This window comes from Actinoplanes ianthinogenes (assembly GCF_018324205.1).
In the GTDB taxonomy this organism is placed as follows: Bacteria; Actinomycetota; Actinomycetes; order Mycobacteriales; family Micromonosporaceae; genus Actinoplanes; species Actinoplanes ianthinogenes.
The window spans coordinates 1-55,478 of record NZ_AP023356.1 but is presented as its reverse complement, the minus strand read 5'-3'; the positions used below and the strand labels follow the sequence as shown (position 1 = coordinate 55,478).

The following is a 55,478-nucleotide window of genomic DNA, read 5'->3' as shown; positions in this document are numbered from 1 at the left end:
GGCGATCGTCGACGGTTCCTGGACCTGGGGCCTCGCCGTGCTCCTCGACGGACGGACGATCATGGGCCCGGGGGAGTGGCCGGACCGCGTGATCGACCGCAGCCTGGAGCAGCGGCTGGAGAAGCACGCACTGCTGGCCGAGGTCGCCGGGTGGCCGCACGCCACGTTCGCCCAGACGACCGGCACCGGGGTGATCCCGCAGATCGGCGTGATCGGGATCCCGCCGGTCCCGGAGGCCACCGGCCCCGCCGACCTGTGGTGGTCCGACGAGGATTTCGCCGTGCACCTCACGCTGAACGGCTGGCCGGAGGGCGAGGACAGCTGGGCGGTGCGCTGCTTCGCGCGGTCCGGTCAGCAGCTCCCCGAGGTCATCCGCCGAGTGGAGTGGCGGGGACCGGTCGGCAGCTGGTGCTCACTCTGTCTTCGCTTCCTGCAACCGGGGATGCCGGACTACACGCCACAGGGCGAACCGGGCCACTGCCGCCCTTAGCCGTCCACCGTCGGCGGGAGGCCGAACCGGCCGACCAGGTCGGCGCCGCCGTCGAAGACCAGGATGCGGGCGATCCCGGCGCCGCTCACCGTCAGAACCCCGAGCCCGAAGGCCTTGCCGTCGCGATACGCGGCCGCCGCCGGCTGTCCGTTCGCGACCGTCGGGATCATCCGCCAGTCACCCGGCGACCCGATCACCCCGGTCAGGAACCGCAGGCAGGCCTCCCGCCCGGAGAACCAGGTGCCCGTCCCGGCCAGCTCGATCGCCGCGTCGGTGCGCAGCGCCCGCTCCAACGCCGCGATGTCCGCCCGCTCGAACCCGGCGACGTACTGATCGAGCAGCTCCCGCGCTCGCGGATCGTCCGGCTCGCACCACGCCTCAGGCCGCGGGACCGTCGCCTCCAAGCGGGCCCGCGCCCGTTGCAGGCTGCTCTTCACCGCCGCGACCGTCGTGTCCAGCATGTCCGCCACCTCACCGGCGGGAAAGCCGAGGACCTCCCGCAGGATCAGCACGGCCCGTTGCCGCGGCGGCAGGCATTGCAGGCCGACGATCAGCGCGAGCCGCAGACTCTCCCGGCCGGCGACGACCGTCGCCGGGTCCGCGGCCTCGGGTGTCACGATCTCGTCCGGAATCGGCTCCACCACCGCCCGCCGTCCCCGCTGCCGGATCGCGGTCAGGCAGACGTTGGTCGCGATCCGGTACAGCCACACACGCACCGACGAGCGGCCCTCGAAACCGCCGAACGACTTCCACGCCCGCAGATAGGTCTCCTGCACGACGTCCTCGGCCTCGTCCACCGAACCGAGCATCCGATAGCAGTGCGCCAGCAGCTCCCGCCGGAACGGCCCGGTGCTGACGCTGAACTCGTCGACCGCTTCCGTCATCACCACCGCGCTCCCACCCATGCGGCCATCCGCCGGATCGCGTCGTCCGCCTCCGGCGCCCGGCCCGCCGCCATCTGAAAGGTGTGCAGCATGCCCGGAAAAACATCCATCCGTACGTCCACACCACTGTCCCGGGCCCGCGCGGCGAGCCGCTGCGCGTCACCCAGCAGGGTCTCGTCCCCGCCCACCTGAATGTAGATCGGCCCGAGCCCGGCCAGGTCCGCGTGCACCGGGCTGGCCAGCGGGTCCCGCGGGTCGCCGCCCGGTCCGAGGAACATCCCGGCGAACCGGCGCACCGATTCCCGGTGGAAGAACGGATCCCGGTCCCGGTTGCTGTCATAGGTCTCGCCGTCGGCCGCCATGTCCACCCAGGGCGAGAACGGCATCGCCCCGGCCGGTAGCGGCAACCCCTGATCCCGCGCCCGCAACTGGGTGCTGATCGACAGCCCGCCACCCGCCGAGTCCCCGGTGAACACCACCTGCTCGCCACGGAGCCCCTGATCCAGCAGCCATCGGTAGACCGCTGTCGCGTCGTCCACCTGCGCCGGATGCGTGTGCTGGGGAGCGAGCCGATAGTCGAAGATCAACGCCCGCGCCCCGCTCGCCTTGGCCAGGTGCCCGAAGAGCTTGCGATGGGTGTAGATCGACCCACTGATGAACCCGCCACCGTGCATGCACAGCAGCACCCGGTCCGCCGCACTCCGCTTCGGGGTCACCCACATGGCCGGCAACCCGGCCGCTTCGACCTCGACGTAGTCCACCTCCCGCGGCTCCGCGGTCAGATCACCCCACGCCTCCTCGTCGACCTGCACCGCGTCCGGCTCCACCATGCCCCGGCGTGCCGTCACCCAGTGCCTGCGGACCGCTTCGGATTCCTTGCTCGGCATCGTCTCTCCCTGATTCGGACGGTTCCCGCGAACCGACGACGATGCAGACCACCCCCACCCCGAAAAGGAATCGGTCAGCGGAGCAATCGCTGCCAGGCGTCGAGGTGGGGCAGGACGGCCCGCAGGTCGGGACCGGCCGCCGCGGCGTGGGCGGCGGCCCGGGCGGCCTCGGTCGCGTTGAAGGCGACCGCCAGGCCGACCGACGCGAACAACGGGAGGTCGGAGCGGCTGTCGCCGATGGCCGCGCAACGCTCCGGGGCAACGCCCAGCTCGGCGGCCACGGCCAGGGCGAAGTCGCGCTTGCCCGACTCGTCGAAGGTGGCCGCGACTCCGCCGGTGTAGCGGCCGCCGACGACCTCCAGGCGCGGCCCGCACGACCGGTCGAAGCCGAACCGGTCGCACAGGTGGGCGCCGACCGGCTCCCAGGCCAGCGTGGCCAGGATCGGGACCAGCCGATGCTCGCGGCACCACGCGACGGTCTCGGTGATCCCGTCCACCAGGGGCAGCGACGCCAGGAAGCCGCGCACCTCGCCCGGCGTCCGCTGCGCCCAGCCGCGGGCGTCGATCACGCACACCTCGTCGTTGGTCAGGGTGCCCGACGCGTAACTGTCCTCCGCCTCCCGGACCACCTCGGCATGACCGAGCAGCCCGGCCAGATGCTGCCCGCTGCTGGTCCCCGGCACCAGCGTGCCGTCGACATCGAAGAACACCACCCCGCGAACCACCGCCGAAGGCTATCCGAGGGAAGGCCGCGCGCCGGGTTACGGTCCGCTTCGGCAGGTGAAACCCGATTTCCGGTACGACCGGAGCGCTCAGCCCGCTCGGAGGAGTCGGAGCTCGGGGTACCGAGGGTCGGGAGCGCGGAACAGGCGGCTGGGCCGGTGCCGCAGGTGGTGGTCGAAGAAGGCTCGCAGGCAGGTGCGCTGGAGCATGACGGAGCGTCCCGGGTCGAGGGTGCCGATCTGCTCCATGACCTGCTCGGGGGTCAGGCCGAGCACCGGGGCGAGCTGCGGATAGAACACCTCGCTGTCGTTGAAGGACGCGTGGGTGGAGCCGCTCAGTGTCAGCTCGCGCTTCCAGCCTCGCTGGTTCGCCCAGAACGTGTCCCAGGTGGGATCTTCCGGTTCGGCGCCGTGGTCGCTGCTGAGCAGCAAGAACGGGCGGCCGGAGCCGGCCACGGCGGCAGCGCCGACCAGGGTGCCGTCCAGGTTGACGCCGGCTTTGACCCGTCGGTCGTCGTGCATCGTGGCGGCGGTGGTGCTCCCGCCCAGGGAGTGGCCGAACATGCCGATCCGGTTCAGGTCGAGGGCGCCGCGCAGGATCCCGGGGCCGGCGTTGAGGACGGCCAGCCGGTCGAGGACGAACCGGGTGTCCGCCTCCCGGACCGCGGTGGCCCGCGCGATGACCTGGTCGTCGATCTCGGGCGGGATCGCGCCGGTCTCGACCCGCCCGCCGGGGAATTCCACCTCGGTGGCGTCGTGGGTGTGGTCGATGGTGACGACGATGTAGCCGTGGGCGGCCAACTCCTCGACGAGTGCGGTGCCGGTGCCGCGGTCGCCGCCCAGCCCGGGGGAGTAGAGGATCACCGGTCGCCCGCCGGCTGCCCGGTCCACCGGCGCTCCCGTCCGGGCGTGGGTGGTCGTCGAGCGCACGACGTCGGCGGGGAACCCGAACACCTCGGCGAAGTGCGGGACCGCGCCGGGCGACAGCCACGGCGCCGCCGGATATCCGCGGGTGTCCCGGGCCGGATACCAGAACTGGACCATGATTTCCCGAGCCGGGTGGGACGGCACCCACGGGTCGGCGCGGCTGGTGTCGACCAGATGGAGCGAGACGGTGCCGAGGGCGTGCGGGCCGGTCGGTGCGGGGAGCCGGACTCCGCGGGCGGCCGGCCGGGCGGTGGCGGGTGCGGCGCCGCCGATCAGTGCGAGACCGGAGGTGAGCGCGGCGGCCGTCAGCAGCCGGCGGCGGCTGAGGACCGGGGAGTGTTCGAGCACGGTGAGTCCCTCTTTTCGGGGCGAGCGGGTCGGGATCCACGCTGCCGGGAACCGGCCGTCCTGTCAGTGCGGCGGGCAGCCGGTCCGGGGTGGGGTTTTCCGCACCCCCGAGGGGTGGGCGGGCCCCATGGCCTGCGGGTCGTACGCTCTCTACGGTGATCATGTGACCTGGACCGACGCTTGGCGTGCCACCATCCACACGCTCGCCGGGGTGCCGGCCGGCGTGGTGTCCTTCGTGTTCACCGCGGGCCTGCCGATCGGCGCCGGCTACTGCGCGGCGTGGAGCCTGCTCTACGCGCCCGGCAGCGACGGGATGCTGACCACGCTGTTCGTGGTGCTCACCGTGATCGTCCCGGTGCCGCTGTGGTGGACCGTGCGGCGCCTCTCCGCCTTGCAGCGGCGGCGTTTCCGGCTGCTGCTCGGCGTCGCGATCCCGCCGGGCCGGGACGGAGCCCGCGGCACCTGGCGGCAGCTCGCCTACCACGCGCTGGCGCTGGTCACCGGCGTGCTCGGCGGAGCCGCCGTGGCCACCCTCCTGCTGGCCATGCCCCTGGAGATCGCGGGCGCCTGGGAGGACGGCCGGCCGTTCCCGGTCAGCCTGATGCTGGGCGCGCTCACGCTGCTGGCGGCTCCCTGGGTGGCCCGGGCCCTCGCCCGGGCCGACACGGCCGCGGCCCGGGCGTTGCTCGGTCCCAGCCGCAGCGACACGCTGTCCGCGCGGGTGGAGTCGCTGTCGCGGAGCCGGGCCGACATCGTCGCCGCCACCGACGCCGAGCGCCGCCGCATCGAGCGGGACCTGCACGACGGCGCCCAGCAGCGTCTGGTGGCGCTCGCGATGAACCTCGGGATGGCCCGCGCCGCCCTCGGCGATGCCGCCGACCCGGCCCGGCAGGCGATCGCGGCAGCCCACGACGAAGCCACCGAGGCCCTGGCCGAGCTGCGCGAGTTCGTCCGGGGACTGCACCCGGCCGTGCTCGACTCCCGGGGCCTGGACGCGGCGCTGTCCGGCATCGCCGCCCGCGCGCCGCTGCCGGTCCGGGTCCGCGTCACCGCGACGGACCGCTGCTCGCCGGTCATCGAGGCGATCGCGTACTTCGTCGTCTCCGAGGCTCTCACCAACGTCGCCAAGCACGCCGGCGCGAGCCACGCCGAGGTCACCGTCGACCGGGCCGGCGACCGGCTCCGCGTCGCGGTCAGTGACGACGGCCGGGGCGGCGCCGACCCGGGCGGCGGCGGGTTGCGCGGGCTGGCCCAGCGCGCGGCCTCGGTGGACGGCACGTTCGCCCTGCACAGTCCGCCCGGCGGGCCGACGACGATCACCGTGGAGCTGCCGTGCGCATCGTGATCGGTGAGGACTCGGTGCTGCTGCGGGCCGGCCTGACCAGACTGCTCGCCGACGGCGGCTTCGACGTGGCCGCCGCGGTGCCGGACGCCGGGCTGCTGCTGCGGGCGGTCGCCGAGCACCGCCCCGACCTGGCGCTCATCGACGTGCGCATGCCGCCCACGCACACCGACGAGGGCATCCGTGCCGCGCTCGTAATCCGCCGGCAGTTCCCCGAGATCGCCGTCCTGGTGCTGTCCCAGTTCGTCGAGGAGCGGTACGCCACCGACCTGCTGTCCGTGCAGACCAGCGGCGTGGGATACCTGCTCAAGGACCGGGTGGCGCACGTGTCGGAGTTCCTCGACGCGGTGCGCCGGGTGGCCGCCGGCGGGACGGTGCTCGATCCCGAGGTGGTGGCCCAGCTGCTGGTGCGCCGCCGGGCCGACCCGCTCGATCGGCTCACCCCGCGCGAGACGGAGGTGCTGCGGCTGATGGCCGAGGGGCGTTCGAACGGCGGCATCGTCGAGGCGTTGCAGGTCAGCCACAGCGCGGTCGAGAAGTATGTGAGCAGCATCCTGGCGAAACTCGACCTGCCGCATACCGACACCGGCCACCGGCGGGTCCTCGCCGTCCTCAGGTACCTGCGCGCCTGACGACGGACGGGGCGGCGGCTCAACGCGTACCGAAAAGGGGTGTGCCGGAGGAAAAGCGGTCAGGGGGCTTCGACGGCGCCGTCGGGCCGGCGGACCGTGCTGGTCCAGCGTTCGTGGACGCCGAAGACCGGGGGGAAGCGCTCCGCAAGTTTCTCGTCCAGGCCGACGCCCCACCCGACGCCCTCCGGCGGGGTGGCGTAGCCCTTCGCGATGACCGGAGTGCCGGGGAAGATCTCGTGGACCGGTTCCGGGTAGACGTGGCCCTCCTGGATGCCGAAGGCCGGGCTGGTCAGGTCGAGGGCGAGGTTCGCGGCGGCGCCGATCGGGGAGACGTCGGCCGGGGCGTGCCAGGCGGTCTGGACGGCGGAGAGCTCGCACAGGTCGGCCAGTTTGCGGGCCGGGGTGAGGCCGCCGATCGCGGAGATGTGGCAGCGGAGCAGGTCGACGCCGCCGGTGGTGACCAGGCGGGCGGCCTCGGCGACCGAGACGGTCAGCTCGCCTGCCGCGATCGGCACCGGGGAGGCGGCGCGGACCTCCGGGAGACGGTCGTAGTGTTCCGGCGCGACCACGTCCTCCAGGAAGAACAACCGGTACGGCTCCAGCGCCCGGGCCAGCGTCACCGCCTGTTTAGGGGTGAGGCGGCTGTGCACGTCGTGCAGCAGTTCGACGTCGTCGCCGAGGCGGTCGCGGGCCGCGGCGAACAGGCGCGGCGTCTGCCGGAGATAGTGGTGGACGCTCCAGCCGTCCGGGTAGGGCGCGTCCGGATAGGCCCCGGGCGTGCCCGGCGCGCCGTAGGTGCCGAGCCCCGGACCACCCGTCTGGAGCCGGACATGACGGTACCCGGCGGCGATCAGCCGTTCCGCGTGGTCCAGCGTGTCCTCCACGGTCGCGCCCTCGGCGTGCAGGTACACCGGGACCGCGCCGCGCAACCGGCCGCCGAGCAGCTCGTACACCGGCAGGCCGGCGCGTTTGCCGGCGATGTCCCAGAGCGCCATGTCCACACCGGAGAGCGCGCTGTTGAGCACCGGGCCACCGCGCCAGTACGACGAGAAGTGCAGCGTCCGGGTGATATCGGTGATGTCCGCCGGGTGCCGCCCGGCCAGCAGCGGCGCCACGTGCTGCTCGATGGCGCCGGCCACCGCCGCGAACCGCTGGTGGAAGGTGGCGCAGCCGAGGCCGTACAGCCCGGGCTCGGTGGTGTCGATCCGGACCACCACGAGGTTGACGCCCTCGGGCGCGGTGACGATCACCCGGACCCCGGTGATCCGCAGGTTGTCGCGGTGCGTCCAGGGCGTCATCGGTCCGCCACGAACTCGGCGGTGAAGCCGAGCAGCTCACGGGCGGGTTCCAGGTCGATCGGGACGGTCCGGCCGGGGAAGTGGGGCCGGGGCACGCCGGGATGGAAGCGGTCCAGGAGCCACTCGGTCGGCTGGGGGGCGAGGATCCGCGGCGCCGCGACGTAGAGCACGTGACAGCCCGGCGAGGCCGGCTCCAGGGCGGCCACGAGCGCCCGGGCGGCGTCGCGGGTGTCCAGGTAGCTCCACACGTCCGGGGCGCCGCTGCCCGGGTCGGCGGCGAACCGCTCGGCGGTCTCGCGCAGCCGCCCGGCCGGGTCGCCGATGAACGGCAGCCGCAGCGCCACCACGTCCGTCCCGTATCGCAGCGCCACCATCTCGGCGGTGGCCTCGTCGGCACGCTTGCTCAACGCGTACGGATCGGTGATCTGCAGCGGCAGCCGCGCGTCGATCGGCAGGTACGGCATCCGCAGCGGCCGCCGCGCGAACGGCAGCCCGCAGATCGCGTAGCTGCTGGCGATCGCCGCCCGCCGGATCCCGGCCCGCCCGGCGTGGTCGAGCACGGTGAAGGTGGCCAGGCTGTTGCGTCCGAACACCTCCTCGGCCGGGTCGGCGTCCGGATGCGGGATGGCGGCCAGGTGGATCACCGCGTCCACGTCGCGCAGCGCCTCCGCGACCACCTGCGGATCCCGGGCGTCGCCGGTCACGACCCGGTCGGCGGGCAGGTCGGTGACCGGGTCCAGCACCAGCGCGGTGACCGGCCTCCCGCGGGCGGCGAGCAGATCCAGAACTGCCCGGCCGACCAGCCCGGCCGCGCCGGTGACGAGCACCCGATCCCCCATGATCGGAAAACTTACGCCGCCCGGGGCAGCGGAACAATCTACCTCTCGGACGCCTCGAACCGTGCCCGGTCGAGGAAGGCCAGCTGGGCCCGCTTGTGGCCCAGGTCGATCTCCGGGCCCAGGGTGAAACCCTCCCGCCGGAGGCGGCTGATCATGCGGTCGTTGCGGACGTCCGGTTCGGCGATGATGCGTGCGCGGGCCGGGTCCGCCGCGAAGAGGTGCCGGAGCAGGGCCGGGAAGACGGCGCTGGTCAGGTGCGGCAGATCGTGGCCCTCGGCGTCGATCAGAAGGTGCGAGCCGAAGTCACCGGGCTGCACGTCGTAGCACTCGCCGACCGGGTCGAGTGACGGCTCGTACGTCTGGAAGATCCCGATCGGGCCGTCGTCGAGCAGCAGCAGGTAGGCGTGGTGGCTCTCCAGGCTGTCGACGTACCCGTAGATCTCCTCGACGTCGGCGACCGAGTGCCCGCCCATGCCCCAGAACCGGTTGCGCTCCTTGGTCACCCAGCCGTGCACGACCGGGGCGTGCGCGGCCGGATCGAGCGGAACCATGGTCAGCTCGCCCAGGCCGGGCAGCTTCTCCGCGAAGGCGATCAAGGGCTCCTCCATGAGTTCCTCCCAGTCGGTGACCAGCGGGACGAGCGTCCCGTGCGCCCAGAGCGGCAGCTGGTCGAGGAAGTGCGGCGACGCGGGGTCGTCGGACGCGCCGAACGGTACGACCCACCGGCTGCGCCGCCGGTCGGCGATGTCCCAGACATAGCGGGCGACCGGCCCGCGCCAGCACAGATCACTGACCCCGGGAATGCTGGACGTGGCGAGCACGCAATCGGCCGAGCCACCGAGCCGGACCTCCGGCACGTCGGCGTCCAGCCCGGGCAACTGGAGCGGGTGCAGCAGATGCCGCGCACCCCAGAGAGAATCGGGCGTCGCGGGCGCGGCGGCGAGGGCCTCCGGATCGAGGCCGAGCCCGGCGAGCACCCCGTCGAGCGCAAGCCCGATCCGCGCCCGGGGATCGATCCACGGCGCGAACAGCGGATCATGACCGGACGGCGAGAAGAGCGGCGCCAACGCGGGCAGGTCGCACAACTCGCGGGCGACGGCCGACCGCTCGGCCATCCGGCGCCCGGCCTCGGCGGAGCCGGCGGGAAGCGTGGTGTCCATGTGGATCGACTCGTGCGGCACGCGAGAGTCGAGCAGCTCACGGATCCGGTGGGCGCGCGCGGGCGGTGCGAAGTCCACGCCGTACGGCTCGGTGTCGGGCCGCCGGTCGTTGGCGTTGACGGCGGTGGTCACCTCGGCACGGAACATCGGCGCCCACCCCGGCCGCCACGCGTAGCGGGCCTCCCAGGCGGGCACCGGCACGATCCGGTTGCGCTCGTCGCGCTGCGGCACCCGGCCGACGGTGAGCTGCAGGGTGCGGCCGGTGCTGTCGGCGGTGAGGACACTGTTGACCGGTTCGACCCAGTGGGACAGGGCGTCGGCGACATCGTCGACGGTGGACGCGTGCAGCAGCGGCAACAGGGCGCCGAAGCCCAGGTCGCATGTGGACAAGGACGGCGTACGAAGACTCAGGTTCCCATCGATGACCGGCCCGCGCGCGGTCTCCAGGACGTCGACCACGACCGGGGGCTCGTCGCGGACGGCAATCGTCTCCTGGCGGGTGGCCACCGGCTCCCAGCCGGTCGCGCCGCGCGCCTCGAACCCGTCCCCGGTCGCGCGCAGTTCCTCGATGTAGAGGTCCTGGTAATCGGCCATCGCGTTGGTGACGGCCCAGGCCACCGATCCGGTGTGGCCGAAGTGCTGCACCCCGGGCACGCCCGGGAAGGTCAGCCCGGCCACGTCGAAGGCCGGGCAGGCGAGCCGGACCTGCTGGTAGACGCCGGGCAGTTCGAGGAGCCGGTGCGGGTCGCCGGCGATCTCGCCCGGAACCGTCCAGGCGTTGCTGCCGGAGCCGCCCGGCCCCTCGGTGGCGAACCACGCGACGGCGTCCGGGCCCAGGGTCCGCTCGACGTGCGCCCGCCACATCTTGTTGCCGAACGTCCCGAACAGAATGTGCTGCACCTGGAACACGCCGAGCGACGACCACGGCTGCCACTCGATGCCGCCGGCGCGGACCCCCGCCGCGTACGCCCGCAACCACCGCCGGGTCGCATCGTCCAGTCCGTCGAATGACCGCCGCGCCGTCTCGTCGAGCCGCACCCGTCGCGCGAACCGGTCCCACCCCACCTCGGCGGCCCCGGCGACGGAGGCGAGACGCCCCTCGGAGCGGAGCCGCTCGACGGTGATCTGCCGGCCCCGGTCGGTTGCGGTCACCCGCCCCTGCAGCCAGGCGAGGTCGAGGACCGAGCCGGCGCGCAGGTGCGGGATCCCGTAGGCGTCGCGGTAGACCCTCATGCCGCGACCGGGTTGTCCAGCTCGCCCGCGAAGATCAGCGAGCTGGCCTGGTCGGTGAGGTCCACCATCTGCAGCGTGTTGCGCAGCTGGAGCCGGTTCAGACAGGAGTGCCGGAACGTGGGCCGCAGCAGGTCGAGCCGCCCGCCGAGGGACGGGTGGTCCTTGGCGTGCTCGCGGATGCAGTCGCCGGCGAGCGCCCAGAACTCGGTGGCGCCGAGCACCCCGTCCGCGTCGAGGATACCGGCGAGGTGCCGCAGGAACCCGTCGAACACGTCGGTGAAGACCGCCAGTTCCTTGATCTCGTCGCTGACCTCGATGCGGATCCGCTCGACCTCGGGCGGCAGCGGCTGGTCGTTCATGACCGCCACCTCCTCGCCGATGTCCTTCATGAACACCCGCACCGGTACGTGGTTCTCGAGCACCAGGATCAGGTTCTCGCCGTGCGGCATGAACGCCAGATCGTGCTTGAGCAGGCAGTGCACGATCGGCCGCAGGTAGGCGCGCAGGTAGGTCGCCACCCACGCCGCCGGTGCCACGCCGGACTCGCGGATCAGGGCGGCGGCCAGCGAGTTCCCGGCGCGGTCGCGGTGCAGCAGACTGGCCATGGTGGCGAGCCGCTCGCCGTCGGCGAGGCGCGGGAGCGGGCTCTCCCGCCACAGGGCGGCGAGCATCTTGGTGTACGCACTGGGCGTCCCGCTCCGGTGATAGGCGTCGCCGACGTACCCGATCGACGCCAGCTCCCGCAGCACGCCGAATCCGCAGGCGCGCAGCTCCTCGTCACCCTCCACGACCCGCGCGACCCAGTCGTTGATCGGTGGGGTGGCCCGCATGTACTTCGGCGACAGCCCGCGCAGGAAGCCCATGTTCTGCACGGCGATCGCGGTCTTGACGTAGTGGCGTTCCGGCCGGTCCAGGTTGAAGAACGTCCGGATCGACTGCTGTGCCTGATAACGATCAGGTCCGGCGTCGAGCGGGACGATCGCCCTGCGGGCCACGTCGGGTGCGAACGTGACGGCGACCTTGTGCTCCCACTGCCACGGGTGCACCGGCAGGTAGCGGTAGTCGGCCGGGTCCAGTCCGTGGGCACGGAGCTGCCGCTCGAACCGGTCCAGCAGGTCGCCCAGCTCGGCCCGGTAGTGGTCGAGCTCGTCCCCGGCGTACACGAAGATGCTCTCGTCCTTGCGAATGGCGACCCACCGCAAGCGGACCGGCCGCCCGGACTCCGGGGTGTATGCCTCATGATCGCCGAGCCCGTAACCGATGCGCCCGTTGTTCGCCACGAACCCGGGGTGCCCCTCGGTCATGGCCGCCTCGATGGTCTGGAAGCTCGCGTGCACGAGGTCCTCGGCGCTCTCCCGGCGGTGCGCATACTTCCAGGCGCTGCCGGCCAGCGTCGCGGAGATCTCCTCGAGGTACGTGCCGAGCAGCTTCTCCGGGATGCCGAGCGTCTCGCGCAGGCGAGCGATGAAGTCGAGCGCGTCGAGCGGCCCGTCCAGCGACTCGGGGTCGATCACCCAGTGCTCGAGCGGGTAGCGCTTCGCGGTGAACGTGTTCTCCCCGAATCGATACCTGTCCTGCTGGGAAGGATCGGGCAGGGGCGAGATCAGGCGCTCGTGGCTGAACTCGGCGATGGCCTTCGCGATCAGTCGCCGGTGCGCGAACGCGATGGCCTCCGGCCGCAGGTGCGGGACGCTCATCGCGTACGCCGTGCGCGTGCAGAAGCTGAGCCGGCCGGTCTTGCCGTGCAGCGGCACGTCGCGTTCCGGCACGAACCCGACCTCGGCGTTCTTGCGCTGGATGGCGTCGTTGCGGACGTCCGGCTCGACGACGACCCGCTCGATCCGCGGATCGGCGAAGCAGAAGTCCATGACGGCCCGCATCACCGCGGAGGTCACCCCGGAGCGTTTGCGGGTCGGCGGCGCGACGAGCACGTGCATGCCGATGTCACCGGGCTGCACGGCATAGTGAGCAGCCAGCTCGCTGTGCGCCGGGTCGTAGGTCTCGGCGAGGAACAGCGGGACATCGTCGTCGTCCAGCCCGAGCCACACGTCGTAGTGCGGGTTGTCCAGGAAGCCCTGGTACTCCTCGCGCACCCGCTCCACGGTGGCGCCCTGCAGACCCCAGTAGTGCGAACGGGGATGGGTCACCCAGGCGACGAGAAGATCAAGATCACGATCGAGGTTCAGCGGTACGAGTCTCACGATGTCACCAGTGCCTTGGGGATGTCGGCCGTGGGGGCCCCGAACTGCTGGAAGGCGATCGACTCCTCGACCGGGTAGATCTCGCGCCCGGTGATACCCCGCAGGATCACGCTGTTGCGGTAGGCGCCCATGCCCAGGTCGGGGTCGGTCACGCTGTGCGTGTGCTCGGCCGCGTTCTGGACGAAGATCTCCTCACCCCGGCGGTCGACGGCGTAGTCGACGGCGACGTCGAACCGGCCGTGGGCGTCCCAGTTGATCCGATCACGGACCGGGTCCAGGAAGGACGGCACCCGTGGGGCGTAACCGGTGGCCAGCACGAGTCCGCGGGTGGTGGCCGTGAACGAGCTGCCCTCCTCCTGGTGCTCCAGCGCCAGCGTCCAGCGCTCGCCGTCCCAGATCACGCCGGACAGGGCGGTGCCGGTGAGCAGCGTGGTGGACACCGGCCCGGCCAGGCTCTTGGCGTAGAGGGTGTCGTAGATGGCATCGACCAGGTCGCCGCTGATGCCCTTGTACAGATTGCGCTGCTCCCGGCCGAGCCGGTCGCGGGTCTCCAGCGGCAGGCGCCGGTGGTACCGGATGTACTCCGGCGAGGTCATCTCCAGCGTGAGCTTGGTGTACTCCATCGGGAAGAACCGCGGCGAGCGGGTGATCCAGCTCAGGTGGTAGCCGTACGTCTCGATGTCGTTGAGGAGATCGAGGTAGATCTCGGCGGCACTCTGCCCGCTGCCGATGATCGTGATCGAGTCGAGTCGCTGGAGCTCGGCCTTCCCGGGCAGGTAGTCGGCACTGTGCAGGTAGGGCCCCTGGTCCACGGCAGCCGGGACACGCGGCGCGGTGCCGATGCCTAGCACCAGCTTGCGGGCCCGGAACGTCTCACCGTTCGTGTGCACCAGGTAGGCCTCGCCGTCGTGGGTGACGGTGTCGACGCGGGTGTCCCACCTGATCGACGACAGCTGCCCGGCCACCCACTTGCAGTACTCGTTGTACTCGGCGCGCAGCGGGTAGAAGCTCTCCCGGATGTAGAACGGATAGAGCCGACCGACCTGCTTGAGGTAGTTGAGGAACGAGAAGCGCGAGGTCGGATCGGCCATCGTGACCAGGTCGGCCATGAACGGCACCTGGATCGTCACGCCGTCGATCATCAGGCCGGGATGCCAGTCGAACCCGGCCCGCTGCTCCAGGAAGATCCCGTCGACGCCGGTGAGGTCCTCGGTGAGGGCGGCCAGCCCCAGGTTGAACGGGCCGACGCCGATCGCGGCGAAGTCGTACGTGCGCATCAGGCCATCACCGCCGCGGCCTCGTCGCGCTCGCCGGTCATCTCCGCGCCGATCCCGCGGATCAGGTCCAGCACGCCGCGCAGGTCGTCCCTGGTGGTGTTCGGGTTGAGCAGGGTGAACTTGAGCCAGTAGTGCCCGCCGATGGTGGTGCCGGCGACGATCGCCCGGCCGCCGTGGAACAGCCGCTGGCGCAGCCGCGGCATCAGGTCGTCGCACTCGGCGACGGTCGTCCCGGCCGGCCTGTACCGGAACAGGACCGTGCTCAGCGTCGGCGCGGCCACCGCCTCGAAGTCCGGGTCGTCGCAGATCTCCAGGTAGACCTCGTGCGCCCGGTCGATGACAGCGTCGAACATGGCACCGATCTGCTCGGCGCCCATGGTCCGCAGCGTCATCCACAGCTTCAGCGCGTCGAAGCGGCGGGTGGTCTGCAGGCTCTTGTCGACCTGATTCGGCACGACGGCGGTGCGCGGGTTCAGGTAGTCGGCGTGCACCGCGATGCGGCGCATCGTCTCGCCCCGGCGCACCACGATCGCGCTGGAACTGACCGGCTGGAAGTAGCTCTTGTGGAAGTCGACGGTCACCGAGTCGGCCCGCTCGATGCCGTCCAGCAGGTTCCGGCGGCGCGAGACGAGCAGCCCGCAGCCGTACGCGGCATCGACGTGGAACCAGATGCCCCGGCTCTCGCAGATCCCCGCGATGGCGTCGACCGGGTCGATGCGGCCCAGGTCGGTGGTGCCGGCGGTGGCGACGACGGCCATCGGGATCCCGCCGTCGCGTCGCACGTCGTCGATGGCGGCGGCGAGCGCCTCCGGGTCCATCCGGCCGGTGCCGTCGGTGGCCACACCGACCACCGCGTCGGCGGCCAGGCCGAGGATGCCGGCCGACTTGCTGACGCTGAAGTGGCTCTCGGTGGTGGCGAAGATCCGTAGCTTCGGGATCGCGGTGGCCCGGTCCCCGGCCGGACCGGCCAGGGTCTCCTCGCGGGCCAGCAGCAGGGCCTGCAGGTTGGACTGGGTGCCGCCGCTGGTGAAGATGCCGTCGGCACCCGGGCCGAAGCCGATCCGCCCGGCCGTCCAGTCGATCAGGCGGCGCTCGATGAGGGTGCCCGCGGTGCTCTGGTCCCAGGTGTCCACCGAGGAGTTGACCGCCGAGATCAGCACCTCCGCGCTGAGCGCGGGGATGGCCACCGGGCAGTTGAGGTGGGCGACGTAGGTGGGCTCGTGGAACCAGACGGCGTTGTCCAGGTAGAGCCGGGCGACTTCGTGCAAGGCCGCACCGGTGTCACCGAGGGGCCGGTCGAGGTCGACGGTGTCGATCTGCTCCTGCAGCTCGGCGACGCCTGCGCCGGAGTACGGCTGCCGCACTGCCTTCACCCGGTCGGCGAGCAGCGCCGACGCGTGCCACACGCCGGACGTGTAACCGTCCAGCGTGGACCCGGAAAACAGATGCGGGGAATCGGACCGCTCCAACGAGGCCTCCACTAAGGTAATGCTTACCTAACCAAGGGGACCCTAACCTTCTGGGGCGCGAGAAGGAAACCTGCCTCGGGTGCTCGGCACCGGGCCCACCGGGCACTCGGGCAGGGCGCGACCTGCGCATATCCTCATGAGGACGACTGCGGCGACCGCCGAGTGACGATTGCCACATAAGGCGCGAATCCCACTCGGTAGAGTGGACGGCTGTTGCGCTAATCCGATGGGTCCGCGGGGTTGGGGCTCAGGACGAGGTTCCGGCGGTGTGCGATCACGATGGCTTGGCCGCGATTGGCCGCGCCGAGTTTGCCCAGCAGAGCCGAGATGTGATGTTCCACGGTCTTGCGGGACAGGGTCAGCTTGGCCGCGATGTCCGCGTTGGAAGAGCCGTCGGCCAGCATGGTGAGGATTTCGGCCTGGCGGGCGGTCAGGCCGGCCGGGTGCGCCGCGGTGGGGCGGCGTGGGCCGCGCGGGACGCCGGTCACCCCACGCTGCCGCAGGCGCGCGCGCAGCCGTTCCGTTGCCCGCACGGCGCCGAGGCCGTCCAGCATCCGCAGCGCCTCGGACGCGGCCGTCCGGTCGCCGGCCGCCATCGCCTCCAGCCGCAGGTAGATGGCGCCGCGAGCGGTCCAGGCCGCCGCTGCGCCGGCCCAGTCGCCGTTGATCATCTGCTGGTACGGCTCCGCGACCGCAGTCGTGGTGGTTCTCGTGCCGTCGGCCTGCCACAGCCGGTACGCCAGGGCGCCGAGGTGAAACGGTTGGCAGGTCCCGGCTGCCCGAGCCAGTCCCTGCCGGGCCTGTGCGGCGGCGCGATCGAGGTCGCCGTTCCACAGAAAGTATTCCGAGCGGGCGGCCGCCACCGGCGCCATCCACTGCGGCTCACCGATCTCGTCGGCACGGCGGGCGGCCTCGGTCAGGGTGGCGAGTGCGCCGGGGTGGCCGCGGGCCGCCTCGATCCGGCCCCGCGCCACCAACGGGAACACCGCTGTGACGGCGAACTGCCCCGGCCCGGCCAGCGCCGCGTCGGCGTCCCGCAGCGCCCCGGTCCAGTCGCAGCTGTGCACCCGCAGGTTCGCCCGGGCTCCGAGCAGATAGTGCAGGTAGCCATCGAGGTCGTGTTCCGCGGCGTAGGCCAGCGCGCGGTCGAGGTGCACGACGGCGCTGCCGTACTGCCCCAGCTCGTCGGTCAGGCCGCCGGACAGGCACACCAGGGCTCGGACGGCCTGATCGACGTATCCCGCGGCGGCGGCCCGCTCGTGTGCCTCCAGCAGAGCGGCCCGGGCGTCAGTCGCCCCGCGAGTGAGCCGCGCCGCCTGCACGTTGATGGTCGCGTGGACGACGGTCTCCGCGTCGCCCAGCTCTTGCGCCATGACCCGGGCCTGCTCGCCCACCGCGATCGCCTCGTCGTGCTCCCACGCGCGCATGTGCTGTTGCGCCAGGCTGCTGTACGCCATCGCAAGCTCCCGGCAGGGCGGCCCGGTGGCCAGTGAGGTCACCGCCCGGTCGGTTGCCTCGCGGGCCAGCGCGGCCTGCCCGGTCCACCACGCCAGCCGTGAGATCCACCGCAGGTTCTCCGCGACCTGCCGGGGCTGGCACAGCTCCTGCCGCTCTGCCGCCGCCCGGCGCCGGGCTCGCAGGCTCTCGCTGAGCTGCCCGGCCAGGTAGGCCTGCAACGCGTACAGTTCCAGCAGCTCGGCACGCCGGGGGGCGGACAGCCGGGCGGCGTGGTCCGCGGCGGCCCGGTACAACGCCGCCGCTTCCCGGTGCGCGCCGTGGCGGGCCGCGTCGGCTGCGGCCGCCTGCCCGTATCGCAGGATTGCGGGCGCGTCGCCGGCGTACCGCGCGTGGTGCACCAACCGCACCGGATCCGTGCCGGGAATGCCGATGAGGGTGTCCAGCACCCGCTGGTGCAGAGCGGCCCGCCGCGGCGGCGACAGCGCGTCCTCCACCGCCGCGCGCAGCAGTTCATGCCGGTAGGACACGCCGTCGCCGGACGCGACGAGGACCCCGGCGCCGATGCACCGGTCGACGAGGTCGGCCACGTCATCCAGGCCGGCTGAGCCGGCGACCATCGCCGTGTCAGCGCGGCTGGGCACCACCGCCACCAGCTGGGCCAGTTCGCGTGCCGCCGCCGGCAGGGCGCGCAGCCGGTCCAGGATGAGGTTCTGCACCGCGCCCGGAACCGCCTGCCCCGCGGCGTTCGCCAGCTCGGTCACCAGCAGCGGGTTGCCCCCGGTCAGGTGGTAGGCCCGCACCGGGTCCCGGCCGGTGCGCAGTGCCTGCTCGTGCACGCACTGCGGGGACAGGGGCAGCAGCGGTACCCGGCGGACCATGGCGCTGGGCAGCGAAGAGAGGGTGCTCCGCAACGGATGGTCGAGCGCCAGCTCGTCATCGCGATAGGTGATGACCAGCAGCGCGGGCAGCCGCCCGATCCGTCGGCCGAGCAGCGTGATCCAATCCAGGGTGGCCGCGTCCGCCCATTGCGCGTCCTCCACCACGATCACGGGCCGGGGCCGCTGCCGTGGCCCGGACAGCTCGTTCAGGAACGCCGCGAAGATCTCCTCCTGGTCCGCCCGCGCGCTCAACCGCTCGGCCAGCAGGCCACCGGTGTGCCGGCCGATGTCGCGCAGCGGACCCAGCGCCCGCGGGGTGATCAGGCGATCGCAGCCACCCCAGAGGACCCGGGCCCGCGGCCCGGACCGTCGGACGAACTCCGTGACCAGGGCCGACTTGCCGAGTCCGGCTTCGCCGGCCACCAGGGCGACGAGGCCCCCGGCAGCGCTGTCGCCCAGCAGCCGATCGAGCAGGCCGAGTGCCGCGTCGCGTTCCCACAACCGCACGGCATCGACGGTAGTACCGCTCCCGCTCACCCAGTTCCCGCCGTCGGCTACCCGTCAAGTTGGGGGAGCTCACCCATTCCGGATCGGCGACCGGGCCGTAGCGTCCGGCCGGTCCGATCCAGTGACGGAGGGGAACGACATGAACGTCAGGCAGAAGATCTTCGCGGGACTGGCCGCGTTCGCGGCCGCAGCCGCCGTGATCCTGGGCAGTCCCGGAACGGCGAGCGCGAACCCGGTCACCCCGAACGCGGTCACGTTCAACCAGATCCGCAACCTGCACAGCGGCAAATGCGTCGAAGTCGACCGCAGGGGCGGCGTCGTACAGCAGTTCACCTGCAACGGCACGGTGGTCCAGCTCTGGCGGAAGGTGGCGCTGGACAACAGTGGCTACTTCGAGCTGGTCGTCGCCTTCAGCGGCCAGTGCATGACCGTGGACAACGCCAGCCAGGCCGATGGTGCCGGGGTGCACCAGCAGGGTTGCACGGGCACCTTCAACCAGCAGTGGACCACGATGCCGAGCGGCGTCCCCGGCTGGCCGTTCCTGGTGGCCCGGCACAGCGGCAAGGCGCTGATCATCAAGTCGGAGAGTCTGCTCGATCGGGCGTCGCTGGTCCAGGACACCATCGGTGACGACGGACCCGACTCGCTTCACGCCGGGGACTGGCAGTTCCAGTAGGACCGCCCGCAGTGACCCAGCCATCCACGGCGGATGTCTGGGCCGCTGCCCCATGCCCGGTCCTGATCCGGCGGCGGCGGCTCCGGGCGTACACAAAACAGGTTTTGATGGGTGGAACCGGCGGCGTCGGCGAGCCCGGAAGTGGGCTGTGATGTGCTTCGATGTGAGTGTCCGGCCCGGTGTGGACGGCAGGTGATCGGCTCCGATGGGAACGATCACAATTGAAGGGAGGGGCTGCTGGTGGACCAGCGCACTCGTACGGTAGAACGTGAACATGACGAACTTGCGTGAGGCGATCGACCAGGGGCGCACGGCCCTCGGGATCGAGCTGGGGTCGACCCGGATCAAGGCGGTGTTGATCGGTCCCGACCACGAGGCGATCGCGACGGGCAGCCACGACTGGGAGAATCAGTTCGTCGACCGGGTCTGGACCTATTCGCTGGAGGCGGTCTGGGCCGGGCTTCAGGACTGCTTTGCGAAGCTCGCGGCGGACGTCCGGGCGAAACACGGCACGGAGCTGCGGACCACCGGCGCGCTCGGGGTGTCCGCGATGATGCACGGTTACCTGGCCTTCGACGCCGACGGGGAGCTGCTCACCCCGTTCCGCACCTGGCGGAACACGAACACCGGCGACGCCTCCGAGGCGCTCAGCGACCTGTTCGGCCACAACATCCCGCACCGGTGGAGCATCGCCCACCTCTACCAGGCGATTCTCAACGGTGAAGAGCACATCGGGCGGCTCGCCCACGTCACCACCCTGGCCGGTTACGTGCACTGGAAGCTGACCGGCCGCCAGGTGCTCGGTGTCGGCGACGCCAGCGGCATGTTCCCGATCGACGTGGCGACCGGGACCTACGACGCCGGGATGCTCGCCCAGTTCGACGAGCTGGTCGCCGGGCGCGGCGTGCCGGCGCTGGCCGGGCTGCTGCCGGCGGTGCTGCCCGCCGGTGAGACGGCCGGCACGCTCACCGAGGCCGGCGCCGCGCTGCTCGACCCCACTGGCGTCCTCCTCGCCGGGCTGCCGCTCTGCCCGCCCGAGGGCGACGCCGGCACCGGCATGGTCGCCACCAACTCGGTGGCCCGCCGGACCGGCAACGTCAGCGCCGGGACCAGCATCTTCGCCATGATCGTGCTGGACGGGCCGCTGAGCCGGATGCACCCCGAGGTCGACCTGGTGACCACCCCGGCCGGTGACCTGGTCGCGATGGTGCACTGCAACAACGGGGCCAGCGAGCTGAACTCGTGGGCCGGGCTGTTCGCCGAGTTCGCCACGGCGCTCGGGGTGCGGGCGGACAGCAACACCATCTTCGAGACGCTGTTCCGCTCCGCGCTGGCCGGGGCGCCGGACGGCGGTGGCCTGATGGCGTTCAACTACCTGTCCGGCGAGCCGATCACCCGGCTGCACGAGGGCCGGCCGCTGTTCCTGCGCGAGCCGGGCAGCACGCTCGATCTGGCCACCTTCATGCGGACCCAGCTCTACTCGGCGCTGGCCACCCTGCGGATCGGCATGGACGTGCTGCAGAAGGCCGAGTCCGTGCGGCTGGACCGGATGTTCGCGCACGGCGGCCTGTTCAAGACCCAGGGCGTCGCGCAGAACCTGCTGGCCGCCGCGATCAACACCCCGGTCTCGGTCGGTGACCTGGCCGGCGAGGGCGGCGCGTGGGGCATCGCGATCCTGGCCGCGTTCCTGTCCGGCCGCAAGGACGGGCAGAGCCTGGATCAGTTCCTGAACAACGACGTGTTCGCCGGCACGCAGCTGGACACCGCCGCGCCGGACCCGGTGGACGTGGCGGGCTTCGACGCGTTCATGCGGCGCTACATCGCCGCGCTGCCGGTGCAGCAGGCGGCCGTCGAGCACAGCTGATCGTCGCTAGGATGGCGGACAATCGAACCATGTATGTGATCAGGGAACGATTGTTCGCCATCGGTGACGACTTCGACGTGCTCGACGAGAACGGCACGAAGGTCTTCCACGTGGACGGCAAGGTGCTCAGCCTGCGGAACCGGGTGGTGATCGAGGACCTGACCGGCGCCGAGGTGGCCAGCGTGCACCGGCATCTGGTCGCGATGCGCCCGACCTACGAGGTCCGGATCGGCGGGGAGAAGGCCGCCGAGGTGCGCAAGAAGATGTTCACCCCGTTCCGGGACAAGTTCGTCATCGACGTGCCCGGCCCGGACGACCTGGAGATGAAGGGCAACCTGCTGGATCACGAGTACGTGATCGAGCAGGGTGGCACCGAGGTCGCCTCGGTCTCCAAGCGCTGGCTCACCCTCCACGACACCTACGCCGTCCAGATCACCGCCGGCATCGACCCGCTGCTGATCATCGGCAGCGTCCTGGCGCTGGACCTGGCCATGAACCGCGGGGTCGGCGACTGACTCAGGGTTCGCTCCGGGTTCCGGTTCGTTGCTTTCCGGTACGCCCGGCAGCCACCGGCCGGCGGATCCGCAGGTCGCCGTGTGCCCGGTCGATGAGGCTTGCATTCGGCGTACCGGGAGGTCTCATGTCCAGCGAGCACTCCGTCGACTGGTGGCATCAGTTCGAGACGGCCACCGACCGCTTCGACGAGGCGATCCTCACCATCGGCCTGACCGAGCTCCTGCTGCCCAGGATCACCTCGCAGCTGCTGCAACGGGAAGCGGACATCGCCGCCGACACCGCCATCCTGTTCCGCAACAAGGCGAACAGCGAGGGCCTGCGCGACCGGTACGACAAGGCGCGCAGCCGGCTCCGCGAGACGATCGACCGGCTCGGCTCGCGCGGGGTCGACCCGGCCGCCCTGGCCGAGGCCGAGGTGGTCTCCTGGGTGATGGACGGCGAGTACGCCCGCGCCGCCGCCGAGATGGAACCCCGGTTCGGCGCGGTCGTGCTGCTGCGCATCTTCGTCTCCGCGCTGCGGGTCACCCACCTGGACGTGCCGGTCACCGCGCAACTGCTGCACGCGGGGCGCACCCCGGCCGAGGCCATCCACGCCGGCAAGATCGTCGGGAAATACGGCTACTGGCCGGAGTGGCTGCGCGAGCTGGTCGTGGAGCACGCTCTGGACGGGACCCTGAGCGACGAGTTCGTGGCGGGTCTCGATCAGTGCGCCTTCGCCACGCTGCGGTCCACCCAGGCGCGGCTCGCCAAACAGCTGCTGCGCCGGGAACCGGCCGCGATCAACTTCGCGGCACGCACGCTGGAGAACATCGGGGAGTCCGCCATCGCGGTCCGGCTGCGGGACGGTGACGTCGGCGCGGTCGCCTTCGCGGCCCGCTTCGCGTCGGTCTGAGAACGGCCCGGTAGCGACCAGCGGCCTGCAAGCGCGCAAGGGGGACTGACCGCGCTCGAGGAACAGCCCCGGTGCGGCATGGTCCTGGACGCCCGGATCGCCCGGGCCACCGACCTGGAAGCCGCCGCCGCGCTCGCCGCCACCGACCTGGCGCTGCGGCCACAACTGGTGCACACCGCCTGGACCCGCACCTCCGACATCGTCGGGCGCCGCCGATCCGCGACCACGACTGGCCGCAGCTCGCCGGGCGAGTGCCGGTCACGGCCGGCATCGGCGGCTGGTCGCCGCTCGCGCGCCCCAGCCACGCAGCTGCGGTTCACCGTCGCTTGCCGTGCCACGCAGCTTCGGGTCACCGTCGCGGCCGCCGGTTGCGACCCGCGGTTCCGATGGCGCGCGGTCCGCTCAGAGAGTGCAGACCGCCAAGACCTGAGCTGGCGCTCAGCGCCCTATCCCCGCCTCGCATAGGGCCACCAGCGCCAGCCGTGATCGTCGGGCTGGTGTTGAGCGCCCTATTCCGGGCGTGCATAGGGCCGTGAGTGCCAGCCGGGTTTGTCGGGTTGGTGCTCGGCCGAGGCTCGGGCTGGTGTTGAGCGCCCTATCGCCGGCGTGTATAGGGCCGTGAGTGCCAGCCGTGACGGTCGGGCTGGTGTTGAGCGCCCTATTCCGGGCGTGCATAGGGCCGTGAGTGCCAGCCGGGTTTGTCGGGTTGGTGCTCGGGGCTGAGGTCCGGGCTGGTGTTGAGCGCCCTATCCCCGCCCCGCATAGGGCCGTGAGTGCCAGCCGTGACGGTCGGGCTGGTGTTCAGCGCCCTATTCCGGGCGTGCATAGGGCCGTGAGTGCCAGCCGGGTTTGTCGGGTTGGTGCTCGGCTGAGGTCCGGGCTGGTGTTGAGCGCCCTATCCCCGCCCCGCATAGGGCCGTGAGTGCCAGCCGTGACGGGTTGGGGGTGGGCTCTCAGCGTCCGGTGACGCCGTCGATCAGTTCGCGGAGGATGTCGGCGTGGCCGGCGTGGCGCACGGTCTCGCCGGTCATGTGGGCGACGACCCAGCGGACCGTGCGGTGTTCGTCGCCGACCGGGTGGGCGGTGCGTGTGCCGAGGCCACCGACGGCCCGAAGGTGGGCGTCGGACTCGGCGATCGCGGTGCGATAGTCGGCGATGACCTGGTCGGCGGGGCGGTCCGCCGGCACGATCATGGTGAAGTCCACGTCGGCGTGCTGCTTGTCGCCGCCGACCGTGTAGCCGAACCAGTAGCGTTCGGCGTCGGTCAGGTGCTGGACCAGGCCGAGCAGCGTCGTGTCGGAGACGACCAGGCGGCGGCGCAGCTGCTCGTCGTCCAGACCGCCGACCTTCTTCAGGACGCACGAGCGGGCGAAGGACAGGAAGGCCAGGGCGGTGTCCTGCTCGCCGTCGTCGTTGAGCGGGACACGTTCGCGTTGGGATTCGAGCATGGCGCTGAGCTTAGGCCCCGACCGGCGCCTCGGCAGGCCGCGGCTCGGGCGCCGGTGCGGGGCGGTGCGTGCGGCGGTAGGCCCAGGCGACGAGCGCGGCCGCGGTCAGGGTGAGCACCAGCCCGGCGACCCGGGACGCCGTGGCGAACTCGGCGGTCTGCTGGGGAGTCCAGTGGTCGGTGGCGAGGTCGCCGGTGAACACGGCGGCCAGGACGGTGCCGGCGATGGCGAGGCCGGCGCCCGAGGTGACCTCGGTTGCGGTGTCGGTGAGGGCCGCGCCGATCGTGGTCCGGCTCCTGGGCAGGCCGCGGAGGACGTTCACGGCGGCGACCACACCGACCACGCGCAGGCCGGCGGCCACCAGTGCGAGGGCGAGCGCGACCCAGGCGTAGCCGAGCCGGCCGAACAGGGTGTAGACGGCCAGACCGGCGACCACCGCGGTGGCGCTCATCCAGGCGGCCCGGTCCAGGCCGACCCGGCGGACGAACGGGTCGACGACCGCGCCGCCCGCGACCAGCACGACGACCTGCGGCAGCAGGCCGAGCGCGGCCTGCGCGGGGGTCCAGCCCCAGTCCAGCTGGAGCTGGAGGGTGACCAGGTAGCCGAGGCCCGCGGTGGCCAGGGCGGCGGCGGCCTTGTCGGCCAGGCCGCCGGCGACCAGCGGCTGCCCGACCAGCTTGAGGTCGAGCAGTGGGTGCCGGGCGGTGCGCTGGCGCAGGACGAAGAGCACGGCGGTCACCACGGCCGCGACGGCGACCGGCCAGCGCGCCGGTGAGCCGTCCACGAACAGGGTCGGCGCCAGCAGCGCCAGGCCGATGGTGGTGGTGCCGAGCGCCGCGCCGGCCACGTCGACCGGGTCGCGGTGCAGGTCGGCCGGGTCGTCGGCGGCGATGCCGGCCCGGATGCCGAGGAAGGCGAGCGCGGCGATCGGCACGTTCACCAGCAGCAGGACCTGCCACGGTGCGACCGTGAGGACCAGGCCGCCGGCGGTCGGGCCGATCGCGAGGCCGACCAGGCCGACGGTGGAGATGAGCGTGGTGGCCCGGACGCGCAGGCGGTCGTCGTCGAAGAGGCGGAAGGCCAGTGCCATCGAGCCGGGGGTGGTCATCGCGGCGGCGACGCCGGTCAGCGCCCGGACCGCGATGAGCTGCTCGGCGGTGCCGACGAACGCGGTCGCCAGGCTGGTCGCGCCGAGCAGGACCAGGCCGATCAGCATGAACCGGCGGCGGCCGAAGCGGTCGGCGAGCGCGCCGAAGGCCAGCATGAGGCCGCCGAAGACGACCGCGTACGCGCCGGTGACCCATTGCAGGGCGACGGTGGAGGCGTGCAGGTCGCGCCCGATCGTGGGGAGCGCGACGGTGAGGATCGAGGTGTCGAGCATCTCGAAGAGGAAGACGGCGGACAGCCCGGTCAGGGCGATCCAGGCCGCACGCAGGGAGCTCGGGGGAGTTGCCATGACCACCGTTCTACGGGCGAACGGCGTTCTGAACAATACGAACACCGTTCTTGTGGTGTAGAACACCGTTCGTCCCTGGGGTAGGCTGCCGGGTATGTCACCGACTCCGCAGGAACGGCGCACAGCGCGGCACCAGCTCGGCACCGGTCCGGCCGCGCCCAAGCCCGCGGTCCGGCGCGGGCCGTCCGGCGGCAGCAAGAAGCCGATCACCGTCGACGCGATCGTCAGCACCGCGTTCGGCATCGTGGCCGCCGAGGGCTACGAGGCGCTGACCATGCGGCGGCTGGCCACCGCGCTGGAGACCGGGCCGGCGTCGCTGTACGCCCACGTGGTCAACAAGGAGGACCTGGACGAGCTGCTCATCGGCCGGCTGTGCGCCGAGATCGACCTGCCGGCGCCGGACCCGGCTCGCTGGCGGCAGCAGCTGATCGACGTCTGTGTCCGGCTGCGCGATGAGTATCTGCGGTATCCGGGCATCTCCCGGGCCGCGTTCGCCGCCGCGCCGTCCAACCCGGACACGCTGCGGCTTGCCGAGGGCATGCTGGGCATCCTGCTCGCGGGGGGCGTCGAGCCGCAGACCGCGGCGTGGGGGATGGACTCGCTGATGCTGTACATCAACGCGTACTGTCTGGAGCTTTCCCTGGTCAGCAGGCGGCTCGGCGACGGTCACGTGGGCTGGGTGGTCGGCCGCGACGAGCTGATGCGCCGGATCGACGCGCTGCCCGCGACGTTCCCGAACACCAAGCGGTACGCCGCCGAGCTGACCTCCGGCACGTCGCACGACCGGTTCGACTTCACCGTCCGATTGATGATCGACGGCCTCGCCTAGAGTGCCTGTGTGCCGAATCCCGAGCAGTCGATCGACGCGAGGCAGTTCCGGATGCACGCGGCCCGGCTGGCGTTCCTGCGGTCCCGGCTCGGCCGGATCGGCGGGGACGTGCAGCGGTTCGAAAAGGACCAGGCCGCGTTCGGGGCGCGCTGCGGGTGGATCCTGACCGGTTTCGGTGATCGGGTGGCCCGGCACGGCGAGCTGGTGGCTTACCTGGAGGAGACACTGCTCCTGTTCGTGCAGGGGTTCCATCGGGTGGCCGACGGCACGCAGGGGTTCGCCGAGATGCTCGGGATGCCGGCCGACGACGTGGCCACGATGGAGGATCGGGCGTCCGAGATCATCGAGGACGTGCTGGAGACGGTGACGAGCCGGGAGTGGGTCGAGCCGCTGCTCGCCGAGGCCGCGCCGGTGGCCGAGTTCGCCGCGCCGGTCGGGGACACGTTCGCGCTGCTGCGGTCGAGTGCGCTGGAGTGGGCGGTGATCCGGATCCCGGAGCTGGGCCGGATGCTCGACGACCTGACCGGCACCCCGGAGGTGGTCGCCAGACAGGCCGCCCAGTGGAAGGCGATGGCCACCGGACTGGACCGGACCGCCGCCGACCTGCAACGCTGCCTGGACCGCGACTTCCCGGCCACGGACCGGGCCGACGTCCGCGCCTATCGGGCGATCATGGGGAACAACGTGGTCGGGTTGCGCGGGCTCGCCGCCACGTCGACCGCGATGACCGTGCTGACCAAGGCGGCCGGGGACCTGATCCTGCTCACCCGCGACATCGTCCGCGGGGTGCTCGGCGACCTGGTGGCCCGGGTGATCGTCTGGGCGGCCGGTGGCGCGGTGGTGCCGCTGCCGGTGCTGGCCGCCCGGCTGGCCAGTGTCGTCGCCACGGCCTGGCGGATCGACGCCTGCCTGACCGCGCTGGTGGTCAGCATCGCGAATCTGTCCCGCTGCATCGACGGTTGATTTTCGGTACGCCGTGCCGCGTCCCGTCCGGCGGCCACGGATGGGCTACCGTGGGTGGCAAGCGCTCGGGCTTCTTCAGCGAGGGACCGTTCCTTGAGCAGCGGCGACGAACCATCTCTCGGCGTTTCCGGGAGTCACGCACTGGACCTGCGGGTCGTCGGGGCCGGGCAGGCCGGTCCGGTGGGTCTCGTGCTCAGCGGCGAGCTGGATCGGGAAGAGGCCGACAAGCTGCTGGAGTGCGTCACCGGCCTGGTGCGGGAGCATCCGGGCCGGGCGATCGAGGTGGATGCCGGCACGCTGCTGTTCCTCGACTCGGGCGGGGTGCGGGCACTGCTGACCTGCCTGGAGCTCGCCGAGGCGGCCGGGTGCCGGCTGTCGATCGTCGCGGCCGGGCCGGTCACCTACCAGGTGTTGCGGATCACCGGGTTGCTGGAGACGTTCGGGAGTCCGGTGGCGGCGCCGGACGAGCTGTAGGGTCACCGGTCTCCAGCCAGGTCTCCAGGGTGGCCGGGGCGAAGAGCTCGTCGAGGGCGAGGCAGACCGCGCCGGTCAGGCCGGAGATCTCCTCGGGCAGCCCGGACACCTCGATCCGCAGATCCCGGGTGGCCAGCGGCAGCGCTCGCCGGTGGATGACCTCGCGGATCGTGGGCAGTACGTGCGCCTCGGCACGGACGATGCCGCCGCCGAGCACCAGCAGGTGCGGGTTGTAAAAACTCACCAGCGTCGCCAGCGTGCTGCCGAGCAGGGCCGCCGTCCGCCCGAGCAACGCCTGCGCCGCCTGATCGCCCCGCGTGGCGGCCCGGGTCACGTCCATCGGCCGGATGTCCCCGGTCTCGGCCAGGATCGCCGCGAGCGCCGGGCTCTGCCGTGACTCGGCGAGCATCCGGCCCTCCCGGCCCAGCGCCACACCGCCCGCGACCGCCTCCAGACAGCCGATGTTGCCGCACCGGCAGATCGTGTTGCCGCCCTCCGGGATGGCCACGTGCCCGATGTCGCCGGCCGCGCCCTTGGCGCCCCGGTACAGCCGGCCGTCCATCACGACGGCCGCGCCGATGCCGACCCCGACCCGGACGTAGAGCATGTGCCCGGCCGTGGCGGCGCCGGGCGCGGACCGCAGCTCGCCGAGAGCCATCAGGTTCACGTCGTTGTCCACCCAGACCGGGGCCCGGAAGCGGGCGGCGAGCCGGTCCCGGATCGGATACTGGTCCCAGCCCGGCATGATCGGCGGCGCCACCGGCAGACCGGTGCGGAACTCGACCGGGCCGGGCACGCCGACCCCGACGGCCCACACCGGCGCCGTCCGGCCGCCGAGCAACTCGTCGGCGAACCGCTCGGCCAGCGCCAGCACCACCTCCGGACCGTCGGCGACGTCGATGGCGCGCTGCCGGGTGCCCAACACCGTGCCGCCGAGGTCGGCGACCCCGACCACCAGCTCGGTCGCGGCGATGTCGACGCCCAGCAGCAGACCCCGGCTCGCCCGCAGCCGCAGCCGGCGCGGCGCGCGGCCGCCGGACGACGGGCCGACCCCGGCGCCCTCGATGAGGCCGGCCGCCTCCAGCTCGGCGACCCGCTGGGCGACCACGCTGCGGCCGAGCCCGATCCGCTCGACCAGCATCGGCTGGGTGACGCCGGTGCCGGCGCGGATCGCGCTGAGGATCGCGGCGAGCCCGTTGATCCGTTCGTTTGCCACGGTGCCAGGTTAGGGCCCCGGAACGGCGACATCGTGCGGGTGATCAGGCGGCCGCCCGGCGGGTCTGCGAGACCGCGACCACCGCGCCCACCCCGATCAGGCCGGCCAGCACCCCGAAACCCCAGCTCAGCCCGGCAGCGGTGGCCACCGTCGCGACCAGCAGCGGCCCACCGGCGTCCCCCAGCTCGCGGCCCAGCTCCGCGGTGCCCATCGTCTGCCCGAGCCGCTCCGGCGACGTGCTGGCCGCCAGCGCCGCGAAGGCCAGCGGCGTGATCAGTCCGGTACCGGCCCCGATCAGCGTCGCGGCGGCCAGCACCCCGCCCAGTCCCGGCAGCATCGCCGTGGCCAGCCCGGCCGCGGTCACCACCAGCCCCGCCGTCAGTCCCGTACGCGTGCCGAGCCGCCCGTCGTCGAGAGCGCGACCGGCCCGCGGCTGCACCAGCGCCGCGCACAGCGCCAGCACCGAGACCGCCGCCCCGGTCGCCACCGTGCCCAGCCCGGCCGCCCGGCCGGAGACCGGCAGGAACCCGACGCCGACCGACAGTCCCGCGGTCGAGGCGGCCAGCGCCAGCGTCGGCCCGAGGAAGGCCGGCGAGCTCAGCCGGCGGGCCAGGTCGAGAACGGTCTGCCGCGCCTTCGGCAGCGGCGCCACCACCGGCACCGCCAGGAACGCCCACCCCGCGACCACGATGCCCAGCACGGTCAGCACCGCGAACAGCAGCCGCAGCCCGCCCGCCCAGACCAGCACCCCGCCCAGCAGCGGCCCGCAGGTGTACCCGAGCGACTTGTAGAAGCCGTAGGACCCGAACGCCCGCCCGTGCCTGGCCGCCGGATTCAGGCGGGCGACCAGCGACGACGCCGACGGGGAGAACGCCGAGGCGGCCGCGCCCTGCCCGAGCCGTGCCACCCACAGCCAGCCGGGCCGGTCGGCGACCACGAACACCGCCGACGCGCCGGCGAACGCGATCAGCCCGCCGAGCAGCACCGGCCGCGCCCCGATCCGGTCGGCGAGACTGCCGAACACCGGCTTGAGCAGCACCTCAGCCCCGTCGTAGAGCGCCAGCAGCCCACCCAGCACCATCAGCGAGGTGACCGCGTCGTCGGAGAATCCACCCAGGTTCGCCGCGATCGCATGCGCCCCGAAGGCGGTCGTGAACCCCGCCGCATAAAGCGGCCACATCTGCCGCACCGCTCACCATCCGCTGTCGGTTCCGATCACCCCATTCTTTCGGTACGCCCGGAGCATCCGCACCCAGCCCCGCCGTTACGCCAGGTCACCGGCGAACGCCTGGTTACCGGCGGGGAACTTGGAAATCGGAGTGCACCCAGCCGGGCATGCTTGGATTGCTGACCATGGCCACTCCATTGCAGCGTCCTGCCGGTCACCCCGGATCGCGCATCCTGAGCGTCGCCTCCTACCGTCCGCGGACCGAGGTGGGCAACGAGCCGATCGCCGCCCTGATCGACTCGAGCGACGAGTGGATCCGCCGCCGCTGCGGCATCGAGTCCCGTCGGCGTGCCGCACCCGACGAGGATCTGGTCATGATGGCCGTGACGGCCGCCTCCAAGGCCTTGGCCGCCGCGGGCGTCGATCCGGCGGACGTCTCGGCCGTCCTGGTGGCGACGATGTCCCACCGCAGCGGCGCGGCCTCCGCGGCACCCCTGGTCGCCACCGCGCTGGGAGCCACCCGGGCTGCCGCGATGGATCTGGGAGCGGCGTGCGCCGGATTCCCGTACGCACTCGCGACCGCCGACGCGCTCGTCCGCAGCGGCTCGGCCGGCTACGTGGTCGTGGTCGGCTCCGAGCGCATGACCGACATCATCGACGAGCGTGACCGCAGCACGGCGTTCCTGTTCGGCGACGGCGCCGGCGCGGTGGTCATCGGGCCGGCGCAGACGTGCGAGATCGGCCCGGTGGTGTGGGGCGCCGACGGCTCCGGAAGCGAGCTGCTGCGGTACGACGAGGCGGGCATCCTGCGCATGGCCGGCCCCGAGGTCTTCCGCTGGGCGACCTCCATCGTCCCCGACCTGGCCAGACGCGCGCTCGACGCGGCGGGCATCGCCGCGGCCGACCTGGCGGCTTTCATTCCTCACCAGGCCAACCTGCGGATCATCTCGGCCACCGCCAAGGCCCTGGAACTCGGCCCGCACGTGCGGGTGGCCACCGACATCACCACCAACGGCAACACCGGCGCGGCCTCCATCCCTCAGGCCATGGCCACCCTGTCCGACACGGAGGGTCCCGCACTGCTCGTCGGCTTCGGCGCCGGCCTCTCCTACGCCGCTCAGGTCGTCACCCTGCCCTGACCGGGGTTCGGCCGCCGGCTTCGCACGGAGCGCCGGCCGAACCCCTGCCCGTCGAGGCGGACCTGAGCTCGGCCGGAACCCGGCCGCCCGGGCGGGGCGGGAGTGCCCTGGGCGTACCGAAAGAGCGGCGGCCGGAAGGCCAAGCGGGCCCGGAGCGGGGCAGCGGTCTATTCGTTGCGGGCGGCCTCCGGGGCGGTGATGCGGTTGAGCAGGGGCATCGTCGAGGTGATGACGGCGACGGAGGCGAGCAGGCCGACGACCACGATCACGTAGTAGGTGGGACCGGGGGCGTGCAGGTTGTACTGCATCTGGGAGCGCAGGAACAGGTGGGCGGCGACGAAACCGACGCCGATGGCGACGGTCGAGACGGCCAGGAGCGGGACCGTCGTCTCCAGGGCTACGACGCGGCGGAGTTCGGACAGGCGGACTCCGGTCAGGCGCAGCAGGGCGAACGGGCGCCAGCGTTCGGTCAGGCCACCGGTGACGCTGACGGCCAGGCTGCATCCGGCGATCACCAGGCTGGCGACGATGACGACGTCGGCCAGGCGCTGGAACTGATTCAGCTGACGGGTGAAGTCGCTGGCGTAATCGGCCTCGGTGGCGGCTCCCCGGCCGTACGGGAAATCCTTGTTCAGCGTGGTGCGGGCGCGCTCGATGGCGGCGGTCGTGCCGTCGGTCGGCACCACGACGTCGATGACGTTGAGTTTGGCCAGTTCGGCGGCGGTGCGCGGGGAAGCGGGCCAGGACGGGCCGGCCGCGGTGTGGGGCAGGTAATCCGGCGCGGTCAGATCCGGGAAGACCTGGGCGACCTCGGCTCCGGCCGGGCAGGTCCCGGCGCCGGGGATCGTCGCCAGCTCGGCGCACGAGAGCAGACCCGGCAGGCTGATGTCGCTGCTCACCACCTGGCCGTCCCGGACCTCGAAGTGCGACTCGCGCCGCAGGTCCGGGTTGACGCGAATCAGGTGACCGCCGGCGGTGATGCCGGCGGCGGGCACACCCACGTCCTCGGGCAGCGTGGCCACCGACACGAAGTCGTGCCCGGCCGAGCCCGGGGTGCCGCTGGAGCGCTCGGCGACGATCGCGGTGATCACGCCGGTCGCGGTGCTGGTCACGAAGAGGGCCAGCATCAGCCCGCTGACCGCGCGGAACCCGGCGCGCGGATCGTCGGCGAGTCGTCGCCCGGCGATCAGCGTCGCGACCCGGCGGGCCCGGCGGGCGAGCAGCCGGGAGCCGACCATGGTGAGCCACGGTCCGGCGATCATCAGGCCGGTCATCACGATCAGGATCCCGGACAGGTAGCCGAAGAGTTGGCCCTCGGTGGTCCGCGGCCGGTTGCCGACCAGGTAGGCCAGCTCGGCGAGCCCGGCCAGCAGCGGGAGCACCCGCCAGGCCCGCGGCGGTCGCGGCGTGACCCGGCGAGTCACGCCGAGCGGGGAGATCCGGACCCGGCGCAGCGCGATCCAGGCGGCGAGGGCGGCGGCGAGCGGGACACCGAAGGCGGCCACCAGCACCTGGATCGGGGTCAGCGACAGGTCGTCGAGGAAGAACGGCTGCCCGGTGAACGGGATGCGGGCCAGTCCGGCCCGGGCCGCGAAGAACACGCCGAACCCGGCGATCGCGCCGGTGGCCGCCGCGATGGTCGACTCGATCACGGCGATCTGGGTGATCTGCCGGGGTGTGGCGCCGACCAGCCGCATCGCGGCGAACCGCTGCTCACGCCGGGCCGCGGAGATCCGGGTGGCCGTGCCGATGAAGATCAGCAGCGGGAAGAGCAGGGCGGCCGCGACGACCGACAGGGTCAGCACGATGCCGTTGGAGCCGAGGCCGATCACGCAGTCGTGGCACTTGTCCGGCGAGATGCTGACCATCCGGGTGATCTCGGTCGCCCCCGTGATGCGACCGACCTCCGCCCGGGTGCCGCCGACGATGACGATCAGCGAGTCGGGCGAGGGCAGCGCCGCCCGGCCGAGGACGCCGGCCTGGTGACCGGGGAAGCGGTCGCGCAGCTGGTCGGCGGGACGCTCGCGCAGCAGGCGGTCGAGGGCGGGGGAGACCACGTACTCCCCGGGGCCGGGCAGGGCGCTCAGGCCGGGCGGGACCGGACCGTCCGGGCCGGAGACCGCGACGTCGACGCGGGCCATCGGGCTGCCGGCGAAGAAGTCCTCCCGCACCACCCACAGTGCCGGGTCGCGGGCCTCGGGGCCGGTGGCGGCACTGGTCACGGCGCTGTTCAGCCAGGAGTACCGCAGGTTCTGCGCGCTGACCGCGTTGATCCCGGCGACGGCGGCGAGCAGCATGCCGACGCCGATCGCGACCGCGGCGGCCAGCACGGCGAGCCGGGTGATCGCCTCGCGGCCACCGGCCACGGCGAGGCGCAGTCCGAGTCTGATCATGGGACGGTAACCTCCGAGGGGGTGGTCACCCGGCCGTCGCGGACCATGACGAGGCGGTCCGCGTACGCCGCGACCCGCCCCTCGTGGGTCACCAGCACCACGGTGGTGCCCTGCTCCCGCGCCGCGCCCACCAGCAGCTCCATCACCTGCTCGCCGGTGAACGAGTCGAGCGCCCCGGTCGGCTCATCGGCGAAGAGCACCCGCGGCCGCGCGACCAGCCCGCGAGCCAGCGCCACCCGCTGCGCCTGCCCGCCGGAGAGCTCACCGGACCGGCGCCCCTCCAGCCCGTCGAGGCCGAGCCGGCCGAACCACTCGCGCGCCTGCCGGGTCGCGGCGTCGCGGCGGACCCCGCTCAGCAGCAGGGGCAGCGCGACGTTCTCCACCGCCGACAGCTCCGGCACCAGCTGACCGAATTGGAACACGAACCCGAATCGGTCGCGGCGCAACTCGCTGCGGGCCGTCTCGGTCAGGTTGTCGATCCGGGCGCCGTCGAAGTGGATCTCGCCGGAGTCCGGCACCAGGATGCCGGCCAGGCAGTGCAGCAGCGTGGACTTGCCGGAGCCGCTCGGGCCCATCACGGCCACGATCTCACCCTCGGCGACGGCCAGGTCGGCGCCACGCAGCGCGGGTGTGGCGCCGAAGGACAACGCGACGCCGCGTGCGGCGAGTGCGGCGGTCACGGTTTCACCCCACGGATTTGCGTACGCAAAGCGTCGAGCCGTGCCGACGTCGTGTCGATCCACCGCAGATCGGCCTCCAGATGGAACAGCCCGTGGTCGGCGAGCAGCCCCTCGACCAGCCCACCGGACCGCTTGACCGTGGTGAGCTCGCGCATCCGGGCGACGTGCGCCTGGCGCTGGGCGTCGAGATAGGCCTCGGCCGGCCGGTCCAGCATCAGCGCCAGCACCACCTTGGTGAACAGCACGCTCTGCAGGTGCGGCTCGGGCGCGACCGGGTCGGCCAGCCAGGCGCTCACCTCGGTGGCGCCCTGCTCGGTGATCACGTAACGCTTGCGGTCCGGGCCGTCGCCGGGCGCCACCTCGTCCATCACCACCTTGCCGTCCCGGGTGAGGCGGCTCAGCGTCGCGTAGACCTGCCCGAAGGACAGGGACTTGCCGACCCCGAAGAACGTGTCGTAATCGCGTTTCAGGTCGTAGCCGTGGCTCGGCGCGCGTTCGAGCAGGCCGAGGAGGGTCAGGGGAACGCTCATGCCGCCACTGTACGCTGAGCGTATACGCCAAGTACATACCCGGACCGGCGCGTTGCCGTACCGGCCCGGGTCGGGGGAGATCAGCAGCCGTAGGCCCAGTCGTGTGAGCCGCCGCGGTCGCTGGAGGCGGGCTTGCGGGCGAAGCCGGTGCCGGCCCGCAGGCAGATCGTCGGCGCGGTATGCGCGGTACCGGGACGCCACGTACTACTGGGGGCGGGCCGGCTCCGACGACCACCGCCCACAGGCCGGCGGCGCCACGGTCCGATGGCAGGTGCCCGGCGGGGCGTGGCACGACTGCCCGGTGCGCCTGCCCGTCACGGAACGCGGATACGTGCACACGCCGGCGGTCGCGACCACGATCGGCGGCCAGCCGGTGAGCCTGCGGATCTGCCTGTGGCGCGACACCCCGCGCCGGGAGAACTGCACGCCGGTGATCACCACCGGCTGAGTCAGAGGGTCAGCACCGCGATGTCGGCGGCGGTCAGGCTCCCGGCGACCAGGACGCCGTCGCGCTCGGCGACCGAGGTGACGAAGCCGTACGACCCGTCGGTGGCGCGCAGGTCGTGCACCCTGGTCCCGTCCAGGTCGAAGGCCATCACCCAGGCGATCGGGGCGGCTTTCGGGCGGACCGCCTCCGGCAGGTTCCAGACCAGCGTGCGCAGCAGGGCGTGGCCGGGCAGCAGCCGGTCGATCAATGGGTTGCGGGGCGCGGCGATCGCCACCCAGAGCAGCCCGTCGCTGCCCAGCCACATGTTGTCCGGGAACCCGGCCAGCCCCTCGACCAGCACCTCGGTACGCCCGGCGCCCGGCCCGGTCAGCCGGTGCCGCCGGATCCGGTACCCGGCCGTCTCGGCCACCAGCAGGTACGACTCGTCCGGCGCCAGCACCAGGCCGTTGCCGAACTTCAACTCCGGCAGCACGGTGGTCACCGTGCCGTCCGGGTCGCGGCGCACCAGCCGGCCGGTGCAGGTGTGCTCGACGATGTCGCCGAGATGCTCGTCGAGGTTCCACCGGCTGGTCGACGTGGTGAACCAGATGGTCCCGTCCCGCGTCTCCACCACGTTGCTGGCGAAGGTGAGCGGCTCGCCGTCCACGGTGTCCACCAGGACGTGCACGCTGCCGTCCGGCCGTGCCTCGAGCAGCCCCCGGTCGTGGTCACAGATCAGCACCCCGCCGTCGACCCGCGGGTGCAGACCGAGCGGGCGTCCACCGGTCTCGGCCAGCACGCTCCGTTCCCCGGTCACCGGGTCGATCCGGACGATCCGCCCGTCCGCGAGCCCGGTGACGATCCGCCCGTCGTGGTCGAAGACGACGTCCTCGGGGCCGCGCCCGCCGGTCGGCAGCAGCCGGTCGACCCGGAGCGGCGCGGTCGGGCCCGGGTCGGTCAGGGGCGGCGGCGTCCAGGGGCGGGGCTTGATCAGACGGCGGGGCATGGCGACATCCAACATCGTGACTGTTCAGGGTCGCAAGGCCAGCTTTCCCACGGTCGCCCGCGCCGCGAGTTCGGCCAATGCCTTCGGCCCGTCGGCCAGGTCGTGGACGGTGGGCCGGCCGGGACCGAGCACGCCGGCCGCGAGCAGCCCGGACAACTCGCCCATGACCTCACCGAAAAGCTGCGGGGCGGCCTGGATCAGCACGCCGATGTTCAGGCCGATGACGTGGACCTGGTGCCGATAGACCAGGTCCCAGTTGGTGATCGCGGCCTCGCCGCCGGCCAGGCCGTAGACCACGACGCGGCCGGTGACGCGCTTGGCCGCCGCCAGACTGGCGGCGAAGGTGGCGCCGCCGGCCGACTCCAGCACCAGGTCGACGCCGGTGCCGTCGGTCAGCCGCAGCACCTCGGTGGCCAGGTCGGGACGACGGGAGTCGAGGACGTGGTCGGCGCCCAGGGCCCGGACCACGTCGTGCTTGCCGGGCGAGGCGGTGGCGAGCACCGTCGCGCCGTAGTGCTTGGCCAGGGTGACCGCCGTCTGCCCGGTCCCGCCGGCGGCGGCGTGGATCAGGACGGTCTGCCCGGCGGTGACGCCGCCCAGCTGCCTGAGCGCGGCCAGGGCGGTCGGCCGGCTCACGAGCAGGCCCAGCGCCTGCTCGCCGGTCCAGCCCGCCGGGACCGGGACGGCGCCGGCCGCGGGCAGCACCATGTACTCGGCGAAGGCGCCGCCGTCGATGCGGACGCCGACGACGTGGGTGCCGGGCGCCGGGCCGGTCACCCCCGCGCCGAGGGTGACGATCTCGCCGGCGGCCTCGACACCGGCCACGTAGGGCGGCTGCGGCCCGCCGGCGAACGTGCCGGTGGCCTGCGAGATGTCCACGAAATTCACCCCGGCGGCGGTGACCCGGATCAGCACCTCCCCCGGTCCGGGCGCGGGCATCGGTGCGTCGGTGATCAGGCGCAGGTCGCCCGGGCCGTCGAAAGAGGTCTGCTGGAGAGCGCGCACGGTGGGTCTCCCTTGTTTATCGAACGAGACTTGTTTATCGAACGACAAACAAATACTGGACGGTGCGACCGCGGCGGGTCAAGCTGAACCATGGCTACTCGCGGCAGGCCGCGCACTTTCGACCCCGACACCGCTTTGCGTACGGCTTTGGACCTGTTCTGGGAGCGGGGGTATGAGGGGACCTCGCTGAGCGACCTCGCCCAGGCGATGGGGATCGCGTCGGCCAGCATCTATGCCTGCTTCGGCAGCAAGGAGGAGCTGTTCGGCAAGGTCATGGCGCTGTACGGGGCGACGTCGGGTGAGCCGCCGCGGCGGGCGCTGCGGGAGGAGCCGACGGCGCGGGAGGCGGTGCACGCCATGCTGCGGGCGACCGCCGACGAGATCACCCGGCCGGACACGCCGCACTACTGCATGCTGGTGCTGGCCGCGCCGACCGGCGCCGTGGAGAACCACGCGGTCCGGGAGATGCTGGGGGAGCGGCGGCGCGGTCAGTTCGCGGCCATCCGGGAGCGGCTCGCTCGGGACTTGACGCTTTCGGCGGCCGGGCTGGACGCCGTCGCGCGGTATTACGCCACTGTGGTGCAGGGGCTGTCGGTGCAGGCCCGGGACGGCGCCACCCGCGCCGACCTGGAAACTGTCATCACCTGCGCGATGGCCGCCTGGGACACCCTCACGTCCGCGACGGAGACGCCGGACACCGCCGACAGACTCGCGCCGCCCCGATCGAAGGGACGGCCGTGACGCTGCGTCACGCCTGACCCGGGCGGAGCAGGACCTTGACCGCCCGCCGCTCGTCCATCGCGGCATAGGCGGCGGCCGCCTCGCTCAGCGGCATCTCGGTGTCGAACACCAGCCCGGACTCCAGCCTTCCGTCCAGCGCTTCGGGCAGCAGCTCCTCGATGTAGTCACGGACCGGGGCGACCCCGCCGCGCACCCCGACGTTCGTGCGGAACATGGTCTCGACCGGCAGCTCGGGCCCACCGGCGGGGACGCCGACGAATCCGATCTGGCCGCCCGGGCGGGCCGAGCGCAACGCCTGGTCCATCGACTCCTTGGTGCCGACGCACTCCAGGACGACGTCCGGGCCGATGCCGCCGAACATCTCCTTGAGCTTCGCGATGCCCTCGTCGCCCCGCTCGGCGACGACGTCGGTGGCGCCGAACCGGCGGGCCAGCGCCTGCCGGTCCGCGTGCCGGGACATCGCGACGATGCGCTCCGCACCGAGCCGCTTCGCCGCGATGATCGCGCAAAGCCCGACCGCGCCGTCCCCGACGACCGCGACCGTGGAACCCTGGGTGACACCGCCGGAGACCGCGGCGTGGTGGCCGGTCGGCAGCACGTCGGCGAGCGTGAGCAGGCCCGGGATCAGGTCGTCGGCGGGCTGTCCGCCGGGCACGACCACCAGGGTTCCGTCGGCGAGCGGCACCCGGACGCGGTCGCTCTGCGCGGCGTCGGAGACGCCCTCGCCCTTGATAGGCGTGCCCCAGAACCCGCCGTTGAGGCAGTGCACGGTCCAGCCGTTGCGGCAGTTCGCGCAGGTGCCGCAGCAGACGTAGAACGGGGCGATCACGAAGTCGCCCGCCCGCACGGTGGTGACGGCGCTGCCGACCTGCTCGACCACGCCGATGAACTCGTGGCCCATGCCGTGCGGCCGCTCGGTCGGCCGGATCCCGCGGTAGGCCCACAGGTCCGAACCGCAGACGCAGGACGCGACGACCCGGACGATCGCGTCGCGGCCGCTGGCGTCCGGCCCGGTGAGCAGTGCCGGCTCGGCGACCTCGGTGACGCGGATGTCGCGTTCGCCGTGAATGAAAACCGTTCGCATGCGAAAACCCTAGATCAACACCAGATTCGGGTACGCCCGGAGCACCCGCCCGTCCCCCGTAGGATCGTCCGGTGATCCGATCGTGAGCCTGGGCGTCATCGGCCAGGCGGTGGGCCTGTTCGCCGTGACCAACATCGACGACATCCTGGTGCTCGCGCTCTTCTTCGCCCAGGGCGCCGGGCAGCCGCACACCACCCGCACCATCATGGCCGGGCAGTACCTCGGGTTCGCCGGCATCCTGGCCGTCGCCGTGGCCGCCGCGCTCGGTGCGACGTTCCTGCCCGAGGCGGCGATCCCCTACCTCGGGCTGCTGCCGCTCGCCCTCGGCATCAAGGCGGGCGTCCAGTCCTGGCGGCACCGCCACGACGAGGACGAGGCCGCCGAGGACCGCGCGAACGGTCCGAAGAGCCTGGAAGTGGCCGCGGTGACCTTCGCCAACGGCGGCGACAACATCGGGGTGTACGTTCCGGTCCTGGCCACCGCGGGCGCCGCCGGCATGACGGTCTACGTGCTCGTCTTCCTGGTCCTGGTCGCCGTCTGGGTGGTGGCGGGCCGCTTCTTCGCGACCCGCCCGGTGATCGCGAAGGCGCTCAGCCGGTGGGGCCACGTGCTGCTGCCCGTCGTGCTGATCGGCATCGGTCTGCTCATCCTGGTCGAGGGCGGCGCGTTCGGTCTCTGACCGCCGCCCACCGCGTGAACGGCGGCCGGTACGGTCGATAGATGGGGAACGCATCACCGGTCGTGTACCGCAGTGGACTCAACGACAGCAGCCGGTGGCAGGGGTTCCCGTTGCGGGCCGGGGACATCGTGATCAGCGCGCCGTCGAAGTGCGGGACGACCTGGTTGCAGATGATCTGCGCGTTGCTGATCTTCCGGACGCCGGACCTGCCCGGGCCGCTGACCAGCCTGTCGCCCTGGCTGGACATGTGCCTGCGGCCGATCGGCGAGGTGACCCGGACGCTCACGGCGCAGCGGCACCGGCGGTTCATCAAGACGCACACGCCGCTCGACGGGCTGCCGTGGCGGCCGGACGTGACCTACCTGGTGGTCGGCCGGGATCCGCGGGACGTGGCCGTGTCGATGCACCACCATCGGCGCAACCTGGATGACGAGGTCATCCACCGGCTGCTGCCCGGCAGCGGCAGCGCACCGTCGCGGCCGGCCGGGAGCCGGGAGCGGGTCCTGCAATGGATCAGCGATTCGCTACCCGGGCTGGTGCATCACCTCGGGCAGGCGTGGGAGCGGCGCGACGACCCCGCGGTCGTGCTCGTGCACCACGCCGACCTGAGCCGGGACCTGGACGGCGAGATGCGGCGGATCGCCGGGCGGCTGGGCATCGAAATTCCGGAGGAGGCCTGGCCGGGGCTGGTGGCCGCGGCCGGGTTCGAGGCGATGCGGGCACGGGCCGGTGAGCTGGCGCCGGACGAGCAGCTCGGCCTGTTCACCAGCAAGAGCGCGTTCTTCCGCTCCGGCCGAGCCGGCGAGTGGCGGGACCTGCTGACCGGCGAGGACGAGGCCGCCTACGACCGGCTGCTGCGGTCGCTGGCCACCGCCGAGTTCGTCGAGTGGTTGCACCGCAGCCCGTCGAACACCACCGTCAACGACCGGTCGAGCACCGACTCCGTGTAGTCCCCGGTCTCCGCGGCCATGCTGGCGCCGCGCAGCAGCGCCAGCACCTCGGGCATCGCCACGTCCGCCCGGATCGCCCCGGCCTCCTGCCCGGCCCGCAGCAGCCGGTCCAGCGTGGCCCGCATCCGCGCCCGCTGATCGTCCTGTCCCTGTTTGACGTCGACCCCGGCGTGCCGCAGCGCGTCGGTCAGCGCCTTCTTGCTCCCCGCGTCCGCGACGATGCGCGCGAAGAACGTGAAGAACGCGGTCTCCGGCTCCCGCAACCCGGCCGCCGACTCCAGCAGGTCGTCGACGCGGGCCGAGACGATCGCCGCGTAGAGCGCCTCCTTGGTGGCGAAGTGCCGGTACACCGTGCCGACCCCCACCCCGGCCCGCCGGGCGATCTCGTCCATCCGGGCGGCCAGGCCCCGCTCGCCGAGCACGATCTCGGCCGCCTCCAGGACCTTCGCGCGGTTGCGCGCGGCATCGGACCGGATCATGCCGGCCTCGTTGACAAGCGGAATCCAGGTTCCGTATGTTCAAGCGGAATCACGATTCCGGATTGTAGAGGGACGGCATGCCGTACACGACACTGGGCCGCTCCGGCCTCCGCGTCTCCCGTGCCTGCCTGGGCACGATGAACTTCGGCACCGACCCGCAGGCCCCGACCCCGGAGCCGGAGGCGCGCCGGATCGTCGGCGCGTTCCTCGACGCCGGGCACAACCTGATCGACACCGCCGACACCTACCGCGGCGGGACCAGCGAGGAGATCGTCGGCCGGGCCGTCGCGCACCGCCGTGCCGACGTCGTGCTGGCCACCAAGGGCGCGGCGCCGCAGGGCGACGGGCCGAACCATCGCGGCCTGTCCCGCGCGCACCTGACCCGCGCACTCGAAGCCAGCCTGCGCCGGCTGGGCACCGACTACGTCGACCTGTACCAGTGCCATGTGCCCGACCCGGGCACCCCGATCGAGGAGACGATGGCGGCCCTCGACGACTTCGTCCGGTCCGGCAAGGTCCGCTACCTCGGGTGCTCCAACTTCACCGCGGCCGGCATCGTCGCCGCCCAGTGGGCGGCCGACCGGTCCGGCGGGACGCCGTTCGTCAGTCTCCAGGCGAGTTACTCGCTGATCGCCCGGGGCATCGAGGAGGAGATCGTGCCGGTCTGCGAGCGCTACGGCCTCGGCGTGCTCGCCTACAGCCCGCTCGGCAGCGGTGTGCTGGCCGGGCGGTACCGGCGCGGCGCCCCGCCCGCGGCCGGCTCCCGGCTCGCCGAGTGGGCGGCGATGCCCAGCCCGATGGCGCGCTCGTTCGTCGCCGGGCTGCTCGCCGACCGGCACTTCGACATCGCCGACGAGGTGGGGGCGGTCGCCGCCGAGCTGGGCACCACGGCGCCGACGGTCGCGCTGGCCTGGATCAACCGCCGGCCGGAGGTCACCTCGGTGATCCTGGGACCACGCTCCGCCGAGCACCTCGAGGCGAATCTGGCCGGGCTCGACTTCGATCTGCCGGCCGCCGCGGAAGCCCGGCTGACCGCGTACCCATAGTCACTTTATTTAGTATGCAACTGTTTGTATAGTCGCCTCCATGACGAGCCGCTATCCGACCTTGCTGAGCCCGCTGGACCTCGGCCACACGGTGCTGCGCAACCGCGTGGTCATGGGGTCGATGCACACCAAGCTCGAGGACCGCCTCAGCGATCTGCCGAAACTCGCGGCGTACTTCGCCGAGCGGGCCCGGGGCGGCGTCGGCCTGATGGTGACCGGCGGTTACGCGCCGACCTGGCGCGGCTGGCTGGCGCCGTTCGCCAGCCGGATGACCACCGCGCGGCACGCGGACGCGCACCGGGTCGTCACCGACGCCGTCCACGAGCACGACGGCAAGATCCTGCTCCAGGTGCTGCACGCCGGGCGGTACGGCTACCACCCGTTCACCCAGGGCGCCTCGAACCGGAAGTCGCCGATCACCCCGTTCCGCCCGCGCGCCATGTCGACCCGGCAGGTGGAGCGGACCGTGCACAGCTTCGCCCGGGCGGCTCAGCTGGCCCAGCGCGCCGGCTACGACGGCGTGGAGATCATGGGCTCCGAGGGTTACCTGATCAACCAGTTCCTCGCCGCCCGCACCAACGATCGCACCGACGCGTGGGGCGGCTCGGCCGCCAAGCGGATGCGCTTCCCGATCGAGGTCGTCCGCCGGACCCGTGACCTGGTCGGCGACGACTTCATCATCCAGTACCGGATCAGCCTGCTCGACCTGGTCGACAACGCCCAGTCCTGGGAGGAGACCGTCGAGCTGGCCCGGGAGCTCCAGGACGCCGGGGTGTCCCTGTTCAACACCGGGATCGGCTGGCACGAGGCGCGGGTGCCGACCATCGTCACCTCGGTGCCGCCGGGCGCCTTCGCCTGGGTGACCGGCAAGCTCCGCAAGGAGGTGACCGTCCCGGTCGTGGCCTCCAACCGGATCAACCGGCCGGAGGCGGCCGAGCAGATCCTCGCGGCCGGGGAGGCCGACCTGATCTCGATGGCCCGGCCGCTGCTCGCCGACGCCGAGTGGGTGGTGAAGGCCGCCGAGGGCCGGGAACGCGAGATCATCACGTGCATCGCGTGCAACCAGGCGTGCCTGGACCACACGTTCCAGAACAAGCGGGCCACCTGCCTGCTCAACCCGCGTTCCGGGCGCGAGACCGAGCTGGTGCTGCTGCCCACGCGTACCGTCAAGAATCTCGCCGTGGTCGGTGCCGGCCCCGCGGGCCTGGCCGCGGCGATCGAGCTGGCCGGACGCGGGCACCGGGTGTCGCTGTTCGAGGCGTCCGACGAGATCGGCGGGCAGTTCAAGCTGGCCGCGCGGGTGCCCGGCAAGGAGGAGTTCGCGCGGACGCTCGACTACTACCGGCACATGATCGACGTGCGCGGGGTGACGCTGCGCCTCGGGACTCGGGCGACCGCCGAGGAGTTGGCCGGGTTCGACGAGGTGGTGCTCGCGACCGGCGTGCGGCCGCGGATCCCGGAGATCCCGGGCGTCGAGCACCCGAAGGTGCTGACCTATCAGCAGGTCATCGACGGCGCGCCGGTCGGTGACCGGGTGGCGGTCATCGGGGCCGGCGGGATCGGGTTCGACGTCAGCGAGTTCCTGCTGCACGAGCCGCACGAGCCGCTCGACGACTGGATGCGGCGGTGGGGCGTCACCGACCCGGAGACCGCGCCCGGCGGCCTGGCCACCAAGGTGAAGGTCGCGGCGCGGCGCGAGGTCTACCTGGTGCAGCGCAAGACGACCGCGCTGGGCAAGGACCTCGGCAAGACCACCGGGTGGGTGCACCGGACGACGCTCAAGGACTCCGGCGTCACCATGCTGCGCGGCGCCGAATACCAGCGCATCGACGACGAGGGACTGCACCTCACCGTCGGGGAGAAGGCGCGGGTGCTCGCGGTGGACACGGTGGTGCTGTGCGCGGGGCAGCTCTCGGTCCGCGACCTGGTCACCCCCTTGCAGGAACGCGGCGTGACCGTCCACGTGATCGGCGGGGCCGACGTGGCCGCCGAACTCGACGCCAAGCGGGCGATCAAGCAGGCCACCGAGCTCGCCGCCTCTATCTAGGGAAGATCCATGAAATACGTGTCCCTGTCCGTTCAGGACGGCATCGCCCAGGTCCGGCTGAACCGCCCGGACAAACTGAACGCCCTGGTCCTCGACACGCTGGACGAGCTGATCAGCGTGGCCCGGCAGCTGCGCCGCGACCGCACCGTGCGCGCCGTGGTGATCGCCGGCGAGGGGCCGTCGTTCAGCGCCGGCCTGGACATCGCCGGCACGCTGAAGTCGCCCGGCCGGATCGTGCGCGCCTTCGTCCCGGCGCCGTGGCGCGGCACCAACAAGTTCCAGGAGGCCTGCTGGGCGTGGCGGCGCCTCCCGGTCCCGGTGATCGCCGCGGTGCACGGGCACTGTTACGGCGGCGGCATCCAGATCGCGCTCGCCGCCGACCTGCGCTTCGCCACCCCGGACTCGAAGTGGTCGGTCCTCGAGGGCAAGTGGGGGATCATCCCCGACATGACCGGCGTGCGCACCCTCACCGAGGTGGTCGGCGTCGACGTGGCCAAGAAGCTGACCATGACCGCCGAGCAGTTCAGCGGCGCCGAGGCCGCGCGGCTGGGCCTGGTCACCGAGCTCAGCGACGAGCCGGTGAAGGCCGCGACCGCGTTCGCCGAGAGCCTGCTGGCGAAGTCGCCGGACGCGCTCGCCGCCGCCAAGCGCCTCATCGACGGCGCGCTGACCAGCAGCGCCCGCCGCACCTTCGCCCGCGAGCGCTGGGAGCAGGTCCGGCTGCTGCGCCTGCCGAACACCGCCATCCTGCGCCGCGCGGTGATCAAGAAAGAGGCCCCGGAGTTCCGGCCGAGGGCCCGTAAGATGCGCCTGTGGCCCTGAGGAACGCCCTGCTGGCGGCACTGATCGATCGCGAGTCCTCGGGTTACGACCTGGCCAAGCGGTTCTCCGTGTCGGTCGCCAACTTCTGGACGGCCACGCCCCAGCAGCTGTACCGCGAACTGGAGAAGATGGAGGCCGAGGGCCTGCTCTCGGCCCGCATGATCAAACAGGACCGTCGCCCGGACAAGCGATTGTTCTCGGTCACCGAGGCCGGCCGGGCGGCGCTGTTCGCCTTCACCCAGCAGGACCCGAAACCGACCACGGTCCGCGACGAGCTGCTGGTGCAGGTGGAGGCGCTCACCTACGCCGACGTGCCCAGCGTCCGCAAGTCGATCGAGCGGCGGATCGAGCAGAGCGAGCAGCGGGTCGCCGCCTACGAGCGCTCCCTCGCCGAGATCCTCGGCTCGCGCAGCCCGGAGGAGTTCCTCGCCACCGGCCACCGCATCGGCCCCTATCTCACCCTCCAGCGTGGCATCAGCTTCGAGCGCGACAACATCACCTGGGGGAGGGCGGCGCTGGAGATTCTCGCGCGCCGCTTTCCCGATTAAAAACGATTTTGTACGATCTCGCGCTGCCCCAACAGCAGCAGCCCGGTCCCGTGGCCACGCGCACGGTGGTCCCGGCGCCAGGCCGCGACGCCGTGCCGGGCTGAGCGCGCGATGTCCGCGGCACCGGCCGGACCGTTACGCGCGCCCGGGCGTTTCCGGCCGGGCTGAGCGCGCGATGTCCGCGGCACCGGCCGGACCGTTACGCGCGTCCGGGCGTTTCCGGCCGGGCTGAGCGCGCGATGTCCGCCGCGGGCCGGACCGCTACGCGCGTCCGGGCGTTTCGGGCCGGGCTGAGCGCGCGATGTCCGCCGCGCCGGCTGGACCGTTACGCGCGCCCGGGCCTTCCGGGCCGGGAACGGGTGCGCCGCGCTGGCAGACTGGCTCCACCAGACCGGCCGGAAGCGAGGACATGGCGAACGAGATCATCACGCCCGGGCGGGTCCGGCGGCTGCTGACCGCCCTGCTCGCCTGCGGCGTCGTCGCGGGCTGCTCCGCCGGCCCACCACCCCGATCCGCGTCGTCCCCGCCGGCGCCGGCCAGCACCCGCCCACCGGCCGCGAGCCCACCGGCCGTGAGCTCAGCGGTCCCGAGCCCAGCGGCCGGGCGGATCGGGAATGCCAGCGCCGCGCCGGCGTGGCTCGGCAAGCGGGTGCTCCCGGTCGGCGCCGACGGCTTCGCGGCGGCCGGGGATACCCCGCCCGAGCTGCGCCGGCGGTCGATCGTCACGACGGATGTGTTGTCGGCACCGGCCGACGGGCGGTTCCACTCCACGATCGAGGCGGTGCCGGCCGAGGTGCTGGCCCGGTCATCCTGGACGGCCGCCTGCCCGGTGAAAGCGACCGACCTGCGTTATGTCACGGTCGGCTTCCGCGGGTTCGACGGGCTGGCGCACACCGGCGAGCTGCTGGTCAACAAGCGGGCGGCGGCTGACCTGGTCACGGTGTTCCAGCGGCTGTTCACCGCGGGCTACCCGATCGAGCAGATGCGGATCACCAGCGCCGCCGAGCTGAACGCGCCGCCGACCGGGGACGGCAACGGCACCGACGCTTATGCCTGCCGGCCGGTGCGCGGGCGTACGGCCTGGTCCCAGCACTCCTACGGGCTGGCCGTCGACGTCAATCCGTTCCAGAACCCCTACCACCGCGGCAAGGTGGTGCTGCCCGAGCTGGCCACCTCCTACCTGGACCGTCGCGACGTCCGTCCCGGCATGATCGAACCGGACGGGGTCGTGGTGCGGGCGTTCGCCGCGATCGGCTGGAAGTGGGGCGGAGACTACCGTTCGCTGAAGGACTTCATGCACTTCTCCGCCACCGGCGGCTGAGCCAGCGCAGCAGGTGCAGGCCCTGCTCGCGCTGCATGTGGCGCAGACCGGGCAGGCCGGGCACCTCCGGCAGCAGCCCCTCCCGCCAGGCGCGCCCGGCCAGCCCGGCGAGCGCCACGTTCACCCCGTCGTCCGGGGCGTCCCGCCAGGCCGAGCGGCGCAGCAGGGTTTCCGGATCGTGCCCGCAGGCGGCCAGGTCCGGGGCCAGGCGGACCAGGTCCAGCCAGCCGGGGGCGGTCCAGAGGTGGGTCCAGTCGACGATTCGGAGGCGCCCGCCGGGCTCCCGGATCACGTTGTCGCGGCGCAGGTCGCCGTGGTGCAGCGCGGTGCCGTCGGCCAGGACGTCCGGCCAGCGGCTCTCCAGCTCGGCGAGCCACCCGACCGGGACGTCGGCGGGCAGCGACAGCCCACGCAGATGATCGACCGGGACCGGGCTGTCGCTGGTGCGGGCCGCGCTGTTGTCGTCCTGAACTGGGCTGTTGTCGTTCCGGGCCGGGCTGGTGCCGCTCCGGGCCAGCGCCTGCCACGTGCCCAGCAGCGGCAGGAACGCCTCCGCATAGGGTGACGTGCCGCCGATCGGGCAGGGGTCCATGATGTCCCGCATCCGGGCCACGACCGGCAGCAGCCGCGTGAGGTCCGCCTCGGTCCACCGGGTGACCGTCTCGCCCTCGACGACCTCGTAGGCCGCCACCTGCCAGTCGTCGACGGTCCGGAAGCCGACGAGCCGGGGACCCAGGTCACCCACCACATCGGCCAGGGCCGCGCCGGCCGCCACGGCCGCACCGGAACCGTCGCCGATCGGTGCGGCCTTGACGAACAACCGGGAGCCGCCGCCCTCGACGACCGAGGCGATCGATCGGGTGAACCCGGCCGGAGCCGGGCGCTCGGTGCCGATCGGGGCGCCGAGCAGGTCGGACACGGCGGCACGGACGGACTCCGGTGCGGCGGCGAGTCGTGGGCGCGTGAGCGCTGCCCGGTTCGTCCGGTCGATGGTCATCGCGCCACGGTACGGCTGTGGGCGTACCGGAAACTGGCGGACCCGGGCCGAAGCGGACCTGGACCGGGAGATGTCCGGAAGGAGACAGTGCTGGATGCGTTCCCTACATATCGTTACCGGGCCGTGCTCTCTGCGTGGTTTGGGGTTATCCCGCGGCGGGCAGACTGGCAACGCTCAATGATCTTTCGGCCTGGGGGAGGACCGGATGACGGCGGTGGCGGAAAGTGCCGACCTGCAAAAGCGGCGGGTGGAGCTGCGGCGGCGGGAGCTGCTGCTGACCCTGGAGCGCTGGGGGCCGGCCTATCGTGAGGTGGCCGGAGACAGCCTGTCCTACGTCTGCGAGATCGCCGGGGCCAGCGAGCCCGAGGAGGCGTTCCTCCGCGAGCACGTGGCGAAACACGGGATGCCGCAGGTGGTCGGCCGGACCGCCGACGAGATCCTCGAGGCCGGTCGCCGGGCGAACGCGGCGGCCAGCGCGGCGTTCCTGGCCGGGGACTACGACAAGGCGCGGGACCTGATCGACGACGCCCGGCTGTACGGGGCGCTGCTCGACACGGAGTGGGTGAAGCTGCACGGGTTCATCGCCGCGAAGGCCGCCGCAAGCTAGGGCACACGTGGCAAGCTCTCACATGAGTGCTGGTCACGGCGGCGTGAACGGGGGACCCCATGCATCTGAGCCCACCCCTGCGACATTGGCATCCGGCCCGCGACACCCGGCGGTTGATCGCCGAGCTGGTGCACAGTCCGAGTGAGCTGCTGGTGCTGATCGGGGTCTGGCTGACCGCGGCGCCGCTGGTGTTCAGCCACAACTCGGCCACCAACACGTACGCCGGCTGGAGCGACGTGATCTCCGGGCTGGGCCTGGTGGTGCTCGCCTACCTGCGGGTCATGACCCCGGCCGGCACCACCTGGATGATGCTGCTCACCGCGGCCGTCGGCGCCTGGGTGATCGCCGCGCCGTTCGTCCGCGGGTACGCCGAGGTGCCCTCGACCACCTGGAACGACGTCCTGGTCGGCGCCGCGGTGATCGCCCTGAGTTTCGCGAGCTGGTGGCTGGGCCGCCGGAAAGCCTGAATGGCCGCCCCGGACACTGGGTGGATGTCGAGTCACCTTGCGCTGGTCGTCCTGGAACTGGTCGGCATCTTCGTGTTCGCGATCTCCGGGGCGCTCACCGCCATCAAGAAGGACTTCGACGCGATCGGGATCCTGATCCTGGCCGAGGTGACCGCGACCGGCGGCGGCGTGATCCGGGACCTGATCATCGGGGACACCCCGCCGGCGGCGTTCCGGCAGGTCGAAGTCCTGCTGGTGCCCCTGATCGCGGCGGTCGTGGCGTTCTTCGCGCACCCGGTGGTGGAACGGCTGAACTTCACCGTCCTGCTGTTCGACGCGGCCGGCCTGGGGCTGTTCTGCGTGACCGGGACGCTGAAGGCGCTCGATCATGGGCTGGGTCCGGTGCAGTCCGCGGCGCTGGGGGTGACCACCGGGGTCGGGGGCGGGCTGCTGCGCGACGTGATCGCCCGGGAGACGCCCGCGCTGGTCCAGGTGAATACCGATCTGTACGCGATCCCGGCGATGCTCGGTGCGGCCGCGGTCACCGTCGCCCACCGCCTCGAGCTGCCGATGAGCGTGGCGGCGCCGGCCGCGGCGGCGTTCGTGTTCGCGTTCCGGGTGGTGGCGATGGTGCGGCACTGGACGGCGCCCCGGGCCTGGACGCGCCGTTCGGACGCGTCGAGCAAACGTGCCTGACCGCTCGGCCGGCGGGTAGTTCCTCGTGCGGCAGCCGCCGCGCCCAGCCGCCGGCGAGCAGCGCGTCGCCGCGGCGGTCGGTGCACACGAGACCGGAGTCGTCGGTCGCCATGCTGACGGGTGCGGCGGTGTCACCGGTCAGGGCGACCCGACGACGTCCGTGCCGCCGCGGCCGTTCTCGAACCAGCCGGTCAGCGCGCGCACGCGGAGCGGCACGGCGGGCACGTGGGCGTGGTCGGGCTGGACCGACTCCAGCCATGCCTCGGCGCCGCTGCCCCAGCGCAGGGTCAGCGTGACCACCGGACCGTTCACGCCCAGCACCCGTCGGCCGAGCGCGACACCGGGAGCACCCGCGCGCGGGGGATGACGCGCGGTGCCCATGAGAGTAGTCAGCCCAGCCGCGAACCCGGGTTCCGCGGCCGACGCTGCTGCGTACCGACGGGCCCGCGAAGGCCGCCGGTCGAACCCGCCGAGCCGCGGGCGTCTCGGCCGGTTCCACGACGGCTTGGTGCCTCCGGCGCCGGAGGCTCTCACGTGCGAGGTGTGCTTCGGGCGGTGCGGGCTCGGTAGGCGGAGGCCTTGGCGCGGTTCTGACAGGACAGGTCGCAGAAGCGGCGGGAGGCGTTGCGGGTGGTGTCGAAGAAGACCAGCGAACAGCGGCCGGCCTGGCAGGCGCCGAGCCGGGCGGCCTGACCGACGCCGATGACCATGGCCAGGGCGGTGCCCATGTCGGCGGCCCAGGCGTCGACCAGTGTGGCGTCGGGGCGGTGGAAGGCCAGCACCGGTGGGTGACCGTGCAGGTTGGGCACGGAGCGGTGGCGGATCAGCAGGGCGTTGAGCCGGGCCGCGGCGGCGTCGAGGCGATCGGTGGCGCCGAACGCGACCCGCATCTCGGCCGCGACGGTGGCCAGGGCGTCGGCGTCGGGGGCGGTGAAGGACGTGGTGGCGAGCCGCGTGGCGATGGCGGCAAGCCGCTGCTCGGCCGAGGCGGGCGGGGTGACGGCGCGGCCGTGCGCGGTGGTGACGGCCAGGGTGTTGACCAGGATGACGGCCTGCTCGACGCCTCGACTGACGTAACTGTCTACTTGGGATTGACCGGTGATGCGCCAGGGTTCTATCGTCACTGTCGTAGCCTACATAGACAGTGAGGTTCGTGGGATGTCCGGATCACTCGCACGGGGCATGTGGCATCAGATCGAGCCGATTCACGCGGCGTTGTATTTCGGGCCGGAGGCCTTCGCGGAGGCCGCACGGCTCGGTTATGACGTGACGTCACGGTGGCCGAGCTACTTCGCCTGGCGGACGGCGCCGCTGGGTGCGGCCGGGGCGGGGCTGGTGGCCGCCACCTACTACAGCTTCAGCCCGGCGATGATCGCGGCGCACGTGCCGGGGATCTGGGACGTCGCGGGGCCGGGGGAGGTGCTCGACGCGCGACTGCGGGCGGTCGACGGGACGCTTCGCGGGTTGCTGCCGTCGGTGACCGGGATGCGGGAGGCGGCGGAGCTTGCCGTCCGGGCCGCGGAGAGTGCGGATCTGGGGCATCGGCCGCTCGCCGCGGCCAATCTCGACCTGCCGTGGCCGGACCAGCCGCATCTGGCGCTGTGGCAGGCGTTGACCGTGCTGCGGGAGCATCGCGGGGACGGGCACCTGACCGCCCTGCAAGTCGCCGGGCTGGATCCGTGCGAGGCTCTGGTCTCGTTCGCCGCGATCGGGGCGGCGCCGGCGGCCAACTTCGAGGGGCGGGGCTGGAGCGGCGAGGAGTGGGCGGCGGCTCGGGAGCGGCTCGCGGGGCGGGGGCTGGTGGACGCCGGCGGGACCGCTACCGAGGCCGGGCACGCGCTGCGGGAGCAGGTCGAGCGGCAGACCGACGAGCTGGCGGCCGGGCCGTGGCGGGCGCTCGGTGAGGCGGGGGCCGGGCGGTTGTCCGAGCTCATCCGGCCGTTGCTCGGCGCGATCGTCGGGTCCGGTCTGCTGCCGAAGGCGAGCACTCTGGGCATCGGCGCGGTCCGGATTCCGGCCTGAGGCGCGGCGCGCGGGTTCCGGCCTGGGGGCGCGGCGCGCTGCGGGCTCCGGCCTCTGGGTGCGGCGCGCTGCGGCTTGCGGCTGTCGCGTTTCGGTGCGTGCGGCGGCGTGAGGTGCGCTTCGGGCCGGGTCACCGCGTTTTCGGTACGGCGGGAGTGCTCCGTGCGTACCGAAAACGGGGTGATGGTGACCAGAAGCGGACCTCGCGCGGGCGGATCAGGCTCGGGTCAACTCCATGATCCAGTTGGACTCCCAGGTCTGGCCGCCGTCGGCGGAGAATTCCTGTTCCCAGCGGGCCGTGGCCGGGGTGATGCCGGACCAGACGAAGTGAACCTTGACCGGCCGGCCGTCGTGGGTGTCGTCGCCGTAGAAGTCGCCGCGGCCGTCGGCGAACGTGCCGACCACCGGCGGATAGAGCAGGCCGGTCCGGCTGCTGGACCAGTGGAGCGACCATTCCTTGCGCTCCACATCGAACAGGCGCAGCGTGAATCCGCTGCTGCCGAGCGTCGGGAAGACGATCTCGTCGATGTTGCCGCCGCCACCGAAGATCGATCGGCAGGTGGAGGTGCCGGGGAAGGTCGTCCAGTCGTCGCTGCCGGCGAACAGCGTGGTCAACCGGTGGTTCACCACGGTCCAGGAGCCGACGAGGAAGTCGAAATCGTTCATGCGGCGATCCTGGCGGACTACCCCTGACAGCTTCTGTCAGTGGTCTGGGATGATCGGCGGATGCGTGCCAGCCGACTGCTGTCCCTGCTGCTGCTGTTGCAGAACCGGGGACGGATGAGCGCCACCCAGCTGGCCGCGGAGCTCGGCGTGACCACCCGGACGATCTACCGGGACGTCGAGGCGCTCGCGGCGGCCGGGGTGCCGGTCTATGCCGAACACGGGCCGACCGGCGGCTACCAGTTGATGGACGGCTATCGGACACGGCTGACCGGGCTGACCGCCGAGGAGGCCGAGTCGCTGTTCCTGACCGGGCTGCCACAGCCGGCCGCCGAGCTGGGCCTGGGGGCGCAGGTGGCGGCGGCGGAGCTGAAGCTGATGGCGGCGCTGCCCACGCCGTACCGGGACGCGTCGGTCCGGATCCGGCAGCGGTTCCACCTGGACACCCCGGGGTGGTATCGGGAGCCGGACCGGGTGCCGCATCTGCTCGCGGTGGCCGAGGCGCTCTGGCGGGATCAGGCGGTCGAGGTGCACTATCGGCGGTGGTCGCCGGAGCCCGGTGAGGTGGTCCGGCGGCTGGAACCGCTCGGCCTGGTCCTCAAGGCCGGGGTCTGGTATTTGATCGCCGCCGGCAAGGACCGGCCGCGCACCTATCGTGTCTCGTCGATCGTGAGCCTGCGACTGCTGCCGGAGCGGTTCACCCGGCCGGCCGGCTTCGATCTGGCCGAGCACTGGAAGGCGCACGTCGAGCGGTATGAGCGGGCGGACGACAGCGCGGTGGCGGTGGTGCGGCTGAGCCCGGACGGGGTCGCCTCGCTGGGTGATCTGCTCGGTCCCCGGGCGGCGCGGGCGGCTCACGCGACCCTGGAACCTGCCGAGGCGGACGGGTGGCGGCGCGCCGCGATCCCGTTGGAGAACGTCCCGCATGCCGCGGCGGGCCTGCTCCGGCTGGGCGCGGAGGTCCAGGTCCTCGGTCCGCCGGAGCTGGTGGAGCACATGAGGGCGACGATCCGGGCGATGGCGTGTCTCTATCCGGTGGCCCCGGGATAATCGCCCAGTGAGTCAGTACTTCGACGATGCGACGACGGGGAAGACATTGTGGAACCCGGCTACCAGGGTGGCGCAGCTGTTCTTCCGGATGACCGAGGCGCTGGTGCCGGTCGCCGACCAGCCGTGCGGAATCGTGGATCTGCACTATGACGAGTACAAGGTCGACGCGGGGGTGTTCGCCGGGTTTGTTGACGTCCTGACACGGCAATATCTCGCGTCGAATCATCCGATCTTCAAGGCGATGCTGAGCGGGTACCTGCCGGCGGCGGTGGTGATGGTGGTACGCAGCGGGCGGACGGTGGCCGCCTTGACCGGTTCTGTCGAGCGGTCGAACGAGGCGATCTCGCTCAACGTCGATGCCTTTGACCCGGTGGCGGATGGCCGTGAACTGGTCCAGCTGGCGGCCGAGGCCGCCCACGCCATGCCGTCATGAATCGGCCGTTCATGTCCGACGGCGCACCCGAACTCGCAAGCGGGTGCCGCCCTCCGGCAGCGGCGATCATCGTCGACGTTGGGCTGAGGTGAGGCGGCCGTCGGCTCTTCCTTGTTGTGGATGGTGCGGAGGCTGTTCGTGGTGCCGTCTTCGCCGGTTACCTGCCAGAAGTCAAGGCCGTCGCATTTCTCGAGTCCGGAAACTGCTCTGCCGGCTTCGTCCAGGCTGACGAACGCGTCGCCGGTCGGTAGCCAGATGACCCCGTCGCCGTCGACGGTGGCGCGGTAGTTGCTGGTGCGGGCGAAGATCGGCACTCCTTCTGGAAGGATGCCGTGCTTCATCATGCGCACGATCGCGGTTCGGGCGTTCGGTGTGGGGCGGCGGCGCGGTTGCGGTGCAGGTTCGTCATGACCTTCCGCTTCTGCTGGTTCAGAGGGTTCGATCATCGGGAACCCGAGTCGTTGCGGCTTACGGCGTGGTGCCCGGCACTCCGGCGAGCGCGCAGGTGGTGCGCGAGGCGCTGGCCGCCGCGAAGCGCTGACCGTGGCGGCCGACCGCGGCCCGCGGAGCGCGGGTCGCGGTCGGCGAACACGTAGGCGAGCGGCTCAGCGAACCCACCAGAGCTGCTGCGCGGGGTGGGACGGGAAGCAGTAGTACTGCTGAATCGGCGTGCCGTTCGCGGTGCCGTAGTTCGTCGCGTCCAGGCATTTGCCGAAGGTCGTCTTAACCTGGTAGAGGTCGTGCACGCCGTCGTTGTACACGAAGACGAACGAGAAATCCTGCTGGGCGTTGTAGTTGCAGTCGTATTGCTGGATTCGCGCGCCGTCGTTCGGGTTGCCGTCGACGACGTCCAGGCATTTGTCATACCACTTGCGCGTCTGGATCTTGTAGATCGACTGGTTCGAGAAGCCCTGGTTGTAGCTGCCGTTGCAGTCCCACAGCTGCAGGCGGGCGCCGTTGCCCACGGTGTCGCCGTTCTTGACGTCGAGGCAGCGGCCGGAGGCCTTGCCGATGATCGCCGCCCGGTGTGAGCTGTTTAGTGGCCCGTTGTTGGCCGATGCCGGCTGGGCACCGATCGCGACAGTCCCTCCGCCGACTATCATGATCGCGATTATCGCCCGTGCGATGCGTTTGATCAGCATGACGTTCCTCAATTCGTCGAGGCATGTGGATGTTCGGATCCTAGAAGCGTCGGCGAAATCCTGCTGCCCGGCATCAACAAAGCGCGATGACAATGCATTAATACGATGACAGCGGGTTAAAGCATCAAATTATCATCCGAAATGAAGATTTCAGGGGCACTGGGTGGGCGGTTGGCCACGGTTCGTGGCCCGCGGCGAGAGCCTTGTCGAGACAGGCGATGAGCTCCGCCGGTTTGAACGGTTTGCACAGGATGGCCGTGGCCTGCGCGTCGACCGGCCGGGAGTCGCCGGGGACGAGGCTGCCGCTGACGAAGATGACCGGGAGGGTGGCAGTCGCCGGGTCCGCGCGGATCGTCCGGCAGAGTTCGACGCCGGTTAGGTGCGGCATGTCGATGTCGCTGACGACCGGACCAGCCAGAAGTTCACGCCGACCTTCGCGCAGATATCCCGGATCTACACGTACACCGCAAG

General features: G+C 72.2%; 54 protein-coding genes and 1 pseudogene (1 of these 55 running past the window's edge). 26 read left to right on the top strand and 29 right to left on the bottom strand.

Annotated features, from left to right (window positions below):
• Window positions 1-490: the end of a glycoside hydrolase family 43 protein gene (locus Aiant_RS45340; protein WP_229830890.1), read on the top strand. Its footprint begins 1,310 nt before the window's first position; only the last 490 of its 1,800 coding nucleotides appear in the window; the start codon falls outside the window, past its left edge; it ends in the stop codon at window positions 488-490.
• Here Aiant_RS45340 and Aiant_RS00265 read toward each other — a convergent pair.
• The 4 genes from Aiant_RS00265 to Aiant_RS00250 all read right to left on the bottom strand — a co-directional run bounded on the left by Aiant_RS00265 (window position 487) and on the right by Aiant_RS00250 (window position 4,258).
• Window positions 487-1,395: a sigma-70 family RNA polymerase sigma factor gene (locus Aiant_RS00265; protein WP_229830891.1), complete on the bottom strand. Its 909-nt coding sequence runs from the start codon at window positions 1,393-1,395 to the stop codon at window positions 487-489. The two genes, Aiant_RS45340 and Aiant_RS00265, sit on opposite strands and share 4 nt — an antisense overlap.
• A complete protein-coding gene (locus tag Aiant_RS00260) occupies window positions 1,374-2,261 on the bottom strand; it encodes an alpha/beta hydrolase (protein ID WP_189334191.1) in 888 nt (295 codons plus the stop codon). Before Aiant_RS00260 ends, Aiant_RS00265 begins: the two co-directional genes overlap by 22 nt.
• A gap of 74 nt (window positions 2,262-2,335) precedes the next feature.
• The gene (locus Aiant_RS00255; protein WP_212846872.1) at window positions 2,336-2,986 is read right to left on the bottom strand and encodes an HAD family hydrolase; all 651 of its coding nucleotides are present in this window, start codon (window positions 2,984-2,986) and stop codon (window positions 2,336-2,338) included.
• A gap of 87 nt (window positions 2,987-3,073) precedes the next feature.
• Window positions 3,074-4,258 carry an alpha/beta hydrolase family protein gene (locus tag Aiant_RS00250; protein WP_189334192.1) on the bottom strand — a complete coding sequence of 395 codons (1,185 nt, stop codon included), beginning with the start codon at window positions 4,256-4,258 and terminating at the stop codon, window positions 3,074-3,076.
• 163 nt (window positions 4,259-4,421) lie between these two features.
• On the opposite strand from Aiant_RS00250, the gene Aiant_RS00245 reads away from it, so the two are divergent.
• Window positions 4,422-5,603: a sensor histidine kinase gene (locus Aiant_RS00245; protein ID WP_229830893.1), complete on the top strand. Its 1,182-nt coding sequence runs from the start codon at window positions 4,422-4,424 to the stop codon at window positions 5,601-5,603.
• On the top strand, window positions 5,591-6,232 hold the full coding sequence (locus tag Aiant_RS00240) for a response regulator transcription factor (RefSeq protein ID WP_189334194.1): 642 nt from the start codon (window positions 5,591-5,593) through the stop codon (window positions 6,230-6,232). The genes Aiant_RS00245 and Aiant_RS00240 overlap by 13 nt, the downstream gene beginning before the upstream one ends.
• 59 nt (window positions 6,233-6,291) lie before the next feature.
• On the opposite strand, the gene Aiant_RS00235 is transcribed toward Aiant_RS00240, so the two are convergent.
• The 8 genes and pseudogenes from Aiant_RS00235 to Aiant_RS00205 all read right to left on the bottom strand — a co-directional run bounded on the left by Aiant_RS00235 (window position 6,292) and on the right by Aiant_RS00205 (window position 18,552).
• The gene (locus Aiant_RS00235) at window positions 6,292-7,530 is read right to left on the bottom strand and encodes an enolase C-terminal domain-like protein (protein ID WP_189334195.1); all 1,239 of its coding nucleotides are present in this window, start codon (window positions 7,528-7,530) and stop codon (window positions 6,292-6,294) included.
• Complete coding sequence (locus Aiant_RS00230) at window positions 7,527-8,369, bottom strand: NAD-dependent epimerase/dehydratase family protein (protein WP_189334196.1); 843 nt, start codon at window positions 8,367-8,369, stop codon at window positions 7,527-7,529. Before Aiant_RS00230 ends, Aiant_RS00235 begins: the two co-directional genes overlap by 4 nt.
• Window positions 8,370-8,407: 38 nt before the next feature.
• On the bottom strand, window positions 8,408-8,977 hold the full coding sequence (locus Aiant_RS46965; protein ID WP_425322736.1) for a GNAT family N-acetyltransferase: 570 nt from the start codon (window positions 8,975-8,977) through the stop codon (window positions 8,408-8,410).
• Window positions 8,978-9,037: 60 nt separating this feature from the next.
• Window positions 9,038-10,762 (bottom strand): annotated as a pseudogene (locus Aiant_RS00225) (penicillin acylase family protein); the annotation flags it as partial.
• Window positions 10,759-12,963 carry a GNAT family N-acetyltransferase gene (locus Aiant_RS00220; protein ID WP_189334198.1) on the bottom strand — a complete coding sequence of 735 codons (2,205 nt, stop codon included), beginning with the start codon at window positions 12,961-12,963 and terminating at the stop codon, window positions 10,759-10,761. The pseudogene Aiant_RS00225 and the gene Aiant_RS00220, both read right to left, overlap by 4 nt.
• Entirely contained in the window at window positions 12,960-14,240 is a 1,281-nt protein-coding gene (locus Aiant_RS00215) for a lysine N(6)-hydroxylase/L-ornithine N(5)-oxygenase family protein (protein ID WP_189334199.1), read from the bottom strand. The genes Aiant_RS00220 and Aiant_RS00215 overlap by 4 nt, the downstream gene beginning before the upstream one ends.
• Entirely contained in the window at window positions 14,240-15,721 is a 1,482-nt protein-coding gene (locus Aiant_RS00210) for a pyridoxal phosphate-dependent decarboxylase family protein (protein ID WP_189334200.1), read from the bottom strand. Before Aiant_RS00210 ends, Aiant_RS00215 begins: the two co-directional genes overlap by 1 nt.
• 206 nt (window positions 15,722-15,927) lie before the next feature.
• Complete coding sequence (locus tag Aiant_RS00205) at window positions 15,928-18,552, bottom strand: ATP-binding protein (protein ID WP_189334201.1); 2,625 nt, start codon at window positions 18,550-18,552, stop codon at window positions 15,928-15,930.
• Window positions 18,553-18,691: 139 nt separating this feature from the next.
• Here Aiant_RS00205 and Aiant_RS00200 point away from each other — a divergent pair, with 139 nt between their 5' ends.
• The 4 genes from Aiant_RS00200 to Aiant_RS00185 all read left to right on the top strand — a co-directional run bounded on the left by Aiant_RS00200 (window position 18,692) and on the right by Aiant_RS00185 (window position 22,500).
• On the top strand, window positions 18,692-19,228 hold the full coding sequence (locus tag Aiant_RS00200; RefSeq protein WP_189334202.1) for an RICIN domain-containing protein: 537 nt from the start codon (window positions 18,692-18,694) through the stop codon (window positions 19,226-19,228).
• Between the two features lie 274 nt (window positions 19,229-19,502).
• Window positions 19,503-21,092, top strand: a complete 1,590-nt coding sequence (locus Aiant_RS00195; RefSeq protein WP_189334203.1) for a xylulokinase — start codon at window positions 19,503-19,505, stop codon at window positions 21,090-21,092.
• An 11-nt stretch (window positions 21,093-21,103) separates the two neighbouring features.
• Complete coding sequence (locus Aiant_RS00190; protein ID WP_229830895.1) at window positions 21,104-21,607, top strand: LURP-one-related/scramblase family protein; 504 nt, start codon at window positions 21,104-21,106, stop codon at window positions 21,605-21,607.
• A gap of 125 nt (window positions 21,608-21,732) precedes the next feature.
• Window positions 21,733-22,500, top strand: a complete 768-nt coding sequence (locus tag Aiant_RS00185; protein WP_189334204.1) for a hypothetical protein — start codon at window positions 21,733-21,735, stop codon at window positions 22,498-22,500.
• A 953-nt stretch (window positions 22,501-23,453) separates the two neighbouring features.
• Here the strand turns inward: Aiant_RS00185 and Aiant_RS00180 are convergent.
• Together Aiant_RS00180 and Aiant_RS00175 are read right to left on the bottom strand one after the other, a co-directional pair.
• Entirely contained in the window at window positions 23,454-23,948 is a 495-nt protein-coding gene (locus Aiant_RS00180; RefSeq protein ID WP_189334205.1) for a DinB family protein, read from the bottom strand.
• Between the two features lie 10 nt (window positions 23,949-23,958).
• Window positions 23,959-25,404, bottom strand: a complete 1,446-nt coding sequence (locus tag Aiant_RS00175) for an MFS transporter (RefSeq protein WP_189334206.1) — start codon at window positions 25,402-25,404, stop codon at window positions 23,959-23,961.
• A gap of 94 nt (window positions 25,405-25,498) precedes the next feature.
• Here Aiant_RS00175 and Aiant_RS00170 point away from each other — a divergent pair, with 94 nt between their 5' ends.
• The 3 genes from Aiant_RS00170 to Aiant_RS00160 all read left to right on the top strand — a co-directional run bounded on the left by Aiant_RS00170 (window position 25,499) and on the right by Aiant_RS00160 (window position 27,670).
• On the top strand, window positions 25,499-26,233 hold the full coding sequence (locus Aiant_RS00170; RefSeq protein ID WP_189334207.1) for a TetR/AcrR family transcriptional regulator: 735 nt from the start codon (window positions 25,499-25,501) through the stop codon (window positions 26,231-26,233).
• A 9-nt stretch (window positions 26,234-26,242) separates the two neighbouring features.
• Entirely contained in the window at window positions 26,243-27,196 is a 954-nt protein-coding gene (locus Aiant_RS00165; protein WP_189334208.1) for a hypothetical protein, read from the top strand.
• 93 nt (window positions 27,197-27,289) lie between these two features.
• Window positions 27,290-27,670 carry an STAS domain-containing protein gene (locus Aiant_RS00160; RefSeq protein ID WP_189334209.1) on the top strand — a complete coding sequence of 127 codons (381 nt, stop codon included), beginning with the start codon at window positions 27,290-27,292 and terminating at the stop codon, window positions 27,668-27,670.
• On the opposite strand, the gene Aiant_RS00155 is transcribed toward Aiant_RS00160, so the two are convergent.
• On the bottom strand, window positions 27,615-28,886 hold the full coding sequence (locus Aiant_RS00155) for an ROK family transcriptional regulator (protein WP_212846870.1): 1,272 nt from the start codon (window positions 28,884-28,886) through the stop codon (window positions 27,615-27,617). The genes Aiant_RS00160 and Aiant_RS00155 overlap by 56 nt on opposite strands.
• Before the next feature lie 43 nt (window positions 28,887-28,929).
• Window positions 28,930-30,066, bottom strand: a complete 1,137-nt coding sequence (locus Aiant_RS00150) for an MFS transporter (protein ID WP_189334210.1) — start codon at window positions 30,064-30,066, stop codon at window positions 28,930-28,932.
• 173 nt (window positions 30,067-30,239) lie between these two features.
• Here Aiant_RS00150 and Aiant_RS00145 point away from each other — a divergent pair, with 173 nt between their 5' ends.
• Entirely contained in the window at window positions 30,240-31,193 is a 954-nt protein-coding gene (locus Aiant_RS00145; RefSeq protein WP_229830897.1) for a beta-ketoacyl-ACP synthase 3, read from the top strand.
• 167 nt (window positions 31,194-31,360) lie between these two features.
• Here the strand turns inward: Aiant_RS00145 and Aiant_RS00140 are convergent, their stop codons facing one another.
• Genes Aiant_RS00140 through Aiant_RS00130 form a run of 3 tightly spaced genes read right to left on the bottom strand, consistent with a single transcriptional unit; the run spans window position 31,361 to window position 34,796 of the window.
• Window positions 31,361-33,586, bottom strand: coding sequence for an ABC transporter permease (locus Aiant_RS00140; protein ID WP_189334212.1), 2,226 nt, complete (start codon window positions 33,584-33,586; stop codon window positions 31,361-31,363).
• Window positions 33,583-34,266, bottom strand: a complete 684-nt coding sequence (locus tag Aiant_RS00135) for an ABC transporter ATP-binding protein (RefSeq protein WP_189334213.1) — start codon at window positions 34,264-34,266, stop codon at window positions 33,583-33,585. The genes Aiant_RS00140 and Aiant_RS00135 overlap by 4 nt, the downstream gene beginning before the upstream one ends.
• Window positions 34,263-34,796, bottom strand: coding sequence for a PadR family transcriptional regulator (locus Aiant_RS00130; RefSeq protein WP_189334214.1), 534 nt, complete (start codon window positions 34,794-34,796; stop codon window positions 34,263-34,265). Before Aiant_RS00130 ends, Aiant_RS00135 begins: the two co-directional genes overlap by 4 nt.
• 301 nt (window positions 34,797-35,097) lie before the next feature.
• Here Aiant_RS00130 and Aiant_RS00125 point away from each other — a divergent pair, with 301 nt between their 5' ends.
• The gene (locus Aiant_RS00125; RefSeq protein WP_189334215.1) at window positions 35,098-35,244 is read left to right on the top strand and encodes a hypothetical protein; all 147 of its coding nucleotides are present in this window, start codon (window positions 35,098-35,100) and stop codon (window positions 35,242-35,244) included.
• A 1-nt stretch (window position 35,245) separates the two neighbouring features.
• Here Aiant_RS00125 and Aiant_RS00120 read toward each other — a convergent pair whose 3' ends face one another.
• Window positions 35,246-36,229: an SMP-30/gluconolactonase/LRE family protein gene (locus Aiant_RS00120; protein ID WP_189334216.1), complete on the bottom strand. Its 984-nt coding sequence runs from the start codon at window positions 36,227-36,229 to the stop codon at window positions 35,246-35,248.
• Window positions 36,230-36,253: 24 nt separating this feature from the next.
• A complete protein-coding gene (locus Aiant_RS00115) occupies window positions 36,254-37,234 on the bottom strand; it encodes an NADPH:quinone oxidoreductase family protein (protein WP_189334217.1) in 981 nt (326 codons plus the stop codon).
• 147 nt (window positions 37,235-37,381) lie between these two features.
• Between Aiant_RS00115 and Aiant_RS00110 the strand changes: the two genes are divergently transcribed.
• A complete protein-coding gene (locus tag Aiant_RS00110) occupies window positions 37,382-37,975 on the top strand; it encodes a TetR/AcrR family transcriptional regulator (protein WP_229830899.1) in 594 nt (197 codons plus the stop codon).
• A 7-nt stretch (window positions 37,976-37,982) separates the two neighbouring features.
• Here Aiant_RS00110 and Aiant_RS00105 read toward each other — a convergent pair whose 3' ends face one another.
• Entirely contained in the window at window positions 37,983-39,059 is a 1,077-nt protein-coding gene (locus tag Aiant_RS00105; RefSeq protein ID WP_189334219.1) for a zinc-dependent alcohol dehydrogenase family protein, read from the bottom strand.
• 82 nt (window positions 39,060-39,141) lie between these two features.
• Here Aiant_RS00105 and Aiant_RS00100 point away from each other — a divergent pair, with 82 nt between their 5' ends.
• Complete coding sequence (locus tag Aiant_RS00100; protein WP_189334220.1) at window positions 39,142-39,738, top strand: cadmium resistance transporter; 597 nt, start codon at window positions 39,142-39,144, stop codon at window positions 39,736-39,738.
• A 41-nt stretch (window positions 39,739-39,779) separates the two neighbouring features.
• Entirely contained in the window at window positions 39,780-40,688 is a 909-nt protein-coding gene (locus tag Aiant_RS00095; protein WP_189334221.1) for a sulfotransferase domain-containing protein, read from the top strand.
• Here the strand turns inward: Aiant_RS00095 and Aiant_RS00090 are convergent.
• Window positions 40,580-41,167 carry a TetR/AcrR family transcriptional regulator gene (locus tag Aiant_RS00090; RefSeq protein ID WP_189334222.1) on the bottom strand — a complete coding sequence of 196 codons (588 nt, stop codon included), beginning with the start codon at window positions 41,165-41,167 and terminating at the stop codon, window positions 40,580-40,582. The two genes, Aiant_RS00095 and Aiant_RS00090, sit on opposite strands and share 109 nt — an antisense overlap.
• Window positions 41,168-41,244: 77 nt before the next feature.
• On the opposite strand from Aiant_RS00090, the gene Aiant_RS00085 reads away from it, so the two are divergent.
• From Aiant_RS00085 to Aiant_RS00065, 5 genes are all read left to right on the top strand, one after another.
• The gene (locus Aiant_RS00085) at window positions 41,245-42,213 is read left to right on the top strand and encodes an aldo/keto reductase (RefSeq protein ID WP_189334223.1); all 969 of its coding nucleotides are present in this window, start codon (window positions 41,245-41,247) and stop codon (window positions 42,211-42,213) included.
• Between the two features lie 40 nt (window positions 42,214-42,253).
• The gene (locus tag Aiant_RS00080; protein WP_189334224.1) at window positions 42,254-44,260 is read left to right on the top strand and encodes an NADPH-dependent 2,4-dienoyl-CoA reductase; all 2,007 of its coding nucleotides are present in this window, start codon (window positions 42,254-42,256) and stop codon (window positions 44,258-44,260) included.
• A gap of 9 nt (window positions 44,261-44,269) precedes the next feature.
• Window positions 44,270-45,082 carry a crotonase/enoyl-CoA hydratase family protein gene (locus Aiant_RS00075; RefSeq protein WP_189334225.1) on the top strand — a complete coding sequence of 271 codons (813 nt, stop codon included), beginning with the start codon at window positions 44,270-44,272 and terminating at the stop codon, window positions 45,080-45,082.
• Window positions 45,073-45,630 carry a PadR family transcriptional regulator gene (locus Aiant_RS00070; protein WP_189334226.1) on the top strand — a complete coding sequence of 186 codons (558 nt, stop codon included), beginning with the start codon at window positions 45,073-45,075 and terminating at the stop codon, window positions 45,628-45,630. The genes Aiant_RS00075 and Aiant_RS00070 overlap by 10 nt, the downstream gene beginning before the upstream one ends.
• A gap of 409 nt (window positions 45,631-46,039) precedes the next feature.
• A complete protein-coding gene (locus Aiant_RS00065; RefSeq protein WP_189334227.1) occupies window positions 46,040-46,951 on the top strand; it encodes a M15 family metallopeptidase in 912 nt (303 codons plus the stop codon).
• Here Aiant_RS00065 and Aiant_RS00060 read toward each other — a convergent pair.
• Window positions 46,923-47,948, bottom strand: a complete 1,026-nt coding sequence (locus tag Aiant_RS00060; RefSeq protein WP_189334228.1) for an aminoglycoside phosphotransferase — start codon at window positions 47,946-47,948, stop codon at window positions 46,923-46,925. The genes Aiant_RS00065 and Aiant_RS00060 overlap by 29 nt on opposite strands.
• 205 nt (window positions 47,949-48,153) lie before the next feature.
• Between Aiant_RS00060 and Aiant_RS00055 the strand changes: the two genes are divergently transcribed.
• Genes Aiant_RS00055 through Aiant_RS00045 form a run of 3 tightly spaced genes read left to right on the top strand, consistent with a single transcriptional unit; the run spans window position 48,154 to window position 49,697 of the window.
• Window positions 48,154-48,555 (top strand): hypothetical protein, encoded by a 402-nt coding sequence (locus tag Aiant_RS00055; RefSeq protein ID WP_189334229.1) that lies wholly within the window; start codon window positions 48,154-48,156, stop codon window positions 48,553-48,555.
• 59 nt (window positions 48,556-48,614) lie between these two features.
• Window positions 48,615-49,022: an SPW repeat domain-containing protein gene (locus Aiant_RS00050; RefSeq protein ID WP_189334230.1), complete on the top strand. Its 408-nt coding sequence runs from the start codon at window positions 48,615-48,617 to the stop codon at window positions 49,020-49,022.
• A 24-nt stretch (window positions 49,023-49,046) separates the two neighbouring features.
• Complete coding sequence (locus Aiant_RS00045) at window positions 49,047-49,697, top strand: trimeric intracellular cation channel family protein (protein WP_189334231.1); 651 nt, start codon at window positions 49,047-49,049, stop codon at window positions 49,695-49,697.
• Window positions 49,698-49,835: 138 nt separating this feature from the next.
• Here Aiant_RS00045 and Aiant_RS00040 read toward each other — a convergent pair whose 3' ends face one another.
• Both Aiant_RS00040 and Aiant_RS00035 read right to left on the bottom strand, forming a co-directional pair.
• Complete coding sequence (locus tag Aiant_RS00040) at window positions 49,836-50,078, bottom strand: hypothetical protein (protein ID WP_189334232.1); 243 nt, start codon at window positions 50,076-50,078, stop codon at window positions 49,836-49,838.
• A 149-nt stretch (window positions 50,079-50,227) separates the two neighbouring features.
• Window positions 50,228-50,821, bottom strand: coding sequence for a CGNR zinc finger domain-containing protein (locus tag Aiant_RS00035; RefSeq protein ID WP_212846868.1), 594 nt, complete (start codon window positions 50,819-50,821; stop codon window positions 50,228-50,230).
• A gap of 34 nt (window positions 50,822-50,855) precedes the next feature.
• Here Aiant_RS00035 and Aiant_RS00030 point away from each other — a divergent pair, with 34 nt between their 5' ends.
• Window positions 50,856-51,719: an SCO6745 family protein gene (locus Aiant_RS00030; protein ID WP_189334233.1), complete on the top strand. Its 864-nt coding sequence runs from the start codon at window positions 50,856-50,858 to the stop codon at window positions 51,717-51,719.
• A 216-nt stretch (window positions 51,720-51,935) separates the two neighbouring features.
• Here Aiant_RS00030 and Aiant_RS00025 read toward each other — a convergent pair whose 3' ends face one another.
• On the bottom strand, window positions 51,936-52,385 hold the full coding sequence (locus Aiant_RS00025) for a hypothetical protein (protein ID WP_189334234.1): 450 nt from the start codon (window positions 52,383-52,385) through the stop codon (window positions 51,936-51,938).
• Window positions 52,386-52,445: 60 nt separating this feature from the next.
• Here Aiant_RS00025 and Aiant_RS00020 point away from each other — a divergent pair, with 60 nt between their 5' ends.
• Together Aiant_RS00020 and Aiant_RS00015 are read left to right on the top strand one after the other, a co-directional pair.
• Window positions 52,446-53,432 (top strand): helix-turn-helix transcriptional regulator, encoded by a 987-nt coding sequence (locus Aiant_RS00020; protein WP_189334235.1) that lies wholly within the window; start codon window positions 52,446-52,448, stop codon window positions 53,430-53,432.
• Between the two features lie 7 nt (window positions 53,433-53,439).
• The gene (locus tag Aiant_RS00015; protein ID WP_229830901.1) at window positions 53,440-53,865 is read left to right on the top strand and encodes a DUF6086 family protein; all 426 of its coding nucleotides are present in this window, start codon (window positions 53,440-53,442) and stop codon (window positions 53,863-53,865) included.
• A gap of 605 nt (window positions 53,866-54,470) precedes the next feature.
• Here Aiant_RS00015 and Aiant_RS00010 read toward each other — a convergent pair.
• Both Aiant_RS00010 and Aiant_RS00005 read right to left on the bottom strand, forming a co-directional pair.
• On the bottom strand, window positions 54,471-55,007 hold the full coding sequence (locus Aiant_RS00010; protein WP_189334236.1) for an RICIN domain-containing protein: 537 nt from the start codon (window positions 55,005-55,007) through the stop codon (window positions 54,471-54,473).
• Between the two features lie 124 nt (window positions 55,008-55,131).
• Window positions 55,132-55,395, bottom strand: coding sequence for a response regulator (locus Aiant_RS00005; RefSeq protein ID WP_189334237.1), 264 nt, complete (start codon window positions 55,393-55,395; stop codon window positions 55,132-55,134).
• Between the last annotated feature and the right edge of the window lie 83 nt (window positions 55,396-55,478).

What these genes read in the sequence shown, in the direction of transcription:
- Aiant_RS00085 (WP_189334223.1), top strand. Translation starts at nt 41,245, where the DNA reads ATGCCGTACACGACACTGGGCCGCTCCGGCCTCCGCGTCTCCCGTGCC.
- Aiant_RS00170 (WP_189334207.1), top strand. Translation starts at nt 25,499, where the DNA reads ATGTCACCGACTCCGCAGGAACGGCGCACAGCGCGGCACCAGCTCGGC.
- Aiant_RS00130 (WP_189334214.1), bottom strand. Translation starts at nt 34,796, where the DNA reads ATGAGCGTTCCCCTGACCCTCCTCGGCCTGCTCGAACGCGCGCCGAGC.
- Aiant_RS00030 (WP_189334233.1), top strand. Translation starts at nt 50,856, where the DNA reads ATGTCCGGATCACTCGCACGGGGCATGTGGCATCAGATCGAGCCGATT.
- Aiant_RS00060 (WP_189334228.1), bottom strand. Translation starts at nt 47,948, where the DNA reads ATGACCATCGACCGGACGAACCGGGCAGCGCTCACGCGCCCACGACTC.
- Aiant_RS00265 (WP_229830891.1), bottom strand. Translation starts at nt 1,395, where the DNA reads ATGGGTGGGAGCGCGGTGGTGATGACGGAAGCGGTCGACGAGTTCAGC.
- Aiant_RS00040 (WP_189334232.1), bottom strand. Translation starts at nt 50,078, where the DNA reads ATGGGCACCGCGCGTCATCCCCCGCGCGCGGGTGCTCCCGGTGTCGCG.
- Aiant_RS00095 (WP_189334221.1), top strand. Translation starts at nt 39,780, where the DNA reads ATGGGGAACGCATCACCGGTCGTGTACCGCAGTGGACTCAACGACAGC.
- Aiant_RS00195 (WP_189334203.1), top strand. Translation starts at nt 19,503, where the DNA reads ATGACGAACTTGCGTGAGGCGATCGACCAGGGGCGCACGGCCCTCGGG.
- Aiant_RS00235 (WP_189334195.1), bottom strand. Translation starts at nt 7,530, where the DNA reads ATGACGCCCTGGACGCACCGCGACAACCTGCGGATCACCGGGGTCCGG.
- Aiant_RS00150 (WP_189334210.1), bottom strand. Translation starts at nt 30,066, where the DNA reads ATGTGGCCGCTTTATGCGGCGGGGTTCACGACCGCCTTCGGGGCGCAT.
- Aiant_RS00180 (WP_189334205.1), bottom strand. Translation starts at nt 23,948, where the DNA reads ATGCTCGAATCCCAACGCGAACGTGTCCCGCTCAACGACGACGGCGAG.
- Aiant_RS00090 (WP_189334222.1), bottom strand. Translation starts at nt 41,167, where the DNA reads ATGATCCGGTCCGATGCCGCGCGCAACCGCGCGAAGGTCCTGGAGGCG.
- Aiant_RS00145 (WP_229830897.1), top strand. Translation starts at nt 30,240, where the DNA reads ATGGCCACTCCATTGCAGCGTCCTGCCGGTCACCCCGGATCGCGCATC.
- Aiant_RS00020 (WP_189334235.1), top strand. Translation starts at nt 52,446, where the DNA reads ATGCGTGCCAGCCGACTGCTGTCCCTGCTGCTGCTGTTGCAGAACCGG.
- Aiant_RS00190 (WP_229830895.1), top strand. Translation starts at nt 21,104, where the DNA reads ATGGCGGACAATCGAACCATGTATGTGATCAGGGAACGATTGTTCGCC.
- Aiant_RS00105 (WP_189334219.1), bottom strand. Translation starts at nt 39,059, where the DNA reads ATGCGAACGGTTTTCATTCACGGCGAACGCGACATCCGCGTCACCGAG.
- Aiant_RS00120 (WP_189334216.1), bottom strand. Translation starts at nt 36,229, where the DNA reads ATGCCCCGCCGTCTGATCAAGCCCCGCCCCTGGACGCCGCCGCCCCTG.
- Aiant_RS00025 (WP_189334234.1), bottom strand. Translation starts at nt 52,385, where the DNA reads ATGAACGATTTCGACTTCCTCGTCGGCTCCTGGACCGTGGTGAACCAC.
- Aiant_RS00080 (WP_189334224.1), top strand. Translation starts at nt 42,254, where the DNA reads ATGACGAGCCGCTATCCGACCTTGCTGAGCCCGCTGGACCTCGGCCAC.
- Aiant_RS00230 (WP_189334196.1), bottom strand. Translation starts at nt 8,369, where the DNA reads ATGGGGGATCGGGTGCTCGTCACCGGCGCGGCCGGGCTGGTCGGCCGG.
- Aiant_RS00140 (WP_189334212.1), bottom strand. Translation starts at nt 33,586, where the DNA reads ATGATCAGACTCGGACTGCGCCTCGCCGTGGCCGGTGGCCGCGAGGCG.
- Aiant_RS46965 (WP_425322736.1), bottom strand. Translation starts at nt 8,977, where the DNA reads ATGGAGGAGCCCTTGATCGCCTTCGCGGAGAAGCTGCCCGGCCTGGGC.
- Aiant_RS00065 (WP_189334227.1), top strand. Translation starts at nt 46,040, where the DNA reads ATGGCGAACGAGATCATCACGCCCGGGCGGGTCCGGCGGCTGCTGACC.
- Aiant_RS00215 (WP_189334199.1), bottom strand. Translation starts at nt 14,240, where the DNA reads ATGCGCACGTACGACTTCGCCGCGATCGGCGTCGGCCCGTTCAACCTG.
- Aiant_RS00005 (WP_189334237.1), bottom strand. Translation starts at nt 55,395, where the DNA reads ATGCCGCACCTAACCGGCGTCGAACTCTGCCGGACGATCCGCGCGGAC.
- Aiant_RS00050 (WP_189334230.1), top strand. Translation starts at nt 48,615, where the DNA reads ATGCATCTGAGCCCACCCCTGCGACATTGGCATCCGGCCCGCGACACC.
- Aiant_RS00200 (WP_189334202.1), top strand. Translation starts at nt 18,692, where the DNA reads ATGAACGTCAGGCAGAAGATCTTCGCGGGACTGGCCGCGTTCGCGGCC.
- Aiant_RS00185 (WP_189334204.1), top strand. Translation starts at nt 21,733, where the DNA reads ATGTCCAGCGAGCACTCCGTCGACTGGTGGCATCAGTTCGAGACGGCC.
- Aiant_RS00075 (WP_189334225.1), top strand. Translation starts at nt 44,270, where the DNA reads ATGAAATACGTGTCCCTGTCCGTTCAGGACGGCATCGCCCAGGTCCGG.
- Aiant_RS00260 (WP_189334191.1), bottom strand. Translation starts at nt 2,261, where the DNA reads ATGCCGAGCAAGGAATCCGAAGCGGTCCGCAGGCACTGGGTGACGGCA.
- Aiant_RS00010 (WP_189334236.1), bottom strand. Translation starts at nt 55,007, where the DNA reads ATGCTGATCAAACGCATCGCACGGGCGATAATCGCGATCATGATAGTC.
- Aiant_RS00045 (WP_189334231.1), top strand. Translation starts at nt 49,047, where the DNA reads ATGTCGAGTCACCTTGCGCTGGTCGTCCTGGAACTGGTCGGCATCTTC.
- Aiant_RS00055 (WP_189334229.1), top strand. Translation starts at nt 48,154, where the DNA reads ATGACGGCGGTGGCGGAAAGTGCCGACCTGCAAAAGCGGCGGGTGGAG.
- Aiant_RS00175 (WP_189334206.1), bottom strand. Translation starts at nt 25,404, where the DNA reads ATGGCAACTCCCCCGAGCTCCCTGCGTGCGGCCTGGATCGCCCTGACC.